Genomic DNA, 57,671 nt, shown 5'->3' with positions numbered 1-57,671 from the left:
TTGATCCCTCGCGTGGTCATCGCGGCCCCGGCGTCCGGCTGCGGCAAGACGACCGTGGCGACCGGGTTGATGGCGGCCTTGCGGCGGCGCGGGGACAAGGTCGCGCCGTTCAAGGTCGGCCCCGACTACATCGACCCCGGCTACCACACGCTCGCCGCCGGACGACCGGGCCGCAACCTCGATCCCGTCCTCGTCGGCGAGTCCACGGTCGCGCCCCTGTTCCTACGCGGCTCGGCCGGTGCGGACATCGCGGTGATCGAGGGCGTGATGGGCATGTTCGACGGCCGCGACCCCACCTCGGACTTCGGCTCGACCGCGCACATCGCCAAGCTCCTGCGGGCCCCGGTGATCCTCGTGGTCGACGCGTGGGGCCAGGCACGCAGCATGGCCGCGCTGGTGCACGGCTTCCGCGCTTTCGACACGTCCATCCGGCTCGCCGGGGTGATCGCCAACCGCGTCGGGTCGGCGTACCACGCGTCCATCCTCGCCACGGCCTGCGAGGAAGTCGGGTTGCCGCTGCTCGGGGCGTTGCGGCGGGACGGGAGTTTGCAGGTGCCGTCGCGTCACCTCGGGCTGGTTACCGCCGCCGAGCACGGGCCCGAGGCCGTCCGGGTGATCGACTCGATGGCACACCTCGTGGCGGGCGGGGTCGACCTGGACGAGGTCACGACCCTCGCCCGCTCGGCGGGGCCACTGCCCGGTACACCCTGGGAACCTGGCATAGCGGAAGTGGGGCGGCCGGTGATCGCCATCGCCGGGGGACCGGCGTTCACGTTCGGCTACGCCGAGCACGCCGAACTGCTGGCGGCGGCCGGTGCGCAGGTCGAGGTGTTCGACCCGGTGCACGACTCCGCCCTCCCCGAAGGCGCCCGTGGCCTCGTCCTGCCGGGTGGTTTCCCCGAGCAGCACGCCGAGGCGTTGTCGGCCAACGAGCCGCTGCGCCGTGCCGTCGCGGAGTTCCGCGGACCCGTCCACGCCGAGTGCGGCGGGCTGTTGTTCCTGGTCAAGAGCCTGGACGGGCATCCGATGTGCGGTGTGCTCGACGCCACCGCCGAGATGACGCCGTCGTTGTCGCTGGGCTATCGCGACGCGGTCGCGGCCAGTGACTCGCCGTTGTGCCCCGAAGGCACACGGTGGACCGGGCACGAGTTCCACCGCACTGTCGTGCATCCCGTGCATGGGTCCGAACCCGCGTGGATCTGGCGTGACCGGGCGGGCTCGGTCGTCCGGGAGGGCTTCGTATCAGGCCAGGTACACGCCTCCTACCTGCACACTCACCCCGTCGCCAACCCCGGCGCCATTGCCCGGTTCGTCGCCAGTGCGACCGGCGCGTCCGGTGTGGGAGGGTAACCCGGTGACGGTGACGGTGATCGGGGTCGACGGCAAGACACTGCCCGCAGGCGCATCCGCCGCGTTGGACGAGGCTGACCTGGTGGTCGGCCTGCGGCGGCAGTTGGACGCGCACGCGCCCGAACGAGCCCGCACGGTCGAGCTGGAGTCGATCGAGACAATCGTGACGGACCTGACCGTCGCCGCGCACGCGGTGGTGCTCGCTGACGGTGACCCGGGGTTCTTCGGCCTGGTCCGCACCCTCCGGGAGAACAACGTCCGGCTGACCGTGCTGCCTGCGGTGTCCGGCGTGCAACGGCTGCTGGCCGCGATCGGCCGTCCTTCCGACGACGTCACCGTCGTGAACGCCCAGGGCGTGGACGCCGGGCGCGCGGTGAACGTGTGCCGGGCGCGGTCCGCGGTGGCTGTTCTCGGGATGGGACCGGCCGAGCTGGCACGCGAGTTGCGCGGGTGGCGGCGGACCCTCGTGGTGGCCGAGGACCTGGGCGGGCCGGACGAGAAGGTGTCCACTGTGGATGCCGGGGAGGCCGAGTCCCGGACCTGGCGCGACCCGAGCGTGGTGCTGTGCCTCGCCGAGGTCGAGCGGGTGCCGCCACGCGGGTGGATTGCCGGTGGGCAGCCGCTGAGTGGCGGTTGGGCGTTGCCGGAGGACGACTTCGCCCACCGCGACGGCATCATCAGCTCCGCCGAGTTGCGGGCGATCGCGTTGGCGCACATCGCACCGGCGCCGGGAACTCTCGTGTGGGACGTCGGCTCGGGTTCGGGCGCGATGGCCGTGGAATGCGCCCGGCTCGGGTCCGCTGTGCTGGCCGTGGAGCGGGATCCGATGCAGTGTGTGCGGATTTTCGCCAACACCAGCAAGTACGGCGTGGACGTGCGGGTTGTCGAAGCGGAGTTGCTCGCGGCGATCAAGAGCCTGCCGAAGCCGGATGCCGTGTTCATCGGCGGCGGTGGTGAGGCGGTTGTCCGCGCTTGTACGACCGTTGAGGCGTCGCGCGTTGTCGTCGCGTTGGCTTCGGTCGACCGGGTGGCCCCGACTCGTCAGGCGTTGCAGGCGGCGGACTATCGTGTGGACGGCTGCCAGTTGAGCGCCGCGCGGTTGACCGAACACTCCGACGGCGCGACACGTCTGGCGGCGGTCGATCCGGTGACTGTGGTTTGGGGCGTGCGTTGATCGGTCTGTTCGCGGCGACGGCTGAAGGCAGGAAAGCAGCCGGTTCGCTGGCGCTGGGCCCCGATTCGGTTCTGGTGGACGGGCCGGTGAAGCCGGGTCTGCGGCGGCTGTGGCCGTCGCTGGGGTCGGCGGTGTTGTTCATGGGCGTGGGCGCTGCGGTGCGACTCGTGACCCCCCTGCTGAAAAGCCAGCGCGAGGACCCAGGGATCGTGTGCGTCCACGACGGTTTCGTCGTCGCGTTGACCAGTTCGAGCAACGTCCTCGCCGCCGAGATCGCCGACGCGCTGGGCGCCACAGCGGTCCCCACGTCGGACTACGTCGGCTCCTCGCCGCTCGACGAAATCGTCGAAGCACTGGACACGGCGATCGACGGTGACATTGTCGCGTGTGGCGTGGCCGTGGTCGCCGGTGAGGAGATCCGGCTGCTCAACCCGCTCGGCTTCGCCCTGCCGGACCTGCCACCGAACCTCCAGCCGGACAACTACGGTACTGAGTGGACAGTGCTGATCGACGATCGGCTGCCCAAGTTCCTGCGCAAGGGCAAGGTGCTGCGCCTGATCCCGAAGACGCTGGTGGTCGGCGTCGGATCGAGCCGTGGCGTGACACAGGAAGCCGTGACAGCGGCGCTGGCCCTGCTGGAATCCGAACACGAACTCGACCCGCGTGCCGTGCGGTCGTTCGCGACGGTCGACGTCAAGGCCGACGAAGCCGGAATCCAGGACGCGGTGGCGGACTGGGGTTTCTGGCACGGCGAAGACGGCGGCTTCAGCCCGCCGATGACGATCCACAGCGCCGCCGAACTGGCCGCGGTGGACGTTCCCAACCCCAGCGCCACCGCCAAGGCCGAAGTCGGCACAGCCAGCGTCGCCGAGGCCGCGGCTTTGCTGGCCGCCCGGGAGATGGCCGCGCGGGATCAGAGCAGTCGCGTGGAGTTGGCGGCGCCGAAGACGAGCAGCGCCAACGTCACCGTCGCCGCCGCTCGCATCCTGCCGGACCTGGACTAAGCGGACAGCGTTCCGTTGTCGGCGATGGACTTGCCGGTGGGCCGCCATGTCTTCTTGTCGAGGATGTTGAACTTCTTGCCCGAAGCGTCCCACTGGGCGAACAGCGGGAACGTGGTCGACTTGTGCGCGCGGTAGACCCAGCGCCCCCCGAGCAGTTCCAGGCCCCTGGCCAGCAGGCGTTGCTCGGTGGCCAGTTGCGCGTCGGACCGCGCCTTCAGCTTCCGAGCCTGCTCCTCGATCCACGCCGTGCTCGACCGCTTGGCGATCTCGTCGCCCGTGCCACGATGTCGAGCAGGCGCGCCTTCTCGCCCTCCAGAACACCGCGTTGCCACGACGGGCCGTTGATCTCCATGCATCGCCTCCACTGACGGCAGTCCGTGCCGGAAGGTCGGTGCGGCGGGAGCGTGCGTTACGCACCGGTCCCGGAAAGACTCCAGTCGCAGGACACGCTCATCGGCCGGTCCACCGCGGCTTGCGGCCTTCGGTCCACGCCGAGTAGAACTCCGCGTGATCGCTGGACTTCATCAGCAACGCCTGGGTGATCGCTTCCAGTTCGATCGCCGAGCCGAGGTCCATGTCCAGCTCACGGGTCAGCAGGACCTTCGTCGTGGAGTACGCCAGCGCCGGGCCGGAGGCCAGTCGCGTTGCCAGCGCCGAGGTTTCCACGGCCAACTCGGCGTCGTCCACGACCTTGCTCGCCAGGCCGATCGATGACGCCGTTGCCGCGTCGACCTTGTCGCCCAGCATCAGCAGTTCCGTCGCGCGGCCGAGCCCGACCAAACGCGGCAACAGGTACGCCGAACCCATGTCCGCTCCGGCGAGACCGACCTTCGTGAACAGGAACGCGAACGACGCGGACCGCGCGAGCAAGCGGAAGTCGCTGGCGAGGGCGATCACCGAGCCCGCGCCCGCCGCGATGCCGTTCACCGCGGCGATCACCGGCACCGGGCACTCCCGCAACGCCTTCACCACCGCCCCGGTCATCCGGGTGAACTCCAGCAGTTCGGCGGGCTCCATCTTCTGGAGCTCGCCGATGATCTCCTCGACGTCGCCGCCGGAGCAGAAACCCCTGCCCTGCCCGGCGATCACGAGCACCCGGGCGTCACCGCGGTGGGGCAGCTCGGCGATCAGGTCGCGCAGGTCCGCGTAGACGTCGAAGGTCAGCGCGTTCAACTTCTCCGGCCGGGAGAACGTCACCGTCGCCACCCCGTCCGCCACCGCGAAGTCGAAGTGCTCCCAGTTCTCCGTGATCCGCGCGGATGCCCGGAAAGCCATCAGTCGTCTCCTTTCAGGGCACGGCGATCCAGCTTGCCCGACGCTGTTTTCGGCAACGTGGACACGAATCGCACGTCCCTCGGATACTTGTGCGGCGCCAGCCGGGAGCGGACGAAGTCCTGCAACTCCTGGGCGGTGACCTCGGCAGCGGTGACGACGTACGCACGCGGTCGGGTCAAGCCGTTCTCCTGGTAGCCGACCACCGCGCACTCCACCACGGCGTCATGGGCCAGCAGGCAGTTCTCGATCTCCGCCGGCGCCACCCAGACACCGCCGACTTTCAGCAGGTCGTCGATGCGGCCCTGGTAGTGGAAGAACCCGTCGGCGTCCTTCGTGACGAGATCACCGGACAGCACGGTGTGCGGGCGGGGAAACGTCTCGGCCGACTTCTCCGGCGCCTGCCAGTACTCCAGCGCCACCGTCTCGCCGGTGATCTCCAGCCTGCCCGGTTCGCCGTCCGGCACCGGGTTGCCGTCCAGGTCCACCACACGCGCCTGGTAGCCCGGCACGACCTGGCCGAGGCTGCCTTGCCGGGACTCGCCCTTCCGGTTGGACAGGTAGATGTGGTACGCCTCCGACGAGCCGATCCCGTCGAGCACCTCGACGCCGAACGTGTCCATCCACCGCCGGTACAACTCGCCCGGCAGCGCCTCGCCCGCCGACGTGCACAGCCGCAACGAGCTGAAGTCCTGTTCGGACGCCGACGGGTGCGACACCATCGCGCTCATCATGGTCGGCACGTTCACCAGGATCGTCGGCCGGTGCTGCGCGATCAACTCGAAAAGGGTGTCCACCGTGCTGCGTTCCGGGAACACGATTCCCGCCGCGCCGACGCCGAAGGGGAACAAGGCGGTGAGATCCCGTGCGTAGCCGAAGAACAGCTTGGGCACCGGCAGGACCACATCGGACGGTTGGATGTCCAGCACACCCTGCGCGTACCAGGAGAAGCTCAACAGCGGACTGCGTGCGGTCAACACGCACGCCTTCGGTGCCCCCGTGCTGCCGGTGGTGAACTTCCAGATCGCCACGTCGTCCTTCGTGGTCGGCGCAGCGTCCAGAGTGGACGGCTGGCCTGCCGTGAAGCCCGGGGTGAGGACGACGAGGTTGGTGGCGCCCGCCTCGCGCATCTTCTCGGCCGTGGTGTCGTCCGCCAGCACGGCCACAGGCCGGACGTAGTCCAGGAAGTACTTGTAGTCCTTGACCTGGAGATAGGTGTACACCTCCGCGGTGACGGCGCCGATCTTCTGCGCGCCGTACCAGGCAGCCACGAAATCGACGCCGTCACTCAACGCCAACAGGACCCGATCGCCCTGCCGGACACCGAGTTCGAGCAACGCGTTGCCCATCTTGTTCGTCAACTCGGCGAGCTCGCCGTACGTGACCGGGCCCGACGACGTGAGCAACGCGGTGCGCTCAGGCGGATTGCGGTCGACGAAATGGGACGCGATGTTGAACGACGCGGGAACGTCGTCGTACCGCATCAGACCTCCCCGATGAGTTCGAGCACCATGTCCACCAGCACGGCGTACGTCCGCTCGCCCTCCTCGGCGGTGGCCGCCGCGGGCGAGCCGCAGTACGCCTTGTCCATCCCCATCGCGACGAAGTCCGTCCGGCCGCTTGCCATCGCCGACGGCATGTCCACGTGCAGCGGGTCCAGCGCGGCCATCTGCTCCCGGTCGACCAGGTCCGGCCGGGACGCCAGGACCAGGGAGGTCTCGTACTGCCCGGCGTGGCACGAGCCGGACTGGAACTCGGGCGTCAACCGCGCCGCGTTGGCCCGGCGCACCAGATCCAGGTACTTCACGCCCGCGCTCTTCGTCGCCCGGCGCAGGGTGGCGACGTGCTCGGGCTCGAAGTGGTTGTTCACCACGATGATCTCGGCGAACCCCTGGTTGGTCAGCGACGCGCAGACATCGGTGACGATCGCGTACAGCGTCTCCTCGCTGACGTGCACCGCGCCGGGGAACGCCGACGCGTAGCGGGTCACGCCGTAGGGGAGCGGCGGCAGGACCAGCGCGCGGATCGACGGGTGGTCGGCGAGGCGCCTGGCGACGCGTTCGCACACGTCGATGGAGATCATCGGGTCGGTGCTGAGGGGCGCGTGCGGACCGTGCGGCTCGATCGCGCCGACCGGCAGCAGCAGGACGGGGCGTCGTGGTGCCGTCAGCAGCCCCGCGACCTGCGGCGAGGTCAGCTCGGCGAAGTAGAGCACCCGCGAAACTTTACGGTTGACCGCGCTGATGAGTCAACTATGCTCGGCGACATGCCCGAAGCGCCGCAGGACCTCGTGATGACGCTGCTCGGCGCGCATCTGCGGCCGCGTGACCGCCAGGCGTGGTCCGGCGGTCTGGTCGAGCTGCTCGGCGAGTTCGGGTTCTCCGCGGGCGCGGCGCGGGTGGCGCTGACCAGGCTCGTGCGCAGGCAGCTGCTGGCCAAGGTCAAGGACGGGCGATTGGTGCACTACACCGTCACGCCCCGCAGCGCGGCCGTGTTCGAGGAAGGCGACACCCGGATCTTCGCCCTCGGCGCCGCGCAGCCCCACAAGACACCCCGCAAGACACAGTGGACAGTGCTGTGGCACGCGATTCCCGAGGACGAGAAGGTAGCGCGGACCAGACTCGTCCGCCGGTTGCGCTTCCTCGGTTTCGGGCCGGTGCAGGACGGCACGTGGATCGCGCCGCACGACCGGGAGCGCGAGGTCGCGGACCTGCTGCGTGACCTCGGCGTCGAGCGGTACGCCGGGCTGCTGCTCGGCGGCCCGGCCGCGTCGCTTGACTTCGGCTCGTTCGTGCACCGGGTGTGGGACCTCGACGACCTCGCGGAACGGTATCGCGCATTCGTCGAACAATTCGGCGCCCACGATCCGGATCGCCTGTCCGACCGGGCGGCATTGCTGCTCAGAACACGCGTGACCCACCAGTTCCGGCAGTTTCCATTCGCCGATCCGGAATTGCCACCCGACTTGGTGGCACCGCCCGCTCACCGCGCGGACGCCGTGCGGTTGTTCCACGATCTCTACACCGCGCTCGCCCCCGCGGCGATGCGCCATTTCGACGAGGTGATGAAGCCTTGACCGACAACCACGCCGCACTGACGTACTCTTCCTATTTGGCGCTCGACGAGATACTCGGCGCTCAGCGGCCGCGGTCGGACGAGCACGACGAGATGCTGTTCATCGTCATCCACCAGGTGTACGAACTGTGGTTCAAACAATTGCTGCACGAATTCGCCCGTGCGCAACAGGTCCTGACCAACGGCGAGACCGCGCACGCGCTGCACACCCTGCGCCGGTCGCTGACCATCCTCAAGGTCGTGGTGGCCCAGATCGACGTGCTGGAAACCATGACACCGCGCCAGTTCACCAGCTTCCGGGAGCGGCTCGACGCGTCGAGCGGCTTCCAGTCCGCGCAGTTCCGCGAGGTCGAGGCGGTACTCGGCCGACGGGACGCCCGGGTGTTCCGGCACTACCCGGCGGGGGCGCCGCGCAGCCGGATCGAGGCCGCGATGAACCGACCGTCCCTTTTCGACTCGTTCCTGACCTATCTGGCGCTGCACGACTACGAGGTTCCGGCCAAATCCCTGCATCGTGACGTTTCCGCGCCGCTGGAGCCGTCGCCTGAGCTGCAGCAGGTGCTGTTGCGGGTCTACCAGGACGACGCGGGCGAGGCGCAGATCTGCGAGCGGCTGGTCGATCTGGACGAAGGCGTGCAGGAATGGCGGTATCGACACGTCAAGATGGTGGAGCGCGTGATCGGCCACAAGGTGGGTACCGGTGGCTCGGCCGGAGCGGAGTACTTGAAGACAACACTGTTCACGCCGACGTTTCCCGACCTCTGGGCAGTCCGGAGTGAACTGTGAGTGACAACGGACCGCGCCTTGCGTCGCACTATTCACACTTTCGAGTGACGGAACGGCTGTTGCTGACCGGACACTCTCACCAAGCGTGGCCGGACGTCGCGCTGGACGGGCAGATCGAGGCTTTCCACGACGCGGCACGGGAAGCCGACGAGAAGTGGGGCCGCGCGTTCGCCAAGGCGGACCGGCTGCGCGACGGTTTCCGCCTGTTCCTCGGCGAACCGGGCGCCGCGCTCGCGCTGGGGCAGAACACGCACGAACTGGTACTGCGTTTTCTGTCCAGTCTGGACCTGCGGACCAGGCCGCGACTGATCACATCGGACGGTGAATTCCACACACTCCGCAGGCAGCTCGGCAGGTTGGCCGAAGAGGCGATCGACGTGGTGCCCCTGCCGTCGGCGCCGGCGGACACGCTCGCCGAACGGATGGCCGACGCGCTCGACGAGAAGACCAGCGCCGTGCTCGTCTCGGCCGTCCTGTTCGAGACATCCAGAATCGTGCCAGGACTGGACTTCCTCGCCGACGCCTGCCAGGCAAGGGGCGTCGAGTTGCTTGTGGACGCTTACCACGCGCTGGGGCCTGTCCCGTTCTCGACAGCGAACATACCCCACGCGTGGGTGGTCGGCGGGGGATACAAGTATCTCCAGTTGGGCGAAGGCAACTGCTTCCTGCGGCTGCCGCCGCACGCCGACACGCTGCGACCGGTCATCACGGGCTGGTACGCGGAGTTCGCCGAGCTGGCTGCCCAGCACGGCGGCGGCGTCGGCTACCCGCTCGGCGAGGCCAGGTTCGCCGGATCGACCTACGACCCGACCAGCCACTACCGCGGTGCCAGGGTGTTCGACTTCTTCGCCGAACAGGGCCTGACACCGGACGTACTCCGTCAGGTCGCGCAGCACCAGGTCGGTCTGCTGGCGTCGCTGTTCGACCGGATCGGCGCGCCCGACGACGTCATCACCCGCGACCGCGCGCCACTGGAGAACTTCGGCGGGTTCCTGGCTATGCACACGCCGCATGCGTCACGGCTGCAGGCCGAACTCGCCGCGAAAGGCGTGCTGACCGACAGCCGTGGCGACCACCTCAGGTTCGGCCCGGCGCCCTACCTGTCCGACCAGCAGCTCGAAGCCGCCATGGCGACCCTCGCCGACCTGCTCCGCTAATCCCGCCCCGCCCCGCCCCGCCCCGTGCAACCAATGTGGCCTTCGTTGCACGAGGTGGAACCAATGTGGCCTTGGTTGCGAAATCCGCTACCAATGTGGCCTTCGTTGCACGGGTGGCAGGTGCTCAGTCGGAGCCGAGCAGGCGCATGGCGCGCAGGGAGATCTCCATCCGGAAGCGGTCGTCGGGATCGGTGAGCCGGTCGCCGAACAACGCCTCCAGCTGGTGCAGGCGGTAACGCACCGTCTGCGGGTGCACGTTCAGCCTGCCCGCGATCTCCGGCGCGCTGCCGCTGGTCTCCAACCAGGCCAGCAGCGTCTCGCTCAGCCGCGTCCGCTGCTTCACGGTCAGCCCGGCCAGGGGGCGCAGCGTCCGCTCGGCCAGTTCTCTTGCCAGGAACTCGTCGCTGAGCAGCCACAGCGTGGACAGGTGGTCCTTGCTCCAGAGCACCGGGTCGTCGGGCAGCAGGTCACGGTTGACGAACGTGAGCGCACGCCTGGCCAGTCGCAACGACGTCGGCGCCTCGGACAACGCGACCCGCGGCCCGACGACGGCACGCCAACCGGGAAGGTGCTCACGCAGGGACTGCAGTTGGTCGTTGTCGTCGGCCATCAGCAGGCACGGGTCGGGTGCTTCCAGGTCGTCGAGGACGGATTCGTCGAACGACGGGAGATCGAAGTCGTCGTCGAGCCGCTCCAGTGCGACGGCCACGACGTGGTCCGGCACGGTCCACGCCGCCGACGCGGCGAGCTCGGTGACGGTCTGGGACGATACGGGCGGTTCGGACAGCAGCAGTTCGAGCAGGCGTCTGCGTCTGCGTTCCAGCGCGCCCGCCGCGCGTGCCTGCGCCGAGGCGAAACCTTCCAGCGACAGCACGGAGATCTCGTCGACGTAGTCGAAGACGGCCTCGGCGAGCTGGCAGATCGTCACCGTCGGAAGGTTCACCGACTGGCCGAATTCGGCGATCCGGCGCCACGCCACCCGCGCGCCGATCCGGTAGGCGCTCTGCAGCGTGTCCACACTGCGTCCTTGTGCGACTTCGAGCTTGCCGAGGTGGCGGAACAGCTTCGCGCGGTCCTCGCGCGGCGCGGACGGGTCGGCCAGCCGGTCGATGAACTGGGCGATCGCCTCCTCGACGCCGCCGGTCACGATCGTGCCGAACGGGCCTTCGAGCAGCCGCGCGTACTCCGGGATGGACCGGCGGATCTCCTGCACGATCGAGATGGCCACGTCGTTGGCGCGCGGGCGGAACATGGTCGCCAGCTCGCGGGGCAAAGTGGACCAGACGCGTGTGGGAGCTGCCGCGGTCCGCGGCGGCAGTAAGGAGTCCAGGCGCTGCGGAGGCACGGTCGTTGTCCTTCGGGCACCCGTCTCAGTCACGGCGTCGTCCTTTGAGCGGCAACAGAAACCTGTCGTATCGTCGGTGATATCGCCCAATCTTTATAACTCGCGCACTATATTTTGACGGAACCTTTGCTGTCAACGGCTCACCTGACCCCGTGGCACGTCGTGAAGCCCATTCGACCAGGCCCCCGCTCACTTGTCACCCGCGTGACAAGTTTCGTTCCGGGTGCTGTCCTCCGGTGGACAACCCTGGGCTGAACGGCAGCCGGTGGTCTACTCCACTTCGGCAGGTGCGCAGCGGGGTGACAAGTGGGTCTTGTGATTTCCGCTACGTGGTGACAAGTTTCATGGAGTGGATCAGGTTGTCTGACAACCTCTTGTTACTCGCGAGTCAACCGAAGTAACCTACTCGGCGGTAGGTCTGCCGCGTGAATCAAAGCCACCTGTTCTCGCCGCCCTGTCGGCGGGAGCCCGAGGAGGTAGGTAAATGAGACGCAGTGCCGCCGTTGTTGCCGTCGCTGCTTTGGCTGCTGGTGGGTTCGTAGCCAGCGCACAGGCAGCCACCGCGTTAGGAGAGGTGACCAAGAACCTCACTTACAGATGTGCCTTCCCGCTGGTCGGCCAGCAGGACGTCGCCGCGACAGTGAAGATCACCATTCCGGACTCCGGGACGACCGGCGCCCGAATCGTCAATAGCGACCTCAAGATCACCGCGACCTTGAGTGCGCCTATTGTGAATGCCCTGCGGTCGTTCCAAACCGCCACAACCGAGGGGACCGCAACCGCGGATGTGGACGCCGCTTATGACGGCAAAAACATGACCATCGGAATTCCCGGCCTGAAAATCGCGAAGCAGACCGTGCCGCCTTCCGGCACCATGCCGGTCGACATTCAGGGTCCGACTCCGAGTTTGATCGTTTACAAAGCCGGCACCGTCAGCCTGGCCGCGGGTGCGGTATTCACCGCCAAAGTCGACACTCGCAAGGCGGACGGAACGCCGACCGCTCTCGGCATTCTGAATGTTCCCTGCTCGGTGAAGGCGACCACACCGCCGCAGGACCGTTCACTCGCCTCGGTCCCGGTCACCGGCAGCAATGTCACCCCGCCGTCGACGGGCACCGCCCCGGCGCAGCCGTTCGACAAGACGCTGACCTACAGCTGCACCTTCCCCGAGGTCGGTGCGGTGAACGTCTCCGGCCGGGTCCAGGGCACGATCCCGGCAACAGGAACGGTGAACACCCGCGTGCAGCCGACAGCGAGCATCGCTGCCACGCTGCCCGCGAACGTCGTGGACGCCCTGCGCAACCACGGCGCGGCAACGGTTGGGGGCAAGGCCGTCGCTGACGTCACCAACTCCTACAACGGCACGTCGATCGCCATCGGCATTCCCGGCACGGTTCCGTCCACGAACGTGCCCGCCTCCGGTGAGCTGACTGCCCCCATCTCGCTCAACACCCCCAGTGTCACCGTCGGTGCCGCTGGAACACTCGCCCTCGGTGCCGGTCCGCAGTTGAACGGCACGTTCACCCCGCTCAAGGCCGACGGCACGCCGACCGACCTTGGCACGTTCGACGCACCCTGCACGCTGAACCCCGGCCAGGACGCGGGGCTCGGCGCCATCGTGTTCAGCTGACCAACCCAGCGGCGGCGTGGCCACCGGAGACGAAGTACTCCAGGCCACGCCGCTCAGCCGTAGAAGTTCCGCCGCGCAGCACAGGAGTCACCTTGTCGCACCGAAAACGTGCCGGTCTGGCCGTGATGTTGGCGGCGGTGACGATCGCCGCGCCACCGACAATGGTCACAGCGGCCGGGGGTGACCAGGTCGCTGCGGACACCCGTGTGGTCAAACCGATCCGCGCGACGTGTGACATCGACCCGGTCGGCAACCAGGCGATCACGGCCGAGCTGGCACTGACGCTGCCCGCGTCCGTGCCGACCGGAACGCCGGTGCAGCCGAAGGACGTCAAGCTCAAGGTCACGTTCCCGGCCGAGACGGTCAAGGCGCTCAAGGAGAAACTGGTCTCCTCCCTTGAGGGGATCATGGGCGTTCAGGTCAAGTCCGGTGACAAGGTGCTGGCCGCGACCGGACAGCTACCGGTGACCACGCTGCCCGCCGAGGACGGTGCCGTCGTCGTCGAACAGGTGCTGAAGCCCGGCACCGAGTTCAAGACGGACAAGCCAGGCAAAGTGATCCTCACCCTCGGCGCGCTCGAGATGCTGTTGGTGCGACCCAAGACGCGGGAAGAGGACCCAGGCAAGCCGGTCGCGCCCGCTGGGTGCGCGCTCGACCAGGGACAGGACACCGCACTCGGGACGGTCGTGGTGCTCAACCCGCCCCCGACGACGGTCACCACGTCGAAACCGTCCACTTCGGCCAGCGGGCAGCCCACCGCTCCTGGCGCGTCACCACAAAGCCCGCAGGGCACGCAGAAGCCGACTGTGCGCGGCAAGAAGCCACAGCGCAACGCGGCGGAGGAACCGGAGTTCTGCAAGGACGTTCCGCCCGACGCGTACAACTTCTGGGTCTACTACCCGCTGTCGGGCCGTGCCGACGTGCGCAAGCTCAAGGGCCACATCGACTTCGGGCCGGGCTACCTCAGCTCGCAGCTGTACTTCTGGTGGGAGATGAACGGCGAGGAGATGGTCGACTGCGGCGCCGTGTTCGGCGACCTGGTCTGGCCGCCCGCCCCCGGTTCGTTCGTCACGTTCGGCTTCGTGCCGGTGACCGCAGTCGCCACGGTCATCCCGGTCGGCCGCGCCGAGGGGCGGGTCAAGAACGGCGTCTTCACCGGCGTGGCCAAGACCGACCTCAAGCTCAGCGACACGAAGGTGAACGGCACCCCGCTGCCGGTCGGCGACAGGTGCAAGACCGTCGAGCCCACCGTGATCAACTTGAAGTCCAAGCCGGAGGAGTGGACGATCTTCGACGGCGGCACGATGGAAACCGACATCACCATCCCGCCGTACGACGGCTGCGGAGTGACCGAGGACCTCGACCCGTTGCTCACCGGGATGATCTCCGGTCCGGGCAACCACCTCAAGCTCACGTTCGGCGCGCTGGTCAACTGCGACCCGCCGGACCAGAAATGCGTACCGCCGTCGCAGCAGAGGAGGCGGTAGGTCGTGGCCACACCGCAGTTCGCCACGAAGGGCCTCAACGGTTTGCGTGAGGTCGGCAGGCTCTGCTCGCTCGGCCTGGAAGTGTTCCGGATGACCTTCCGGCGGCCCTTCCAGTTCCGCGAGTTCATCCAGCAGTGCTGGTTCATCATCTCGGTGACGATCCTGCCCGCCGCGCTGGTGGCGATCCCGTTCGGTGGCGTGATCGCGCTGCAGCTGGGCTCGCTGACCAAGCAGATCGGTGCGCAGTCGTTCACCGGATCGGCGAGCGTGCTCGCGGTGATCCAGCAGGCCAGCCCGATCATCACCGCGCTGCTGATCGCGGGTGCGGGCGGCTCGGCGATGTGCGCCGACCTCGGCTCGCGCAAGATCCGCGAGGAGATCGACGCGATGGAGGTGTTGGCCGTCTCGCCGATCCAGCGCCTCGTCGTGCCGCGCGTGTACGCCTCGATCGTGATCTGCGTGCTGCTCAACGGAATGGTCAGCGTGGTCGGTGTGCTCGGCGGCTACTTCTTCAACGTGATCCTGCAGGGCGGGACCCCGGGCGCCTACCTGGCCACGTTCTCCGCGCTGGCGCAGCTGCCGGACCTGTGGATCAGCGAGATCAAGGCGGTGCTGTTCGGGTTCGTCGCCGGTGTCGTCGCCGCCTACCGCGGCCTCAACCCCAAGGGCGGCCCGAAGGGCGTCGGGGACGCGGTCAACCAGGCCGTGGTGATCACGTTCCTGCTGCTGTTCTTCCTCAACTTCGTCCTGACCACCATTTACCTGCAGGTCGTTCCGCGGAAGGGGCTGTAGCGATGGTGATGGAACGCCAGCTCGACCAGTTCGGCAGACTGGGCGACCAGCTCTCCTTCTACACCAAGGCGTTGCTGTGGATCCCGCGCGCCTCCCGGCGCTACCTGCGCGAGATCGTGCGGCTGCTGTCGGAGGTCAGCTTCGGCAGCGGCGCGCTCGCGGTGATCGGCGGCACCATCGGCGTGATGGTCGGCATGTCGGTGTTCACCGGCACGGTCGTCGGCCTCCAGGGTTTCTCCGCGCTCAACCAGGTCGGCACGTCGGCGTTCGCCGGGTTCCTCTCGGCGTACTTCAACACGCGCGAGATCGCGCCACTGGTCGCCGGGCTCGCCCTGTCGGCCACGGTCGGTGCCGGGTTCACCGCGCAGCTGGGCGCGATGCGGATCTCCGAGGAGATCGACGCGCTGGAGACGATGGGCGTGCCGAGCCTGCCGTACCTGGTCACCTGCCGCGTGATCGCCGGGTTCATCGCCATCATCCCGCTGTACGTGATCGGCCTGCTGACCTCGTACCTGGCCGCCCGCACGATCACCGTCGAGTTCTACGAACAGTCGGCTGGTACCTACGACCACTACTTCACGCTGTTCCTGCCGCCGGAAGACGTGCTCTGGTCGTTCCTGAAAGTGATCGTCTTCAGCGTCGCGGTGATCCTGGCGCACTGCTACTACGGCTACCGCGCCACCGGTGGCCCCGCGGGCGTCGGCCTGGCGGTGGGCCGTGCGGTGCGCTGGTCGATCGTGACGATCAGCATCCTGGACTTCTTCCTCAGCCTGGCCATCTGGGGCACCGAGACGACGGTGAGGATCGCGGGATGAGCAAGGAACGCCACCAGCTGACCAGCATGCGCCTGCTGGGGCTGGTCTACGTCGTCATCGTGGCGAGCTTCCTCGCGTTCACGGTGGCGATCTACGCCGACGCGTTCTCCGACGACCCGACCGTCACCCTGCGCACCAGCCAGGTGGGCAACCAGATGTCGGCCGACGCGGACGTGAAACTCCGCGGTATCAACGTCGGCCGGGTCCGCTCGGTGGAAAGCCACGGCGACGGCGCGATCCTGACGCTGACGATGGACCCCGGCACGCTCGACCGCATCCCGGCCAACGTGACCGCGCGGCTGCTGCCGAAGACGCTGTTCGGTGAGCGCTACGTCAGCCTGACCCTGCCGGAACACCCGAGCGGCAAGCTGGCAGGCGGCGATTGGATCAACCACGACAAGTCCGCGGCGGGCGTGGAGATGGAACAGGTTCTCAACAACCTGTTGCCGCTGCTGCAGTCCGTCCGGCCGGAGAAGCTCTCCGAGATGCTCACCGCCCTGTCGCAGGCGTTGGACGGCCGGGGTGACAAGCTCGGCGACACACTCGTCCAAGTAGGACAGTACGTCGGCGAGCTGAACCCGCAGCTGCCGCAGATCAAACAGGACATCAGCAGGTTCGCGTCGGTCGCGGACACCTACGACGCCGCCGCGAGCGACTTCCTGCAGGCGCTGTCGGACTTCACCGTCACCAGCAAGACCATCGTGGACCAACGAACCTCGCTGATCACGCTGTACAAGACGCTGGGCAGCGCGAGCAACGACATGACGAAGTTCCTGACGACCAACAAGAACACCATCATCGAACTGGCCGACGAGAGCAGGGCGACCCTCGAACTGCTGGCCAAGTACGCGCCGCAGTACGCGTGCATGCTGACCGCGGTCGCGGACTTCAAACCGAGAGTGGACAAGGCGTTCGAAGGCGGCGGCCTGCACGTGGACCTGAAGGTCGCGCCCAGCCGCGGCAAGTACGTCTCACCCCGCGACGACCCGAAGTACGGCGACAAGCCCGGTCCGCGCTGCCTCGGGCCCGGCGCGCCCGCGTTCCACCCCGCCGCGCTGGACCCGTTGCCGAACTCGCCCGCCGAACGGGACGCGCTCGGCGTGATGCTCGGCGACGACATGCCCGCGTGGGGCAGCCTGCTGGTCGGCCCGCTGTACCGGGGCGCGGAGGTGACCGTCCGATGAGGAGTCTCGCCGCGCCCTTGGTGAAGGTGATCCTGTTCGCGATCGTCACGGTCGCGTCGACCGGTCTGCTCGGCCTGACCATCGCCAACGTCGACCTGCGGCCGTCCGAGGACTACACGGCCAGGTTCACCGACGTGACCTCGCTGTCGGTCGGTGACGACGTGCGCATCGCCGGTGTCCGCGTCGGCCAGGTGGAGACCATCGACCTGATCGACAGGCGCGTCGCGAAGGTGGCGTTCACCGTCGACGCGCGGCGCAGGCTGCCGGTGTCGGTGACGGCGACCATCAAGTACCGCAACATGATCGGGCAGCGCTACATCTCGCTGGACCGCGGCGTCGGCCCGGTCGGCGGGATCCTCGACCCCGGGTCGGAGATCCCGCTGCAGCGCACCAAACCCGCGCTCGACCTGACGGTGCTGTTCAACGGGTTCAAGCCGCTGTTCCAGGCCCTGTCGCCGGACGACGTCAACAAGCTCTCCCACGAGATCATCCAGGTGCTGCAGGGTGAGGGCGGCACCGTGGAGAACCTGCTGCGGCACACGGCGTCGCTCACGTCGACGCTGGCGGAGAAGGACCAAGTGATCGGTGAGGTGATCGGCAACCTCAACCAGGTGCTGGACACCGTGAACGAGCACAGCGACGAACTCGGCGGCCTGATCACCACCCTGCAGCAGTTCGTCACCGGGTTCGCCAAGGACCGCCAGCCGATCGGCGAGGCGATCAGTTCGCTCGACGAACTGGCGGGTGCGACCGCGGGCCTGCTCGAAGAGGGCCGGGCACCGCTCAAGGACAGCATGACCGCGCTCGGGCAGGTGGCCAAGAACCTGGCGGACAACGAGAAAACCGTGGACCAGGCGCTGCGGAACCTGCCGGTGAAGATGGAGACGATCGGCCGGGCGTTCAGCTACGGCTCGTGGCTGAACACGTTCCTGTGTTCGGCGCAGACCGGGACACCGCTGCCGATGCCGATGGCCGCGGGCATTCCTGTGACCCAGCCGAGGTGCAAGTGATGAGGTCATTCCAGGAGCGAAACCAGGCGGTCGTCGGCGCGGTCAGCATCGTGGTGCTCAGCCTGATCGGGCTGACCGCGTTCTACTCCGACGACCTGCCGATCATCGGCGGCGGCCGGACGTACACCGCGCAGTTCACCGAGGCGGCCGGGCTGATCTCCGGTACCGAGGTGCGCGCGGCGGGCGTGAAGATCGGCACGGTCAAGGAAGTGGACCTGGAAGGCGACCACATCAAGGTGCGGTTCCGCGTCAAGGACGCGTGGATCGGCGACAAGAGCACGGTGGCGATCCGGATCAAGACCCTGCTCGGCTCGAAGTACCTCGCGGTCGACCCGCTCGGCGACGCCGAGCAGGACCCGGACAAGCCGATCCCGATCGGCCGAACGGCATCGCCGTACGACATCAACCAGGTCTTCGACCAGCTCGCCAACACCGTCACCGAGATCGACACGAACAAGCTCGCCGAATCGCTCGGGGTGCTCGCGGACACGTTCCAGGACTCGCCGCAGGAGATCCGGTCGGCGTTGCAGGGCCTGTCGGCGCTGTCGAAGACGATCTCCACGCGTGACCAGGAACTGGCCAAGCTGTTCGCCAACACCCACGAGATCAGCAAGGTCTTCGCCGACCGGGACCAGCAGGTGGAGAAGCTGCTCGAGGACGGCGAACTGCTGCTCGGCGAGATCAGGAAACGGCGTGACTCGATCAGCTCGCTGCTGGCCGGGACGCGGGAACTGGCCGCGCAGCTGTCCGGCCTGGTCGCCGACAACACCGCGACCCTGCGTCCCGCGCTGGAACAGCTGGACCGCGTCAACACGATCCTGCAACGCAACCAGGACAACCTGAACCGGAGCCTGCAGATGGCCGGCCCGTACTACCGGCTGCTCGGCAACGCGGGCGGCAACGGCAGGTGGCTGGACATGTACGTGTGCGGCCTGGTCGCGCCGGTCGGCTCGCCGCCGGACACCGATCCGACCAACGGGAACTGCATTCCGCCGAAGGGGTCGAAATGACACGGGGACTGCGGGCTCTGACCATCATCTCGGTGGTCGCGCTGGTGCTGACGGCGGTGACCTACCTCGTCTTCCGGCCCTCCGGCGGGACGAAGATCACCGCGTACTTCAACACGGCCGTCGGGCTCTACGAAGGCTCGACCGTGCGGGTACTCGGGATCCCGGTCGGCACGGTCGACGAGGTCACCCCGGCGGGCAAGCAGGTGCGGGTGGAGATGTCGGTCGACTCCGACCGGGCGGTCCCCGCGAACGCGTCCGCCGTCGTGGTGGCGCCCAGCCTGGTCAGCGACCGGTTCGTGCAGCTCGCGCCCGCGTACGCAGGTGGTGCGCGGATGCAGTCCGGCACGGTGATTCCGGTCGAACGGACCATTACCCCGGTCGAGTTGGACGAGCTCTACAAGAGCCTCAGCAAGTTGTCGACCGCTCTCGGCCCGGACGGCGCCAACGCCAAGGGCGACCTGTCCAGGCTGCTCGACGTGATGGCCGCGAACACCAAGGGCAACGGCGCGCTGATCGGTGACACGATCAAACAGTTCGCCGAGGCGTCACGGACCCTGGCCGGTGCCAAGGACCAGCTCTTCGGCACGGTCGACGGCCTGCAGAAGTTCACGACCATGCTGGCGCGCAACGACTCCACGGTGGTCAAGTTCACCAACCAGCTGCGGGACGTCTCGGCGTCGCTGGCCGCCGACCGGGCCGACCTCGGTGGCGCGTTGTCGGAGCTCGCTGCGGCGCTCGAGCAGGTGCGCGGGTTCATCAAGGACAACCGGGCCGCGCTGAAGTCCAACGTGGACAAACTGACCGGGATCACGAAGGTGCTCGTCGACCAGCGCAAGTCGCTGGCCGAGGCGATCGACGTGGCCCCGAACGCGGTGATGAACCTGTCCAACGCGGTCAACCCGCAGACCGGTGCGCTGGAAACACGCACACTCCTGCTGGAGTACTACGACCCCGGTTCGATGGTCGCGTGCAACGTCGCACCTGTGACTGGTGCGAACTCGCAGAAGTGCCTTGAGCTCAAACCCGGTGCACAGAGCGACGGGCCGGCGCTCCCGCTGCCCGCGATGGGCCAGCAGTACAGTGCTGGAGGCAAGTGATGCGCGCTTTCGTTCTGGCGGCGGTGCTCCTGCTGGTGGCCGGGTGTGGCGCGGGCGGGTTCAACGGCGTCTACAACCTGCCGCTGCCCGGTGGCGCCGACCTCGGCGACCACCCGTACCGCGTGCGAGTGCAGTTCGCCGACGTGCTGGACCTGGTGCCGCAGTCCGGCGTGAAGGTCAACGACGTCCCGGTCGGCCGGGTCGACGCGATCGACGTCGGCGGGGACGGCTGGACCGCCGAGGTCGTCCTGCTGGTCAACGGTGACGTGGCGCTGCCCGCCAACGCGTTGGCCGCGGTCCGCCAGTCGAGCTTGCTCGGTGAGAAGTTCGTGGAACTGCGCGCGCCGGCCACACCGACCGGCAGGCTCGCCGACGACGCCCTCATCCCGGTGGACCGCACCAACCGCAACGCCGAGATCGAAGAGGTCTTCGGTGCGTTGTCGATGCTGCTCAACGGCGGCGGTGTCGGCCAGTTCCAGCAGATCGCCCGTGAGGTCAACAACGCGCTGGACGGCAACGAGCAGGGCCTGCGCGGCCTGCTGTCCGACATGGACACGTTCGTCGGCGAGCTCGACAACCACCGCACCGAGATCACCAGGGCGCTGACCAGCCTCAACCGGCTCGCCTCGACGGTGGCGGCGCAACGCGGCCGGATCACCGGGGTGCTGACCGACCTCGGCCCGGGTATCTCGGTGCTCAGCCAGCAACGGGAACAGCTCGTCGGCCTGCTGAAGTCGCTGGACACCCTGTCGAAGGTGGCTGTGGACACGGTGAACAAGTCCAAGGACGACATCGTCGCGGACTTCAAGGCGCTCGCCCCCACGCTGCGGGCGCTGGCGTCGGCGGGGGAGAAGCTGCCGCAGTCGTTCGAACTGCTGCTGACCTACCCGTTCACCGACAAGGCCGCGCAGGCCGTCAAAGGCGACTACCTGAACGTGTTCATCGAACTGTCCCCGGTCGTCAACGATCCCGAGGCACCGGCCGTGCCGCTGCGGCCCATGGATCCGCCCGTCGGCACGCCAGGAGGCCGCTGATGCTCAGTCGTCGGATCAAGATCCAGGTGGCGATCTTCATCGTGATCGCACTGGTCGGCGTGAGCTACGTCGGCGCCAGCTACGCCGGGCTGGACCAGGTGTTCGGCGGGCGCGGGATGGCCGTCACCGCGAGGATGCCGGAGTCCGGCGGGCTGTTCACCAACTCCGAGGTCACCTACCGGGGTGTGCGGGTCGGGCGGGTCGGGCCGATGCGGCTGACCGACGACGGCATCGAGGCGGAGCTGCGGATGGATCCCGGTGCCCCCGACATCCCCGCCGACCTGGTCGCGGTCGTGGCCAACCGGTCGGCTGTCGGTGAGCAGTACATGGACCTCAGACCCCGTCGCGACGACGGTCCCTACCTGCGCGAGGGTTCCGTGATCACCGGGGTGCACCTGCCGATGCCCGTGCAGACCGTGCTGTCCGATCTGGACGGTCTGATCAAGTCGGTGCCGATCGAGTCGTTGCAGACCGTGGTCGACGAGCTCAGCGACGCGTTCCGCGGCCGTGGCAGCGACCTGCAGGCGTTGCTGGACAACCAGAGCGAGTTCGTCAAGACGGCGGTGCAGTACATGCCGCAGACCAAGGACCTGATCACCGACAGCGGTACCGTCCTGCTCACCCAGGAGCAGCTGTCGTCGTCGATCACGGGGTTCAGCGAGGACGCCAGGCTGCTGGCCGGTCAGCTCAAGAAGTCCGACGGCGACCTGCGCAGCCTGATCAAGGCGACGCCGGGGGTGTCGGCGGAGGTCACCGGGCTGCTCAGGGAGTCGGGCACCGAACTCGGCGTGGTGCTGGCCAACCTGCTCACGCCCGCGCAGATCTTCGCCAGCCGCGGCCCCGCCTTCGAGCAGTTGCTGGCCAGCTACCCGAAGGCGGTGGCCGACGGCTACCGCATCATCGGCCCGAACGGTGAGGGAAACACGACACTGGTGCTGAACTTCTACGACCCGCCGCCGTGCCGCAAGGGCTACGAGAGCACGACCTACCGTCCAGGCAAGGACACCAGTTACGCGCCGTTCAACACGAACGCCCATTGCGCGCTGCCGTACGGCAATCCGAGCTCAGTCCGTGGGTCGCAGAACGCGCCCAAGGGCGGACCGGTGCCCGACCCGGCGCCGATGGTCGCGCTCAGCCCCGCTCCGCAGGGCCCGTCAACACTCACCCAGGTCCTCGGAGGTGGCCGGTGAAGGTCTTCACAATCGTCCTCGTCGCTGTCGCGGCCGTGTTCGCGGGCTGGTCCGGCTGGATGTGGCTGCGCTCGGCCAACGCCGCCGACGCATACGCCGACACCCGCCAGGAGGTGTTGCGGGTCGGCGAGCAGGGCATCGCCAACCTGACCACTTTGGACTACCAGAAGATCGACGAGGGCCTCGACCGCTGGCTGGAGTCGTCGACCGGCACGTTGCGCGACAGCCTGTTGCAGAGCCGCGACGACAGCCGCAAACGGCTCGAGGACGGCAAGTCCACCACCGTCGGCAAGGTCGTCGACGCGGCGGTCACCGACGTCGACACCGACAACGCCCAGGTCATCGCCGCCGTGGAGATCACCGTCACGCCGCAGGGCGGTGAGGCCGCGGTCCGGCGCAACCGGTTCGAGGCCGGACTGAGCCGGACCGGGTCCGGCTGGAAACTCAGCTCGCTGCGGGCAGTGGAAGTGGGTACGCAATGAGCGTGAAGCAGCAGAAGCCGACCCGCCGGGTCAAGGTCGCCGGGCACAACCGCAGGTCACCGGCCAAGCCCGCGGACGCCGCCGTCGAGGTCGAGCCGACCGCGCCCGAGGCGCAGACCGACGACACCGACCTGCTCGACGGCGATGTCGACGAGGTCGACGAGCCCGCACCGCCGCGCCCGAAGTACCCGCTGGTGCTGGTCGTCGTCGCGGCCGTGCTCGCCGGTGTCGGGGTGTTCTTCGTGGTGAAGTCCTCGTCGACCGAGCCCGGCGTGGACACCCAGGCGATGACCGAGGTGAACGGCCAGGTCAAGGCGGGGCTGGAGAAGATCTTCTCGTTCAGCTACGACAAGGTCGACCCGAACGTCGCCAAGGACGTGCTGGCGGGATCGGCGGTCGGCGAGTACGACAAGCTGATCGAGCAGGTCCGCAAGGACGCCCCGGCCCAGAAGCTGGTGCTGGCCACGCGGGTCACGACCACCGGCGTGAAGTCGCTCGACGGTGACCGCGCCGAGTTGCTGGTGTTCCTCGACCAGGTCGCCACCCGTGTCGACACCGGAAAGACCAACGGCTCGGCCGCGGCGCTGAGCGTTACTGCGGAAAAGCAGAACGGCGCCTGGCGCATCATTTCCCTCACCCCCCGCTGAACTGGCTTCGGTAGTAAATGCCTCGCCGACGTCGTCGGGGGAACGTCGGCGAGGCATTTTCCGCACCCATTTACCACTTGATGGCAAGGGTGAGCTGCAGTGTGTTGTCCGGGCCGGGGATGAGGCCGTTCAGCATGAGTGTCGAAAGACCGCAGTCGGTGAATTCCGGAATCGTGTAGGGCTTGGCGATCAGGTCGCCGCCTTCCAGCGGGTTGAACTCGGGTGCCGAGTCCAGCGTGATGGACGCCGGTTTCGACGTGTGGCAGTTGTCGCCGACGAACATCGGCAGGCCGACCGCCTTGACGTCGCTGAGCTTGATCGTGACGTTGGTGTGCGCTTTGACCACACCGTCGACGAGCGTGCCGGTCACCTTGCCGACCTGCTGGAACGTCACGGTCGCCGTGGTCGGGAAGATCCCGAGGATCTTGAACTCGCCCTTGGCAGGCGGCAGTTGCATGTCCGCGGTGAAGTTGCCGGTCGCGCCCTCCAGATCCACGACCAGGCCGCCGGGGCCTAACGGCAGCGACGAGTTCAGTTTCTTGATGGTCGAACTGCCCTTGGTGATGTCGTACGTGAAGACGGGGTCGGCCGCGGCTGTACCAGCACCGAGCAGCGTGGCGGTCAGTGCGATCGCACCGATGAGGACGGGTCTGAGCATAGGTCGATCTCCCTTGCCGAAAATCGCACTCCTCGGGGTTCGTCAAATCAACCTACTCGTGAGTACATTATCGCCACAAGGTGGACGGGACCACGTATTCGAAATTGTCACGACGGTGAGCGTTCTACTGCTTTGGCCTGGCGCGCACATGCATTTTCTCACCTTGCTTGCCGAACACGCTGAGTATCTCGACCGGATGGCCGTCCGCGCTGCCGAACCAGTGCGGCAGCCGCGTGTCGAACTCGACCACCTCGCCGGGCTTGAGCACGATGTCCTTGTCCGCGAGCAGCATCCGGACGTTCCCGGACAGCACGTACATCCACTCGTAGCCCTCGTGTGTGACCTGCTTGGGCTCGCGGTTGCGGTCGAGGATCATCTTGAACGCCTGCAACCCGCCCGGTTGCCTGGTCAACGGCAGGACAGTGGCGTAGTTGCCGTCGTGCTGCCTGATTCGGCGCGGCTTGAGCCGCACCCTCGGGTCGCCGACCTCCGGCGCGCCGACGAGTTCGTCCAGCGGCACCTGGTGCGCCTGTGCGATCGGCAGCAGCAGTTCGAGGGTGGGCTTGCGCTGGCCGGACTCCAGCCGGGACAAGGTGCTCTTGGAGATCCCGGTGGTCTCGGCGAGATCGCCGAGGGTGATCCCGCGCTCGGTGCGGATGTGTTTGAGGCGCGGTCCGACGTCGGCGAGCGTCCTGGCGAGGTCCATGCGTCCAGTGTGGGCGACCTGTTGCCAAAATGGCAACGAAAGTTGTCAGTTCGACGCGCGGCTCGGCAACCTCGAGTCATGACCACCACTACTCATGACGTTGTCGTTGTCGGGGCCGGCGTGGCCGGTCTCTCCGCCGCACTCGTGCTGACCAGGGCCCGCCGCTCGGTCGTCGTCGTCGACTCCGGCCAGCCGCGCAACGCCCCCGCTGCGCACTCGCACGGTTACCTGACCAGAGACGGTGTCCCACCGGGCGAACTCCTCGTCGAAGGCCGGAAGGAGGTGGAGGGCTACGGAGGCGAGTTCATCTCCGGTGAGGTCACAGCGGTCCACCGTGGGTTCACTGTGGACCTCGCCGACGGCACGAGCCTCAAGGCGCGCAGCGTGATCGTGGCCACCGGGCTGCGCGACGAACTGCCGGACATCCCCGGTCTGGCGCAGCGGTGGGGCAAGGACGTCATCGCGTGCCCCTACTGCCACGGCTACGAGTTCGCCGACCGGCCGATCGGCGTGCTGCACGACCCGCACCACGCCTTGCTGCTGCGCCAGTGGTCGTCGGACATCGTGTTCTTCGCGGGCACCTCGGACGTCCCGGAACGCGCCAAGCTGGCGGCCCGCGGCATCCGGATCGTCGAGGAGGCCGTGCGCGGCCTGGTGATCGAGGACGACCGGCTGCGTGGCGTCGAGTTGGCGGACGGTCGTTGTGTGGAAAGGGAAGCGGTGTTCCTGCGGCCGAAGTTCGTGCCGAGGGACGAGTTCCTGAAGCCACTGGGCTACGACCCCGCGCTGACCGATGCCGTCGGCCGGACCAACGTCCCCGGCCTGTGGGTGGCTGGCAACGTCGGCAACCCGATGGCCAACCTGATCAGCTCGGCCGGTGAGGGCTCGACGGCGGCGGCGATGGCCAACTTCGACCTCGTCCAAGCGGACGTGGACCAGGCCATGCCGTTCTCACATGAGATGGAACGCCAGGCGCACGACATGCGCCACCCCCACCTATAACACCTGTCTTGGCAACCAATGTGGCCTTCGTTGCCAAAAACGCAACGAAGGCCACATTGGTTGCACCCCACCCAGCGGGTATGACAGAGGGTCGTCCGCGCGAAGGATGTGACGCCACCGACGGAGGCAATAGGTTCCCTCGTGAGGCGGGGCCCACACCGGGGTCCCGCCACGAGGGGAGAACGATGCGAAGATCATTTCTGGTGGTCGCCGCAGCGGCGATGCTGGCCGGACTGGTCGCGCCACAGGCGACCGCCGCGCCCGAGCCGACCAGTGACCTCGTGTGGGGCAAGTGCCCGCCGCCCCTGTCAGGTCTGCCGGACGACCCGAGGATGAGCTGTGCGACGCTGAAGGTGCCGGTGGACTACCGCGACCCGAAGGGCCGCACGATCGACGTGATGGTCTCGAAACTGCCGACGGCCAAGCCAGGCCTGCGGCGTGGGGTGCTGATGCACAACGCGGGCGGGCCGGGCGGACCGAGCCTGCACCTGCCCGCGGCCTACGTGCACCTGTACCCGCAGGACGTGCTCGACCGCTACGACCTGGTCAGCATCGACCCGCGCGGTGTGGGTTACAGCGCGCCGGTCACCTGCGGCCGCACCATGGCGGGGTACCCGGCCGACCGGTACTTCCCGGTTCCCGCGGCGGACGGGTCGATCGACCGGAACGTGGAGTTCGCCAAGGGCCTCGCCCGCGACTGCCTGGCCAACGGCGGGTCGAACCTGCGGCACATGACCACCGCGAACACCGCGCGTGACATGGACCGGTTCCGGATCGCGTTGGGGGAGAAGAAGATCTCCTACAACAGCGGGTCGTACGGCAGCTACCTCGGTGCTGTCTACGCCACGCTGTTCGCCGAGCGGACCGACCGGGTCATCATCGACTCCAATGTGGACCCGAACCGCGTCTGGCACGACCAGTGGGCGTTGTGGGACCTCGCCTTCGAGGTGCGGTTCCCCGACGTGGCCAAGTGGCTGGCCGAGCGCGACGACACGCTCCACCTGGGCGCGACACCGGCCGACATCCGCAAGAAGTTCTTCGAGCTGGTGGCCAAGCTGAACGAGAAACCGGTGATCCACCCGCAGGTCGGGCCGATCAGCGGTGACGTCTTCCGCGTCGCCGTGTTCGGGTGGTCCTACCACACCCTGCAGTTCCCGCTGCAGGCCGAACTGTGGCTCCTCGCGGACCGCGGTGTGGTGCCGACCAGCGGTGCCGTGCCGCAGTCGGTGGTAGCGGCGCCGTCGTCCACACCGGCTGTCCCGGAAGACAACCTGCGGGCGTCGCAACTGGCAGTGCTCTGCAACGACGCCAGCTGGCCACGGGACCCGAAGCACTACCAACGGGAAGTCGCGGTCAACCGCAAGCTGTTCCCGCTGTGGAACGGGACGGGCACGAACATCTGGCCGTGCGCGTTCTGGCCCGACCCGGTCGAACCGCCGGTGAAGGTCACCGGCAAGGGACCGGCCAATGTCCTGATCGTGCAGACCCTGCGTGACCCGGCCACGCCGTACATCGGCGCGCTCGGCATGCGCAGCGCGTTCGGGAAGCGGGCCAAGATGGTCACGGTCAGCACGGGCAACCACGGCGCGTACGACACGACAACACCGTCATGCGCGGTCCGCGCGGTGAACGACTACCTGGCGACAGGTGCCTTGCCCGCGCGGGACACGTTCTGCGACCCGGACCCGGTGCCCCCGAACACGGCCACCGGCAAGGTCAGCCCACTGATCCCGATCCGGTAGCGGCGAAGGCGTGATCGGTCGCCGACCATGCGGCGCCGATCACGCCTGCCTGGTCGCCCAGTTCGGACAGCACGATCGGCAAGTTCCCCGTGGCCAGCGGCAAGGACCGGCGGTAGACCGCGCTGCGGACCTCGGCCAGCAGCTGGTGCCCCAGCCGGGAGACACCGCCGCCGATCACCACCATGCCCGGGTTGAGGAAGCTGACCAGCGACGCGACCACGTGACCGAGGCGCCTGCCGCCCTCCCTGACCAGGTTGGCCGCGGCGAAGTCCCCGGCGCTGGCGGCACCGGCCACGTCCAACGCGGTCAGCTCGCCCTGCCGGGACAGCAGTTCGGCGAGGTACGTCGAGCGGCCACTGCGGGCGAGCGTCAACGCGTCACGCGCCAGCGCCGCACCACCGAAGTACGCCTCAAGACAGCCGACCTCGCCACACGCGCACGCCGGGCCGTAGTCGTCCAATTTGATGTGTCCGATGTCGCCTGCCGTCCCGGCCACACCCCGGTACACCCGCCCGCCGAGCACGATGCCGCAACCGATCCCCGTACCGACCTTCACGAAGATCAGCTCGTTCAACGACCGCGCGACGCCCGCGTGCCGCTCGCCGAGAGCCATCACGTTCACGTCGTTGTCGACCGTGACCGGGCACCCCCACGCCCCGGCCAACCTGTCCCGTACCGGGAACCGGTCCCAGCCCGGCATGATCGGCGGCGCGACGGGCATGCCGTCGCGGAAGCTCACCGGACCGGGCAGGCCGACGCCCGCGCCGATGACCCGCCCGGTGACCTCCGCGAGGACCTTGCCGGACAACTGGGTCAGCCGTTCGAGCACCGACACCGGGCCCTTGCGGATGTCGTAGTCCTCCACGACGTGCGCCAGTACCTCGCAGCGCGCGTCCGTGACAGCGACACCGATCGACGTCGCCCCGATGTCCGCGGACAGAAAACGCAGGTCGTCGGCGAGTTTCACGAGCGTGGACCGCCTGCCGCCCCGGCTGGCCGCCGGACCGCCCGACTCCACCAGGTTCCACTCGAACAGCTTCGCGATCTCGGTCGCCAGCCGCGCACGGGGAAGCTCCAGCCGCTCGCCCAGTTCGACTTTGGCCAGCGGACCCTCGTCCCGCAGCAGCGCGAGCAACTGGGACTGCTGCCTGGTCTCGACCCGGGGGATGGCGGCTGCGGCTTGCACGGTCACCCTTACATTGAACCGCACCCGCAGGCGAGGAACTATCGTGCGGGGATCGCGGCCGTTGTCGGGGGAGAATGTGCACACGAAGTACGCCCGGTTGGTGACCGAATTGCTGGCGCCCTGGATCTGGGTGTTCGGGTTGCCGTTCGTCGTGGCCGCGCAAGCCACGCGGGAAGTGGGCCCGACATTGCTGTGGGGCGCGGTGGTCGGCGTGACCGGGTCGCTGATCCCGATGGCGGTCGTGCTGCGCGGGGTGAAGCAGGGGAAATACGACAGCCACCACGTGACCATCCGGGAACACCGGCTCATCCCGTTCGTCGCCACGATCGTCTCGGTCGGCGGCGGCTGGCTGGTCCTCGGTCTGGGCGGGGCGCCGCCGCAGATGCTCGCGTTGTCGGTGAGCCTGTTCGTCAGCCTGCTGGTGATGCTGGGCATCACGTTCGGGTTGTCGTGGAAAGTGTCGATGCACTCGGGCGTGGCGGCCGGTGCGATGGTCGTCCTGGCGGTGACGTTCGGGCCGTGGCTGGCGCTGGTGGGTGTCCTGGTCGCGCTGGTGGCGTGGTCACGGGTGGCGCTCGGCGATCACACCACGGGTCAGGTGATCGGCGGTGTGCTCGTCGGCGCGGGTGTCGGTGGCGCGCTGTTCTGGGTGCTGACCAGCGTCACCTGAGCCCCCTGCCAGGCCGGAACCGGTCGGGCAGCAGACGCCACGCGCGGGCGAAACCGGCGGGGTAGGCGGTCACGGGCCTGCTGATGTCCAGATCGCCGACCGTGGGCCGGGCACCGGTACGACACGTCTCGGCGAGCACGGCGGCCTGGCGGTGGACGTGGATCAGCGCGAACCGGGTGACGCCTGCCACCCGTTGCCATTCCGGTGCCCAGCCCCACTGGTCCTGTGCTCGCTCACCGGTTGCCAGCCGTTGCAGCCAACGCAGCCACCCGGCGGCCTCGTCGCGGTTCTGCTCCAGCAGGAACCGGTACCAGGCCACGGGAAACCACCGCGTTCCCCGGTCGGGGTGGAGTTGCGGGGCGTTCCAGAACGGCGCGGCGATCGCGCCGATCAAGATGTCGGGCCCGTCGGCCGGGGCGTCCGGTCCGCCGAGCGCGTCTCGCAGACCGCGCCAGACCAGTTCGGGATCGTCGACGTAGCCACGCTGCAACGTCTCCGGCAGCGACACGAGCAGTGACCGTTGATCCGCTTCGGAGATCTGCTCGACCCAGCACACGGTCCTGCCGTCGGAGCCGAGGCGCAGGTCGACGTCGACGTACTTGCCCGCCGGGGGTTCGGCGGGTTTCGGGACGGGAATGGGGACTCGGGCTTCGCGGCCGGGCAGCGACATCTGGTACATCAGGTGCTCGTCGGTGAAGTCCTCGATGTGGCACAACGTCGTCTGCCAGGAAGTGGGCCGGGCGCGGTCCAGCACGACCACGGAATCGCCGACCGGGGTCCGGTCGATCACCACGCCGTAAGAGCTCATGGCCAACCGGCACAACGTCTTGCGGCCAGCCTTGCTGTACACGACGACCATAGTGTCGTCGAAGAAGTCCATGTAAGGCACACCGGACAGGTGGTCGTCGTGACGATCGTTGAGCGGCACGGTGATCCGGCGGCCGGGCTCGTCGAAACGCACCCAACCCTGCACCGCGGGAACATCCGCGACGCCGTCGCCCGCGACCCGCAACCACACGTTGACCCACTGCTCGCCGCCCGGGCCGGACGGGAACACGTGCCGTTCCACCCACGCCACACGCTTGCGGCCGACCACGCCGTTGAGGACCTGGACCCCATGGTCCCCCGATGGATCGGCGGTCGGCCGTTCCGGGAACGGGCCGTCGAGACCCAGCGCCTCTCCTATCGCCGCCAGCAGCGGCTCCTGGTTCGATTCCACACGGCGCACTATGGCAGTCCCGATGATATTGCGTCGCGCGGTTCGGGAAAGAGCGGCAGGATGCGGGACGTGGTCATCAAGGGGATCGAACTGTCGCGCCGGTTCTACCGTGAAGCGGTGGAACCGGTGCTGCGCGGGAATTTCGGTGACGTCCCGCATGCCGCCGCCCGGATCGGCACCGGATCCGAGGTGCTCGGGTTCGACACCGAACGGTCGAGTGACCACGAATGGGGGCCGCGACTCCAGTTGTTCCTGTCCGCGGGTGACTCCCGGGCAGCGGACGTGTCCCAGGCGCTGAGCGAGCAGCTGCCCAAGACTTTCCTCGGCTATCCGACGAATTTCGTCGCCACGGACACCGAACGCATACGCAGCATGAGCTACACCGACGGCCCGGTGTACCACCGCGTGGACGTCACCGACGCCAGGACGTGGTTCGCCGAGAACCTCGGGTTCGATCCGTTGGCGGAGATCACCGCCTGGCTGACGACGTCGACCCAGACTCTGGCCGAGGTGACCGGCGGGGCCGTCTTCCACGACGACATCGGCGAAGTGACACGGGCACGGGAACGGTTGAGCTGGTACCCGGAGGACGTCTGGCGCGAGATCATGGCCCGGCACTGGCAGGCGATCGCCAAGAAGGAAGCGTTCGTCGGCCGTTGCGGCGAAGTGGGGGACGAGGTCGGCTCAGCGGTGGTCGCGGCACGACAGGTCCGGATCCTGATGAGGTTGTGCCTGCTGATGTCCCGCCGCTACCCGCCGTACGCCAAGTGGTTGGGCAGCGCGTTCGCCCAGCTGTCGCTGGACATCGACTTCATGCGCGTGCTGACCGCGTCCACCTGGCACGAACGGGAGGCCCACCTGGCCGTTGCGTACACGCGGGTAGCCGAGTTGCACAACGGGCTGAACCTGACCGAACCGCTTGACCCGGCGACCAGGCTGTACTACGAGCGGCCGTTCCAGGTGATCCTCGGCGACCGGTTCGCGAACGCCTTACGCGCCGTGGTGTAGGTACGCCGCCCACATCGACGGCAGATGGGGGATGTCCGTGCGGATGCCGCGAATGGCCTGGTGCAGGGCCCGAGCGGAGTCGCTGGTGGTGGCCATCCCGGCGTAGAAGTCTCCGGCGATGAACGACGCCACCGAGTCCGTGACCTCCCACATCGTGCCGACCACATGCGGGTACCCGGCGAGTTGGAACGCCGCGGGGAGGTGGACGGGGGCGTCCTCGCCGGGCGACGCGGTGCACGCCGACAGGAACGCCAGCCGTGCCGTGGTCAGCTGGAGCGGGACGAGGCTGGCGATCCGCAGCGGGTCGTCGGCCAGTACCAGCGAGGTTCCCGCGCCGCTGCAGGCGAAGTGGACGATCGGGCACTCATCCACATGGGACAGGACATTGCCCCTGGTCGGCCAGTGCGCCGCCGGTGTACCCGGTGTGTTGACCAGCAGCGTGGCGCCCGGGACGCGCTGGCACACGGCCTCGGCCTCGGCGATCGCGTGCGGCAGGGTGGCCACCACGAGCGCGTCCGACACCACGACCGGTGCGGCGTAGTCCCGTGCGTGACCCAGTGCCTGGATTGTCGGGGTGTGCGAGGAGATCACACGGTCCAGCACGGACTCGCCACGGGAATAGTGGTATCCGGCGGCGTGCACCGGCAACGAGCTCAACGGACCGTGGGTGACCCACCACATCCGCGGCCACTCGCCGCGGGGCACGCCCTTGAACCCCAACGCGGACAGCACCGGCAGGGCGGCGACCTCCCACAACCACTCGAGCACCGCGTGCATCTGGTCCTGATTGGACGACTCGACCGCGGCGCGGAACTCCTCGGCACGCGCCTGCACCGCGCGTGCGGTCAGGCGGGGCAACGCCACCGACGTGATCCCCGAGGTGGTGACCAGGATGGCGTCGCCGCGGTACCGGCTGACGTTCAGCACCGCGATCGGCCCGTCCGCCGCGGCCGACAGGTCCACCTCGACCGGCAGCAGGAACGCCGAGAACCCCGGCAACGCCCGGATCGCGTCCAGCGTCTCGTCGAAGGACGCGGCGAGGTCGACCCGGTCGGCCCGCGACGGGCACAGCGGGTCGGCGGGCAGCGCGAGCTGATCCCGCAGGTCGACGAACCGCCTGGCGAACTCCGGGTACTCGGCCCGCAGCTCCACCACGTCACCCCGGGTGCCGAGCGCCTGGCTCAGCCGCCCGCCCCTGCCCAGCTCCAGCAGGCTCAACGCGCGGCTCGGCGACCCGGCGGCCAGCGCGAGCGACGCGGCTTCGGTCGTCAGGTCGTCCTGCTGCACCGGCGACAGCGCCGCCACCCGGACGGCGGTCTCCAGCAGGTTCGCCGCTCGCCCCGGGCTGGTGTCCGCGATCAGCGACGCCGCCGCCCAGCAGGACTCGACCACAGTGGACGTACTCGCCATCGGGACCGACGCGGCCTCGACGAACCGGGTGAACGCCTCGTCCCGCTCACCGGCGTCGAGCAGCAGGTTGCCGAGAACGGACAGCCGGGTGGCCAGTTCGGGGTCGTCGGCAGCGCTGGACTGGACCGCCGCGCGGCTGAACGAGATCACCTCGTCCAGGTCGGAGACCTCCCGCAGGACCATCGCCAGGTCGGCGAGCGACCGGGCGTCGTGCGGGTCCGCGGCGTTCTCGGTCAGCTCCAGTGCTTCGTTCAGGTCGGCCCGGATACCGCGCAGCCGGTAGCGTTCCAGCAGCGCCGGGCCGAGCGCGGGCGCGCCCGCGCCGCGGAACGCGCTGATCGCGCCGTCCAGGTCGGTCGCCGAGCCGGACCGGCGGTACCGGGTGAGCAGCACCTGACCGACCACATTGGACACCGCGGTGCGTTCGGTCAGCGGCACGACGGCGTGCGCCTCACGGGCGAGGGTGAGGGCCTGGTCGAGGTCCGCGTGGCCGCCGGTCCGCCCGTGGCGGCGCAGCAACGCCTGCGCGAGGCTGCTCAGGTGCGCGTGGTTCGCCGAGGTCGTCGCGACGGCCTCCCAGCCCGTCGCGATCGCTTCGTCGAGGTCGGCCAGCGCGCCGGTCCGTTCGAACCTGGTCCGCAGCGCGTCCATGAGCTGGGCGAGCATGCCGGGGCGGTCGCTGCGCGCGGCACCGGCGGCGGATCGGACGAGGCTGATCGCGTCGTCGAGGTCCGCCGGGTCGCCCAGTTCGGAGTACCGGCTCATCAGCACGGATCCCAGCGTGTACAGGTGCACGGCGCGTGCCGGGTCGTCGTGCGGCGACGCCTCGACGGCGGCGCGCGCGGTGTGCAACGCGGCGTCCAGGTCCGTGGCCGAGCCGGTGGTGGCGTGCTGGACCTTGAGCGAGACGGCGAGTTCACCGAGCGTGGCCGCGCTGGGATCGGCGTCCACCGCGGCTTTGCCGTGGGAAATGGAACGGTCCAAGTCGGACCGGTTGCGGGCGTGCTCGAAGCGAACACGGAAAGACGTGCACAAACCGGACACCGCGCGGACCCACTCGGGGTGGCCGGCCGGGAAGGCGTCGGCCGCGGTCAGCCCGGCGGCGATCGCCTCGTCGAGATCGGCGGGGTCACCGCCGGACGCGAACCGGGCGAGCAGCGCGGTGGCGAGCGTGGCCAGCAGCGCGGGCTGGTGGACGGCGGACCGGATCAGCGCGATCGACTCGTCCAGATCCGGTTTGCTGCCCGACAAGGAGTACCTGCTGTGCAACGCCACACCGAGCACGGTGCGGCAGAGCGTCCGGCCGGGGTCGCCGCCCGCCATGCCACGGCGAGCCACGCCGATCGCCTCGGCGAGGTCCTCACGGCGGTTGCTGCGCTGGTAGCGCAACCACAACGACATCCCCAGGTTGTGCCGGTACGAGCTGATGTTGGGATCGCCACCAGGCGCCGTGCGCAACGCCTGACGACTGGTGGTGATGGCGTGCTCGAGGTCCTCCGGCGCGCCCGCGCGCTCGAACCGCAACCGCAGGGCGAGGCTGAGGTTGTGCAGGTGAACAGGGCGGTCGAGGTCGTCGTGCGGTACGGAGTCGGCCACCTGACGGCACAGGTCGACCGCGGCGTCGACCACATCGAGGTCGGTGCAGCCCTGCGCTTGGTCCAGATAGCTCAGGGCCTGCTCGACATGACTCACCACCACGGTAGGAAAAGGTACCTACTCACGGTCGGAAGTTGCGTCAGGGGAGCAGCTCCGGCGTGGTGGCGATCCGGGTCATGGCTTCCCTGCTCAGCAGGAGCTCGGAGGTCGGGCCGGTTGCACGGCTGTACCGGTACGACCAGACCCGGACCTGGTATCCCCGGCTTTCGATGGTCACAGAGGTGTCGCGAAAGTACGAGGGGAGCTCGACCTTGCCACGGCTCGGCCCCTCTGCTCCGAGTTTGTCCACGTCCACGCCCAGGCTGCCGACGATCTCCTGCTCGTTCATCACCTGCCAGATGCTGCCGCCGATGCCGCTGCTGCCTCTGTCGGACGGGGGGATCATGCTCGTGTGCGATCCGAGTTTGAGCGACCCCAGCTCTCGCGGTGCCTTTTCCCGTACCACACAGGCAATTCGCTCCGACGCGTGCTGCTCTGCCCGGCAGTGGCCCGCCGAGGCGGCGCCGACGCCGACGCCGGGTGGCGAGTTCGGGGCCATCAAGAACGTCGGCACCGCGATCCCCACCGCCGCCACCACCGCGACACCGCTGGCGATCACCGTCGAACGGCGTCGCTGGTGCTTGCGCTTCGCGGCTGTCCTCACCTCGTCGAACGCCAGTCGCATCGGCGGTTCGCCCGCCGAGGCGTATGCCTCCAGCTCAGAACGCAACTCCTGCATCCTCAATCACTCCTTCTGTCTTTCCCAGCGCGGCCCGCAAGGTTTCGACGGCCCGCGACGTCTGGCTCTTCACCGTTCCATCAGCGACGCCCATCAGCTTCGCGACCTCGCTGATGGGCAGGTCCTCCATGAACCGCAGCACGACCATCGCCCGGCGTTTGGGCGTCAGTCCGGCCAGTGCCGCCGCCATGTCCAGGCGGTCGTCGCTGCTACGGGACTCTGGTGCGTGCGTGTCGGGGACCGACTCCGTCGCCTGTTCGCGGTTACGTTTCGGGGCGCCCGTGAGGAACACGTTGGTCAGGACCTTGCGGGCGTAGGCGTTCGCCGTTTCCGGTCTGACTTTGTGCCATCGCTGGTAGAGCCGGATGAACGTGGCGGACACGATGTCCTCGGCCAGGTGCCAGTCGCCGCACATCGCGTACGCGAGCCTGCGCAACCGCTGGGACTGGGCGGTGAAGAAGGCTTCGAACGCCTGGTCCCGCCGGGTATCTCGCACCGATGCTCCCTCCGTTGACTATCTCTCATACCTCGCGAGGTGTCCTACGGGTTCAAGCGAGTTGGGAACGAGTCGCGACCGCACGGGCGGCCGTCGCGGCGGCCTGGCCCGCGGCCTCGGTGGCTTCCTCGGCCTGCCCGATCGCGTCGAGGGCCGCTTGGAGGGCGGTTTGTACGAGCGCTGCGGCGTCCGTGGCGTTGTCAGCCGCTCGCTGTGCTTCTTGTGCCTGGATCGTGGCTCCGACGGCCAATGCGTTCCTGGCTTGTGCTCTGGCGTGTTCGGCGGAGTTGCGGGCCTGCTCGCTGAGATCGTGCGCGTGGACGAGGTGCTGTTCGGCCCTGTCCAGGGCTCGCATGTCGGCGAGGACGGCGGTGGACTGTTCGCTCAGGGCGGCCACGTGCGACTCGGCCAGTAGGACTTCGATGTCGGTGCCGATGACGAGGTAGGCACCGCCGTCCTTGTTGAGGCTCAACGAGATCGGCTCCCTGGGACCGACCTGCAGGCCGAGGCAGACGTCGACGCCGAGGTCGGAAATCGAGTGTATGGGCATGACCCTTTCGTGGTGGTGAGTCTCCGCTGGTGGGGGAGCATTTGTGGGAAATTCCCCTGAGGCCCGTCGGGCCTGTGCTCGCAAACTTAGGGCCTAAAATTTAGGCCCAAAAGCTGAGTGCACCTATCGAGTGAACAAGTGGAAAAGGGGGCCAAGCCGTGGCGCTCTCGACGACGCCGTCAGTGATCCGGCGGTACATCGCGTTCGAATTGAAGCGGCTGCGCGAGACGGCAGGCATGCACCAGTCCGTCGTGGCGAAGCGGCTGGACACCAGTAGTGGACGCGTTGGGCATTTCGAGACCGGCCGGTCCTTGCCCAAGCTGCTCGAGATCGACGTGTTGCTGCCGCTCTACGGTGTGCCGGAGATGGTCGACGGCTTCCGCGAGTTGGTCATGCAGGCGAGGACCGGTCCGGCGGTGTTCGTGCCGGAGGAGTCGATGAATTTGTCGCCGGGCTTCGACCTGTACCTGGGCCTGGAACAGGGTGCGAGCCGGATCTTCACCTACGACGCCATGACGGTCATGGGCATCCTGCAATGCAGGGCCTATGCCGAGGCGCTCGTTCGTGGGGACAGCAAGTCCATGCATAAAGCCGAGGTGCGCAAGTGGCTCGACCTCCGCATGCAGCGCCAGGAGGCCCTCTGCCGGGACGAGTCTCCGCTTGAGGTCTTCAGCGTCATTGATGAAGCTGTGCTGCACAGGCAGATCGGTGGGCCTCCGGTACTTCGCCAGCAACTCGACCACTTGCTCGAACTGGCGAAGCGGCCGAACGTGACCCTCAGGGTGCTGCCATATGACGCTGGTGTGCATCCTGCACTGCACGGTCCCTTCATCAAGTTGGACTTCCCGATCGAGCGCGACCCCGGTGTGGTGTACCTCGAAGACTGGATCGGTGGGCGGTACCGGGACGATGTCGACGAGATCGATCAGTACGCCGAACTGCGGAACCGGCTGGTCGAACTCGCGCTCTCCGAGGCAGACTCGATTTCGAGAATCCGGAAGGTGCGCAATGAGTGGAGGTGAACCACTTGTGGGACTGGCGCAAGTCATCCCGTTCGGCAACCCACGGTGCGTGTGTCGAAGTGGGCACATGGCGCAAGTCGTCGCGGTCGGCCACGCATGGCGAGTGTGTCGAGGTCGGTGCGTGGCGTAAGTCCTCCTGTTCGGCCACGCACGGTCAGTGTGTTGAGGTTGGTTCCACCCCCGACCCCACTGTCATGGCGGTTCGGGACAGCAAGCTCGGCGACGACAGCCCGATCCTGATGTTCTCTCGCGGTGGGTTCGCCGCGTTCATCGACGACGTCAAGCGCGGCCCGCTGGCCTGAGCGCGTTCGTCCGAAGCACCTATCTCCCTACTTCCCGGTCGGAGATGGGTGTCCATCCTCCCTTGTAAGCGCTCGGTGGCGCTTGAAGCCGTGTTTGGGTCACGGGTTGAACAAAGGGTTCAACTCCGGGTGACTTCGCGCTAGACTCAGCCAACTTTTGTCGGAGCTGAGCAAAAGGTCGCCGGATGTATTAGTACTTTTGGCGGATTGCGATACAAGTACCCCAGAACTCAGGGTTACGTGTGAGCTAGAGCACCTTAGTTCGGCTAGTTACCCAACGAAGTGGAGCTGGTGTGCCGGTCATGCCGGAGCAGCCGACCGACCGCGCCGCATTGCGCAGGGCGAACCTCGCCTGGGTCATCCGCGTGCTCAGGGAGCAGGGCGGCTTGTCCCGTGCGCAACTGGCGGTGTTGTCCGGCCTGAGCAAGGCGACTGTGTCCACACTGGTGGCCGAACTGATCGCGCGCGGACTGGTCCGGGCAGGCGGTGTCGCCGCCGGCGGTCAGGGCAGACCCGGTCAGATCGTCGAACTCGACAGCGACGGCGCCCGCGGCATCGGGCTGGAGATCGGTGTCGACCACCTGGCCGCGACCTCCGTCGACACCACCGGCGCCGTGGTCGCCGACCGGCAGGTCCCCTTCGACGTCCTGTCCGCCGGAGTCGACCGCACCATCGACAAGCTCGCCGAAGTCGCCGACGAGGAACTGGCGCACGTCGTCGGTGCGTACCCGGCGGGGATCACCGTGTCGGTCCCCGGCCTGGTCGACACCGGTCGCGGTGTCGTGCGCCTGTCGCCCCGGTTGCGCTGGCGCGAGGCCCCGCTCGCGGACGGCCTCGCCGGGCGGCTCGGGTTCCCCCTGAGCCGCATCTCGGTCGACAACGACGCGAACCTGTCCGCGACGGCCGAGTTCGAGGCGGGCGGCATGCGCGGCACCGCCGACCTCGTCTACGTCACGGGCGACTTCGGCATCGGCGCCGGGGTGATCGCCGGTGGCCGTCTCGTGCGCGGATCCATCGGGTACGCGGGCGAGGTCGGCCACATGTCGATGGACCCGATGGGCCCCCAGTGCTCGTGCGGACGGCGCGGCTGCTGGGAGACCCAGGTCGGGCTGGCCGCGTTGTTCCACGCGCTGGCCGCGCCGGGCGACCCGGTGTCGGACCCCAGCCGTCCCATCGAGGAGCGGATGGCGATCATCCGTTCCCGGGCCGAGCACGGCGATCAGCGCACGCTCGGCGCCCTGCACCAGATCGGCGCCGCACTCGGCGTCGGAGTGTCCATTGTGGTCAACGTGCTGAGCCCGGCCGTCGTCGTGCTCGGCGGCTACTTCGCGGCCCTGCCGGACTGGCTGATCGAACCGGCCCGGATCGAGGTGGCGGCCAGGGCAGTGGTCGCCGAGGCCGCGGCCGTCCGGGTGGTCGGCTCGGAACTGGGGTTCACCGCCGCGCGGACCGGCGGTGCGTTGGCCGCGTTGAGCCGGGTCTTCGACGACCCGACTCAGGTACCGGAACGAAGTGAATCAACGGAGGCACCCGCTTGACCGCCGAAGCGACCACAGCGCTGCTGCAGATGACCGGGATCGTCAAGACGTTCCCGGGAGTTCGTGCGCTCGACGGCGTGGACCTGACGGTCCGCGCGGGGGAGGTGCACTGCCTGCTCGGCCAGAACGGCGCGGGCAAGTCCACCCTGATCAAGGTACTGGCCGGGGCGCACCAACCGGACGAGGGCGACATCCTCTGGCAGGGCGAGAAAACCACGCTGTCCACGCCGGTCGCCGCGCTGCGGATGGGCGTGGCCACCATGTACCAGGAACTCGACCTGATCCCCGGCCTGTCGGTCGCGGACAACATCTTCCTCGGCCACGAGCGCGCCAGCTGGGGGTTCACCAAGGACCGCCAGGCCCGCAAGGAGGCGACCGCGCTGCTCAAGCGCCTCGGCCACCCGGAGATCCCGCCCGAGCGCGAGGTCGGTGACCTGTCCGCGGCGGGCCAGCAGCTGGTGTCGATGGCACGGGCGCTGGCGCACGACGCCAAGCTGATCGTGATGGACGAGCCGACGGCCGCACTGGCCGCCGACGAGGTCACCAACCTGTTCCGCGTGGTCGCGGACCTGACCGCCCAGGGCGTCGCGGTCGTCTACATCTCGCACCGCCTCGAGGAGATCCGCGAGATCGGCCACCGGGTCACGGTCATCAAGGACGGCCGCACGATGGCACGCGACCTCGCCGCGGACACGCCGACCTCCGAGCTGGTGGCGCTGATGTCGGGCAAGCGCGTGGAAACGGTGTACCCGAACCGCGAGGAGTCCACCGTGGACACCTCGACCGAGGTGCTGAAGGTCGAGCGGCTCGGCCGGGAGGACGAGTTCGCCGACGTGAGCTTCACCGTGCACGCGGGCGAGATCCTCGGCATCGCCGGACTGGTCGGCGCGGGCCGCAGCGAGATCCTCGAGACGATCTTCGGCGCCCGCAAGGCCAGCGAGGGCACGGTCACGGTCAACGGCAAGAAGCTGCGCAACGGCGACGTGCGGTCCGCGGTGGACGCGGGCGTCGGCCTGGCGCCGGAGGAGCGCAAGAGCCAGGCGTTGCTGATGGACATGTCGGTGGCGCAGAACGTGACCCTGGCGAGCATGCGTTCCTACAGCAGCTTCGGGTTCACCGACCGGGCGAAGGAACTCAAGGACTCCCGCGCCAAGCTGGAGGACCTCGACCTGCGCCCGGCCGACCCGCGCCGCAACGTCAGCACGCTCTCCGGTGGCAACCAGCAGAAAGCCGTCGTCGCGCGGTGGCTCGTGCACGGCTGCCGGGTGCTGCTGCTCGACGAACCGACCCGGGGCGTGGACGTGGGCGCGCGGGCGGAGCTGTACCGGTTGATCCGGGAACTGGCCGCGGACGGCGTGGCGCTGGTGCTGGTCTCCAGCGAGATGCCCGAGGTGCTCGGTCTGGCCGACCGGGTGCTGGTGCTGCGCGATGGACGGGTGATCCATGAGGCGCCCGCCGACGAGCTGACCGAGGCGGACGTGTTGGACATGGTGATGGAGGGAAGTGCGGCGTGACGCAGTTAGACCCCGTAGCCAAGGGGGACACCGGAGTGCCGGTGAGCCCGGCACCGCGAGCCAGGCAGGGGCTGGGCCTGGATCTGCGCCTTGCCAGCCTGTTCGGTGTGCTGGTGCTGTTGATCCTGATCGGGTGGATCACCAGCCCGGACAACTTCCTCACCGGCAGCAACCTGGACACGATCCTGCGGCTGGCGGCGCCGTCCGGCGTGGTCGCGGTCGGCATGACGTTCGTGATCATCTCCGGCGGCATCGACCTGTCGGTCGGTTCGGTGGTCGGCTTGGCCAGCGTCTGGATGACCACGCTGGCGACGCAGTCCTACGGGCCGTTCGTCATGGTCGTCACGGGTTTGCTGGTCGGTCTCGGCGCCGGTCTGGTCAACGGTTTGTTGATCGCCTACGGCCGGATGGTGCCGTTCATCGCCACGCTCGCGATGTACATCTCCGCCCGTGGCCTGGCCGAGTACCTGAGCAACAAGCGGACCCAGGTCGTGTCCGACCAGGGCTTCCTGACGTTCTTCCGAGGTGAGTTCCTCGGTGTGCCGACCCTGGTGTGGATCCTGGTCGTCGTGGTGGCCGCCGGGTGGGTCCTGCTCAACCGCACGACATTCGGCCGCCGCACGTTCGCCGTCGGCGGCAACCCCGAGGCCACGCGCCTGGCAGGCATCAACGTCAAGCGCCACATCGCCATGGTGTACGGCTTCGCCGGTCTGCTCGCCGGTGTCACCGCGATCATGCTGGCGGCGCGCACCACCGCCGGTTCGTCGACCAACGGCATGTTCTACGAACTGGACGCGATCGCGGCGGTGGTCATCGGCGGCACCGCGCTGACCGGTGGCCGCGGCACGATGGTCGGCACCCTGATCGGCGTGCTGATCTTCACGCTGATCACCAACATCTTCGTGCAGAACAACCTGCCGACCGAAGTCCAGAACATCGCCAAGGGCGCGATCATCGTGATCGCCGTGCTCCTGCAGTTCCGCACCAACAAAGCCCGCGCCACCACGTAAACCCTCGTGAGTGTTTGCCGGGGTTGGAACCCCGGCAAACACTCACGAGCTCACACCAGGAGATCAATGATGACCGACCTGCCTACCTCCCTTGCCCGCCGCGGGTTCCTGATCGGCGGAGCTGCCGTGGGCGCGGGTGCCTTACTCGCCGGGTGCACGTCCAACGAACCGCCTGCCGCGCAGGCCAACGGCGGCGCCAACGTCGCCGCGGGCCAGGGCGACAACGCCAAAGCGGGCAAGATGGTGACCATCGGGTTCTCCGCGCCCGCGGCCGACCACGGCTGGATCGCCGCGATCACCAAGAACGCCAAGGCGCAGGCCGAGAAGTTCAAGGCCGACGTCACGCTGAAGGCCACCGAGGGCACCAACGACGCCAGCCAGCAGATCGCCCAGGTCGAGACGCTGATCAACCAGAAGGTCGACGTGCTGGTGATCCTGCCGATGGACGGCAAGCAGCTCACCTCGGTCGGCCAGGCCGCGATGGACAAGGGCATCCCGGTGATCAACCTCGACCGGATCTTCGACACGCCGCTGGCGTACCGGACGTGGATCGGCGGCGACAACTACCGGATGGGTGTCAACGCGGGCAACTACATCGCCGCGGAGATGAAGAAGAAGGGCATCAGCAACCCGATCATCGGCGAGATCGCCGGGATCGACTCGCTGCCGCTGACCCAGGACCGCAGCAAGGGCTTCAAGGACGCGTTGGCCAAGGCCGGGTTCGCGGTCGGCCCGCGCCAGGCCGCCGAGTTCACCGTGGAGACGGGGGAGAAGGCCACGGCGAACCTGCTGCAGGCGGCGCCGAAGCTGGACGCGTTGTGGAACCACGACGACGACCAGGGCATCGGCGTGATGGCCGCGATCAGCGCGGCCAACCGCAAGGAGTTCATCATGGTCGGCGGCGCGGGCTCGAAGAACATGATCGACAAGATCAAGGCGGACAGCGACGTCATCAAGGCGACGGTGCTCTACAGCCCGTCGATGTCGTCGTCGGCGATCGCGCTGGCGCGCCTGCTTGGCCAGGCCAAGGGGATGGGCGACCTCGCCGAGCACGAGATCCCGGCACTGATCACCACCTACTCCGCGGTGGTCACCAAGGAGAACGCCGCCCAGTACGCCGACGTGGCGTTCGACTCATAACAGGCGGCTGACCGGGGTGTGTAGGCCGTTTTTGACAAGGAAGGGTGATCGATGAGCAACGCAGGCGACGGGACTATCGGCGTCGGCATGGTGGGCCACGCCTTCATGGGGAGGGTCCATTCGCACGCCTGGCGCACCGTGCACCACTTCTTCGACGTGCCGCAGGCGCCGCGGCTGGCCGTGCTCGGTGGTCGTGACCTCGAGCGCACGAAGGCCGCCGCGGCCAAGCTCGGCTGGGAGGACGTCGAGACGGACTGGCGGGCGCTGATCGCCCGCGACGACGTGCAGATCGTCGACATCTGCACACCCGGCGACTCGCACAAGGACATCGCGATCGCCGCGCTGGAGGCGGGCAAGCACGTGCTGTGCGAGAAGCCGCTGGCCAACTCGGTGCAGGAGGCGCGGGAGATGGCCGAGGCCGCTGCCGCCGCCTCGGCACGGGGACAGCGCTCGATGGTGGCGTTCAACTACCGCAGGGTGCCCGCACTCGCCGTGGCGCGCCGGATGATCGCCGAGGGCAAGCTCGGCAAGATCCGGCACGTGCGCGCGCAGTACCTGCAGGACTGGCTGTCGGATTCGAACGCGCCGATGGCGTGGCGGCTGCGCAAGGAAGAGGCGGGATCGGGTGCGCTCGGCGACATCGGCGCGCACATCATCGACGCGTCGCAGTTCGTCCTCGGCGAGCAGCTCACCGGCGTGTCCGCGCTGACCGAGACGTTCGTCCACAAGCGACCGATCGCGGGTGACCCGGACGGCAGGCTCGACGACGTCACGGTGGACGACGCCGCGTTGTTCATCGGGAAGTTCCCGTCCGGCGTGATGGCGTCCTACGAGGCGACCCGGTTCGCGCTCGGCCGCAAGAACTCGATGCGCCTCGAGGTCAACGGTGAGAAGGGCAGCCTGGCGTTCGACTTCGAGTCGATGAACGAGCTGTCGTACTACGACGGTGAGATCGCCGACGAGACCGCCGGGTTCCGGCGGGTCCTGATCACCGAGGCGACGCACCCGTACGTCGGTGCCTGGTGGCCACCCGGCCACATCATCGGTTATGAACACACCTTCACCCACGAGGTGTTCGATTTTCTCACCCATATAGGTGACGGCACCGATCCGGCGCCGAGCTTCGCCGACGGCCTGCAGGTTCAGCAGGTCCTCGGTGCGGTGGAGGCCAGTGCGGGCAACGAGTCCCAGTGGACTCCCGTGTCCTGAGCGACGGTGTCCTGAAAAAGCACGAGTGGGACGCTGCCCGCGTCGGGGTGCAGCCCGGCCGGGCAGCGTCGTCGCCCACAGACCGACCAGTTCGAAAGGAGTTGGAACTTCCCCTCTCACGGTCACGCAACCGCTGCGAGCAAGGAGAACTTACCAGTGGGACGGTTAACCCTGCGCGTGTGCGCAGCCGCTGTGGCACTGACCACAGGACTGGGGGTGGCGAGCGCCCTGCCTGCGGCCGCGCACCCCGACCAGCCGCACATCCTGGTCTTTTCCAAGACGACCGGCTTCCGGCACGACTCGATCCCCGACGGGATCGCCGCGATCCAGCAACTGGGGCAGCAGAACAACTTCGAGGTGTTCACGACCGAGGACGCGGGGGCGTTCACCGACGCGAACCTGGACCAGTACGCCGCCGTGGTGTGGCTCTCGACCACGGGTGACGTGCTCAACGCCGACCAGCAGGCGGCTTTCGAGCGTTACATCAACGACGGCGGCGGTTACGTGGGGGTGCACGCCGCGTCGGACACCGAGTACGACTGGCCGTGGTACGGCGAGCTCGTCGGCGCCTACTTCAAGTCACACCCGCACATCCAGCAGGCGACGGTCGACGTGGCGGACCACTCGCACCCGTCGACGGCCGGTGTGCCGAACAAGTGGGTGCGCACCGACGAGTGGTACAACTACCGCACCAACCCGCGGGCGAACGTCAAAGTACTGGCTACTTTGGACGAGAAGAGCTACCAGCCCGGCGACGGCGCGATGGGCGACCACCCGATCGCCTGGTGCCACAACGCCAATCGCGGCCGTTCGTGGTACACCGGCGGCGGGCACACCAAGGAGTCCTACAGCGAGGACGCGTTCCGCAAGCACCTGGTCGGCGGGATCAAGTACGCCGCCGGTGTGTTGCCGGGCAACTGCTCGCCGGGCCCGGACGAGCAGCCGGTCGACTCCGACTTCGACCAGATCACGCTCGCCAAGGGCGAGGAGAAGACCGGGGAGCCGATCGCCCTCGCGGTCCTGCCCGACCGGCGTGTGCTGCACACGTCCCGTGACGGCGCGGTCTACCTGACCACTCCGGACGCGACCACCAAGCAGATCGGCAAGATCCCCGTCTACAACCACGACGAGGACGGCCTGCAGGGCGTCGCGATCGACCCGGACTTCGCGACCAACAAGTGGATCTACATCTACTACGCGCCGCCGTTGAACACCCCGGCCGGTGACGCGCCGAACGACGGCACCGCAGCGGACTTCGAGCCGTTCAACGGGCACAACCAGTTGTCGCGCTTCAAACTCGGCGACGACGGGATGCTGGACCTGGCCTCGGAGCAGAAGATCCTGGCCACCCCGGCGACCCGCGGCCTGTGCTGCCACGTCGGCGGCGAGATCGACTTCGACGCGCAGGGCAACCTGCTGATGAGCACGGGCGACGACTCGAACCCGTTCGCCAGCGACGGGTTCACGCCGATCGACGAGCGGCCGACCCGCAACCCCGGCTACGACGCGCAGCGCACCTCGGCCAACACCAACGACCTGCGCGGCAAGATCCTGCGGATCAAGGTCAACGCCGACGGCTCGTACTCGATCCCGGCGGGCAACCTGTTCGCGCCGGGCACCGAGAAGACCAAGCCGGAGATCTACGCGATGGGTTTCCGCAACCCGTTCCGGTTCGCGGTGGACAAGCGGACCGGCTGGATCCACCTCGGTGACTACGGTCCGGACGCGGGCGCGGCCAACCCGGCCCGTGGCCCTGGCGGCACGGTCGAGTTCAACCTGATCAAGGCGCCGGGCAACTACGGGTGGCCGTACTGCGTCGGGGACAACCAGCCGTTCGTCGACTACGACTTCGCGACCGGCCAGTCCGGGGCGGCCTTCAACTGCGCCGCACCGAAGAACGAAAGCCCGCACAACACGGGCCTGGTCGACCTGCCACCGGCACAGGCCGCGTGGATTCCCTATGACGGTGGTTCGGTGCCGGAGTTCGGTTCGGGCGGCGAGTCGCCGATGGGCGGCCCGACGTACCACTTCGACGCCGACAACCCGTCGAAGACGAAGTTCCCGGCGTACTTCGACAAGAAGAACTTCGCCTACGAGTGGGACCGTGGCTGGATCAAGGAGATCACGGTAGGGGCGAACGGCGAACGCGGTGACATCAAGCCGTTCTTCAACTCGATGGACCTCGTCCGGCCGATGAACATCGAGTTCGGCCCGGACGGCGCGTTGTACGTGCTGGACTACGGCACCGGCTACTTCGGCGGTTCACCGGAGTCGGCGGTGTACCGGATCGACTACACCAAGGGCACCCGCACGCCGGTGGTGAAACTGGCCGCCGACAAGACATCCGGGCACGCCCCGCTGACGGTGAACTTCAACCCGGCCGGGACGAACGACCCCGACGGCCAGCCGGTCACCTACGCGTGGGACTTCGAGAACGACGGCACGGTCGATTCGACCTCCGCTGGTCCGGTGACCCACACCTACACCCAGGAAGGCCAGTTCACCGCGAAGCTCTCGGTGACGGACTCGGTCGGGCTCGTCGGCGTGGCCAACGTGACCATCACGGTCGGCAACACCGCGCCGACGGTCGTGGTCGAGGCCCCGGTCAACGGCGGGTTCTTCAAGTTCGGCGACAAGGTCCCGTTCAAGGTCAAGGTCACCGACCCGGAAGACGGCGAGATCGACTGCTCGAAGGTGCACGTCCGCTACATCCTCGGCCACGACAACCACGGCCACCCGCTGAGCGAGGCGTTCGGCTGTGAAGGCGTGATCGAGACGCCGGGCGAGGGCGGGCACGGCGAGGACGTCAACATCTTCGGCGTGATCAACGCGCGTTACACCGACAAGGGCAAGGGCACTGTCCCGCCGCTGCTCGGTGAGGGCGAGAACATCATGCAGACCAAGCTCAAGCAGGCGGAGTACTTCTCCAGCATGAGCGGCGTCCAGGTCGTCCCGCAGGCGGGCGCCAGCGGCGGCAAGCGGGTCGGCTACATCGAACCGGGCGACTGGCTGGCGTTCACACCGACCAACCTGTCCGGGATCACCGGGCTCGGGCTGCGGGTGTCCTCGGGCGGCGCGGGCGGCAAGGTCGAGGTGCGCTCCGGCGCGGTCGACGGCCCACTGCTGCAGACGTTCGACGTGGCCAACACCGGTGGCTGGGACAACTACGTCGACCTGCCGGTCAAGCCGTTGGCCGATCCGGGGGGCACCAAACCGCTGTACCTGGTCTTCCAGGGAACCGGCGCGGGCGGACTGTTCGATGTGGACGCCCTGCGGTTCGACGGCGCCGGTGTGGCGCAGCCGCCCGCGTGCCAGCCGACGCAGCCGGAAACCGGGTACCGCAGCCTCTACGATGGCACGCAGGCCAGTCTCGGCAACTGGAAGCAGTCCGGCCCCGGCCGGTTCGCCCAGCAGGCGGACTGCACGATCCTGTCCGAAGGCGGGATGGGTCTGTTGTCGCACAAGGAGGAGTTCAACGCCTACAGCCTCAAGCTGGACTGGAAGGTCGCGGGCGACGACAACTCCGGTGTGTTCGTCGGCTACCCGGAGCCCGGCAATGACCCGTGGGTCGCGGTCAACCAGGGCTACGAGATCCAGATCGACGCGACCGACGCACCGGACCGCACGACCGGGTCGGTCTACTCGTTCCAGTCGGCCGACATCGCCAAGCGGGACGCGGCGCTCAAGCCGCCGGGCCAGTGGAACGCCTACGAGATCATCGTCCGCGGCCAGACCATCCAGGTGTGGCTCAACGGCGTGCTGATCAACGACTTCGTGTCCACGGACCCGAACCGCGACCTCACGCAGGGCTTCATCGGCCTGCAGAACCACGGCAACGGCGACGACGTGTGGTTCCGCGACGTCCGGATCAAGGAGTTGGAGACGACACCGCCGGTGACCGTCGCCAACTTCGCCAACCCGGGCGGCTGGCACCCCGGTCAGGTCCCGGTCGAACTGGCCGCGACCGACGAGGGCTCCGGTGTGGCGCGCACCGAGTACAAGCTCGACAACGGCGCCTGGACGCCGTACACCCAGCCGGTCGTGGTCACCGGGGACGGGCAGCACACGCTGCTGTACCGCTCGCACGACAAGGACGGCAACGTGGAGCCGGACAAGGCCGCGACGATCCTGATCGACGCGGCCAAGCCGACGTTGCTGGTGTCGGGCCTGGCCGACGGCCGCGTCTACGGAGACGCTACGGACGTGGTTGTCAAGTGGCACGCCGAAGACGCGACGTCCGGCATCGCCTCGGTCACGGGGTTGCTGAACACCACCCCCATCCAGTCCGGTCAGGTCACGTCGTTGTACCAGCTGCCACTGGGTGTGCAGAACCTCTCGGTGACAGCTCTTGACAAGGCGGGCAACCGGACCGAGCAGAAGCTGACGTTCGCCACGACGACGTCGATGCGCGACATCGATCAGCTGATCACGCGGTTCCGCGCGACCAACCGGCTGTCCTTGTCCGCTTTTGTCAGCTTGTCCGGTCAGCTGTCCAAGGCACGCAAGGCCGAGGCGGCCGGGGATGACGCAAAGGCGGTCAAGCAGTTGCGAAAGTTCGGGGAACTCGCGAATGATCCGGCTAAGGTCGCCGACTCCGACGTCCGGTCCACCCTGGTCAGGGATGCCGGTGCGGTGATCGGCTCGCTCGAAGGCGGTCCGGCACTGCCGAGGGCGAGTTCCGGAAGCTGAACCACGGCCGAGGTGTTCTACACGACGCGGGAGCACCTCGGCCGTTCGCGGGAATGAGGTTGAGGCCAATGCGGCAACGATGCGGACTATGGCTGATGGGGGCACGCGGCTCCGTCGCGACCACCGCGATCACCGGTCTGCTCGCTTTGCGGGCCGGGCTGGTCAGGCCGGTCGGGTGTGTCACCGAGCGGCTCGACATGGATCACACGGTGTTACCGACCTGGGACGAGATCATCGTCGGCGGTCACGACATCGTTTCGATACCGCTGGACAAACGGGCCGAACAGCTCGCCGAGTCCGGCCTCATCCCCCATTCGGTGTTCACCGCCGTGGCCGACGGGCTGCGTGCGGTGGACACCGAACTGCGGAGCGGGTACCACCCGGTGTCGCACACCGGCTCGCAGGCGGAGGCGGCCGCCCGGCTGGTCGCGGACATCGCGGACTTCCGTGCCCGGCACTCGCTGGACCGGGTGGTCGTGGTCAACGTGACCTCGACCGAGCCGCCCGTGCCCGCGTTGCCGGAGCACGACGACCTGGACCTGCTCGTCCAGGCACTGAACGATCCACAACGGACGGTTCTGCCGCCGAGCTCGCTCGGCGCGTACGCGGCGCTGACGTCCAGCAGCCCGTACGTCGACTTTACCCCGTCCCCGGGAATCAAGATGCCCGCGTTGGTGGAACTGGCCCGCCGCCAGGGCCTGCCGTACGCGGGCGCGGACGGCAAGACGGGGGAGACCCTGTTGCGCACAGTGCTCGCGCCGATGTTCGTCGCGCGTGCGCTGGACGTCCGGTCATGGGCGGGCACGAACCTGCTCGGCGGCGGTGACGGCGCCAACCTGGCCGATCCCGAGCAGGCCAGGGGCAAACTGGAGTCCAAGGCGCGCGGCCTGGCCCGGCTGATCGGCGACGTCACCGCGCCGCTGCACATCGACAACGTGCCGGACCTGGCCGAACGCAAGATCGCGTGGGACTACGTGTCCTTCGAAGGCTTCCTCGGCGCCAAGATGAGCCTCCAGTTCACCTGGGACGGCTACGACTCGGCGCTGGCGGCCCCGCTCGTGCTCGACCTGGCCCGGCTCGTGGCCGCCGCCCACGCGGACGGTCAGAGCGGCGCACTGGCCGCGCTCGCGTTCTTCTTCAAGGACCCCCTGGGCACCGACGAGCACCGGTTCGCCGAACAGACCCGGATGCTCAACGAATGGGCGGCTGACCTGTGACGAACGCGTACGTGGAGCTGGTGCGGGCACCGGCGGCGTTATCGGTGCTGGGGGACACGCTCGCGGGGGCGGCCGCGGCGGGGAACCCGTTGCGCGGCAGGCGTCTGGCGTTGCCGTTGGCGTCGGTCGCGTTCTACTGGTCCGGAATGGCGCTCAACGATTGGTCCGATCGGTCGCTTGACGCGGTCGAGCGGCCCGAGCGGCCGATCCCGTCCGGCCGGATCACACCCAACCAAGCGCTGGCTGTGGCCGGTGGGTTGACCGCCGCCGGTCTCGCGCTGGCGGCGTACGGCCGCTCGCTGAAGGCCGCAGTGCCCCTCGCCGCGGCCGTGTGGGCGTACGACCTGGTTCTGAAGTCCACTGTGGCTGGTCCGGCCGGGATGGCGTTGTGCCGGGGGCTGGACGTGATGCTCGGTGCCGGTGGTTCCCGCTCGGCGCTGCCCGCGGCCACGGTCGTGGCGGGGCATACGCTGGGGCTCACCGCGTTGTCGCGCGGGGAAGTCCACGGCGCTTCTGACATCGTTGCCAAGGCGGCGTTGACCGGAACAGCCGTGGCCACGACCGCCGCTGTGGTGGGCAAGTCCACGTCGTGGCGGCACCGGCTGGGGGCACTGGCCTTCGGCGGGATGTACGCGGCCAACGTCGGGTCCGCCCAGCTCGCGGCGACCAGGGACCCGTCCGGGCCGACCGTGCGGAAAGCCACCATGGCCGGTATCCACGGCATGGTCCCGTTGCAGGCGGCGCTGGCCGCCCGGCGCGGGTCGCTGCTCGGAGCCGGTGTGCTGTCGGCCGCGTTGCCGTTGGCGCGCAAGCTGGCCGGGAAGGTGAGCCCGACATGAGCTTCCACCTCGGCTACGGCACCAACGGGTTCGCCAACCACCGCCTGGACGACGCGCTGCGGATGATCGCGGAGCTCGGGTACACCTCGGTGGCGCTGACGCTGGACCACCACCACCTTGACCCGTTCGCCGCGGACGTGGCCAAGGAGACCGACCGGGTGGCCGCGCTGCTGTCGGTGCTCGGCCTGCGGTGCGTGGTCGAGACCGGTGCCCGCTACCTGCTCGACCCGGCCCGCAAACACCACCCGACGCTGGTGTCCGACCACATCGACGTGCGGATCGACTTCCTGCACCGGGCGATCCGGATCGCCGACGGCCTCGGCGCGGACTGCGTGTCGTTCTGGTCTGGCATCAAGCCGTCCGATGTGGATGACGCGACGGCGCACCAGCGGATGCTCGGCGGCGTCGCGAGAGTGCTCGAGGAAGCCGACCGCAGGGGGGTGCGGATCGGGCTGGAACCCGAACCGGGGATGTACGTCCAGCACCTGACGCAGGCGTTGGCGCTGCGGGACGAGCTGGGCAACCCGGAGCTGTTGGGCATCACCCTCGATGTCGGGCACTGCGTCGCGGTCGAACCGGAGAACGCGGCCGACTGCGTGCGGCGAGCCGCCGGGCTGCTGGTGAACGTGCAGCTCGACGACATGCGGCCGGGTGTGCACGAACACCTCGAGTTCGGCGAGGGCGAGCTCGATCTGCCCGGCACCCTGGCCGCGCTCGCCGAAGTCGGCTACACCGGCGTGGCGGCCGTGGAACTGCCGCGGCACAGCCACGCCGCGCCCGACGTCGCGCGCCGGGCGATCGCCGCGCTGGAGGCCGCCATGCCGGTCACGGACTCGGAGTGGGTGGATGAAGTGGATCATCCCTGGTTGGTCGACGCCGAACGGCGGGTCCGGTCCGAACCGGCCGCCATCCGGTCGCTTTTCCCGGCGGTCGGCCGGAAGGTCGGTCGTTCGGCCATGCGGCCGGAAAACGACCCGCAGGGCCTGATCCACGGAACCGTGGACGATCTGGCGCGCATACGTTTGCTCGCCGCACTCGCGGACGTGCTGCCGCCGGACGAGCTCGTCGGGGAAGTCACCGAGCTCTACCGCTACGGCGACGACGCGGAACGCCGTGGCGTCCTGCGTGGACTGACATCGCTGCCCGCGCCTGCGGTCAAGGCCGGGCTGGAGCTCGTCCAGGACGCGTTGCGAACCAACGACATCCGGCTGGTCGCGGCCGCGCTCGGGCCGTTCGCCGGTGAGCACCTCGACCAGCACTCATGGCGGCACGGCGTGCTCAAGTGCCTGTTCGTCGGCGTCCCGCTGGCCGCGGTCGCGGCCGTGGAACGCCGGACCGACGCGGAACTGCTCCGCATGATCGCCGACTACGCCGACGAGCGCAGAGCGGCCGGCCGTGAAGTCCCTGCCGACGCCGTACGTCTCTTGGAGAACAGCTGATGCGCATCTTCGACCCGCACATCCACATGACCTCACGCACCACCGACGACTACGAGGCGATGTTCGCCGCCGGTGTCCGCGCCATCGTCGAACCGGCTTTCTGGCTGGGCCAGCCCCGCACCGGCGTGGAGTCCTTCAAGGACTACTTCGACGCGCTGATCGGCTGGGAACGGTTCCGCGCGGCCCAGTTCGGCATCCGCCACCACTGCACCATCGCGCTGAACCCGAAGGAAGCCAACGACCCGCGCTGCACACCGGTCCTGGACATCCTGCCGCGTTACCTCGCCAAGGACGGCGTGGTCGCGGTCGGCGAGGTCGGCTACGATTCGATGACGCCGGAAGAGGACGACGCCTTCGCCCGGCAGCTCGCGATGGCCGTTGAGCACGAACTGCCCGCGCTCGTGCACACGCCGCACCGCGACAAGCTCGCCGGCACACACCGGACGCTGGACGTGGTCAGGGAGTCCGGGATCGCACCGGAGTTCGTCGCGGTCGACCACCTCAACGAGGTCACGGTCAGGACCGTCAAGGAATCCGGCTGCTGGATGGGGTTCTCCATCTACCCGGACACCAAGATGGACGAGGACCGGATGGTCGTGATCCTCAAGGAGTACGGCACCGACAAGGTCCTGGTGAACTCGGCCGCCGACTGGGGCCGCTCGGATCCGTTGAAGACGTACAAGACCGCGCGCCAGATGCTCGAAGCGGGGTTCACCGAGGCGGACGTGGACAAGGTGCTGTGGCAGAACCCGGTCGACTTCTACGGCCAGAGCGGACGGCTGGTGCTCGACGAACTGCCCGGCTTCGCCCCGTCGACGGAAACGTTCGCGGGCAACTCGGTGCTGCGAGGCGGACGCCAGTGACCAGGTTGTGCTACTGCACGAACGTGCACCCGGCCGAGGACCTGCCGGGGATTCTCGGCCAACTGGACGCGTACGCCGTCCCGGTCAGGCAGAAGCTGGGCGCGGACCGGCTCGGGCTGGGTCTGTGGCTGGCTGCCGACGTGGCGGCAGGACTGGCCTCGTCCCCGGCCGATCTGCGGAGGTTCCGTGCGGAACTGGACGCGCGTGGTCTCGACGTGATCACCATGAACGCGTTCCCCTACGGCGGGTTCCACGCCGATGTCGTGAAACTGGCTGTGTACGAGCCGCGGTGGACCGACCGGCGGCGACTCCAGTACACAGTGGACTGCGTCACGGTGTTGAACGGCCTGCTGCCCGGCGACGCCGCGTACGGCGGGATCTCCACGCTCCCGCTCGGCTGGCGCGAACCGTGGACCGAGGCCGACGACACGGCGGCGCTGGACGCGCTCGCCGAGCTGACCCGGACCCTGCGGTCGACCGAGCGCTTGATCAAGCTCGCCGTCGAACCCGAGCCGGGGTGCGTCCTGGACACAGTGGCGGACACGGTCGAATGGCTGGCGCCGCGCGTGGACCCGGAGTACATCGGACTGTGCCTGGACACCTGTCACTTGGCGGTGTCCTTCGCCGACCCGGTCGAGACCGTCCGCTCGATCGAGGCCGCGGGGCTGGAGATCGTCAAGGTGCAGGCATCGGCGGCGTTGCACGTCGAGGACCCGAAAGCCGCCTACGAGCAGCTGGCGGAGTTCGCGGAACCGCGCTACCTGCACCAGGTCCGGGAGCTGGCGCCGTGCGGGACCATCCTGACCGCCGACGACCTGCCCGAGGCGCTGGAGACGCTGCCCGCGGTCGGGCCGTGGCGGGTGCACTTCCACGTGCCGCTGCACGCCGAGCCCGACGAGCCACTGGGATCCACGACGGACGTGCTGACCGAGGTGCTCAACACCGTGTCCGGTGACCGGATCGTGGAAGTGGAGACCTACACGTGGAACGTTCTGCCTGACCGGCACCGGCAGGACCTGGTAGACGGGATAGCAGCGGAGCTGGCCTGGGCAGAAGGCCACCTGACACTGGAGGTCTCATGAAGCCCCTTGTCGTCATCGACATCGTCGGGATGACACCGCGACTGCTCAAGCACATGCCGAACGTCTCCCGGATCGCCGACAACGGCTGGCAGGCGGAACTGGGCACGGTGCTGCCCGCGGTCACGTGCAGCGCGCAGTCGACGTTCCTCACCGGCAAGATGCCCGCCGAGCACGGCATCGTCGGCAACGGCTGGTACTTCAGGGAACTCGGCGAGGTGTTCCTCTGGCGCCAGCACAACAAACTGGTCGGCGGGGACAAGCTGTGGGAGGTCGCCCGAGCGGCGAACCCCGGCTACACCTCGGCGAACGTGTGCTGGTGGTACGCCATGGGCGCCACGACGGACCTGACCGTCACACCCCGGCCGATCTACTACGCGGACGGCAAGAAGGAGCCGGACTGCTACACGCGGCCGGTCCGGCTGCACGAGGAACTCACCGAGGCGCTCGGCGACTTCCCGCTGTTCCAGTACTGGGGCCCGACCGCGTCGATCGCGTCGAGCAAGTGGATCGTCGACGCGTCCCGCCGGATCCTGTCCGGGCACAAGCCGGACCTGCTGCTGGTGTACGTCCCGCACCTGGACTACGACCTGCAGCGGTTCGGACCGGACGCGCCGCAGGCGGTCGAGGCGGCCCGCGACGTCGACGCCGCGCTGGCGCCGCTGGTGCAGGACGCGAAAGCCGCCGGGGCGACCGTGGTGGCGTTGAGCGAGTACGGGATCACCAACGCCAGCAGGCCGATCGACGTCAACCGCACCCTGCGCGCCGAAGGCCTGCTCGAGGTGTACACACAGGACGGTATGGAATACCTGGACCCGTGGGTGTCCAGGGCCTTCGCCGTGGCCGACCACCAGGTCGCGCACGTGTACGTGCAGGACACCGACGATCTGGCGCGGGTCAAGGACGTGCTGGAGCGGCAGCCCGGCGTGGACATGGTCCTCGACCGCGTCGAACAGGCCCGGTACCGACTCGACCACCCGCGCGCCGGTGATCTTGTGGTGGTGGCCGAGCCGGACGCGTGGTTCACTTACTACTACTGGCTCGACGACGACCGCGCGCCGGACTTCGCCAGGGGAGTGGAGATCCACCGCAAGCCCGGCTACGACCCGGCCGAGCTGTTCTTCAACCCGGCCGACCCGCTGGTGAAGGCCAAGGCCGGGCTGAACCTGCTGAAGAAGAAAGCGGGCCTGCGGTACGCGATGAACGTCGTGCCGCTGGACGGGAAACTCGTGCGCGGATCGCACGGTAGGCTGCCCGACTCGCCGCAGGACGGGCCGGTGCTGCTGTGCTCGGACAGCCGTGATCCCGGCAGGGACAAGCTGTCCGCCGTCGACGTGCACTCGTTGTTGCTCGGCCTGCAAGACATCAAGCCGATGGCCGAAGTTCTGAAAGGATAGTGATGAGCCGACCGATCACGCTGTTCACCGGGCAGTGGGCGGACCTGCCGTTCGATGAGGTGTGCCGGCTCGCGTCGAGCTGGGGATACGACGGCCTCGAAATCGCCTGCTCCGGCGACCACTTCGAAGTGGACCGCGCACTGTCCGAACCGGACTACGTGGCCGGTCGGCACAAGATCCTGTCCCAGTACGGGCTCAAGGTCTGGGCGATCTCCCACCACCTGGTCGGCCAGGCGATCTGCGACGACCCGATCGACTTCCGGCACCAGAACATCGTGCCAGCCCGGATCTGGGGCGACGGCGACGCCGAAGGCGTGCGCCAGCGCGCCGCCAAGGAGTTGGCCGACACCGCCCGCGCGGCCCGCAAACTCGGTGTGGACACGGTGGTCGGGTTCACCGGGTCGAAGATCTGGAAGTACGTGGCGATGTTCCCGCCGGTCGGCCAGGACGTCATCGACGACGGCTACCAGGACTTCGCCGACCGCTGGAACCCGATCCTGGACGTGTTCGACGAAGAAGGCGTGCGGTTCGCGCACGAGGTGCACCCGTCGGAGATCGCCTACGACTACTGGACGACGCGCAGAACCCTGGACGCGGTGGACAACCGGCCCGCGTTCGGGCTGAACTGGGACCCGTCGCACTTCGTCTGGCAGGACCTCGACCCGGTCGGCTTCATCCTCGACTTCGCCGACCGGATCTACCACGTGGACTGCAAGGACACCAAGAAGCGCTTCGACGGCCGCAACGGCCGGATGGGCTCGCACCTGGCGTGGGCAGATCCCCGGCGCGGCTGGGACTTCGTGTCGACCGGGCACGGCGACGTGCCGTGGGAGGAGTGCTTCCGCGCGCTGAACGCGATCTCCTACTCCGGTCCGATCTCCGTGGAGTGGGAGGACGCGGGCATGGACCGGCTGCGTGGCGCGGAGGAAGCGGTGAAGTTCGTCCGGAACCTGGTTTTCGACCCGCCCGCGGCGGCCTTCGACGCGGCGTTCAGCTCGAAGAAGTCCTGAAGGGATCACCATGGAACTGTCCCGTAGGTCCATGCTGCGCGGCGCCGCCGCAGCAGGTGTCGCGGCGGGTGTCGCAGCCGTGGCGTTGCCGGGGACGGCGGCAGCGGCGTCGTCACGTCCCAAACTGCGGATTCCCCGCGACAAGATCAGCATCCAGCTCTACACCCTGCGCTCGAACATGCAGAAGGACCTGGAGGGCACGCTCTCCGCGCTGGCCGACATCGGCTACCAGCGCGTGGAACTGGCGGGAACGTACGGCCGCAGCGCGGCGGAGTTCCGCAAGCTGTTGGACAAATACCACATCCAGGCGCCGTCGTCGCACATCAACATCGGTGACGACCTCAACAAGCTGATCGCCGACGCGAAGACGTTGGGCAACCAGAAACTGGTGCACCCGTACGAGAACCACGGGACCGCGGCCGAGTGGAAATCCTTCGCCACGCGCCTGGAAGCGGCGGGCAAGACCATCCGGGAAGCCGGGTTCACCCTCGGCTACCACAACCACGACCACGAGTTCCGCAAGGTGGAGGGCCAGCGCCCCTGGGACCTGATCACCAAGGGCACGACCCACCGCAACGTGCACCTGCAGATCGACCTGTTCTGGGCCGTGCACGCCGGTGCCGACCCGGTCTGGCTCGTCTACGAGAACTACGGCCGGGTCCTGCACTACCACGTGAAGGACCGCACCAAGGACGGCAAGATGGTCGACCCCGGCAAGGGCGTGATCGACTTCGGGACCATCTTCCGCCGCACCTGGCACGAGGGCATCGACCAGTTCATCGTCGAGCACGACGAGCCGACCGACGCGCTCGTGACGGCCAAGACCGGCTTCGACTACCTG

52 protein-coding genes (2 of these 52 only partly in view) are annotated in these 57,671 nt (G+C 68.3%); 39 read left to right on the top strand and 13 right to left on the bottom strand.

The window, feature by feature from the left end; genetic code table 11:
• Positions 1 to 4: the end of a DUF397 domain-containing protein gene (locus ALI144C_RS57335; protein ID WP_076986593.1), read on the top strand. 179 nt of this gene lie to the left of the window's left edge; only the last 4 of its 183 coding nucleotides appear in the window; its start codon lies beyond the left edge, outside the window; it ends in the stop codon at positions 2 to 4.
• The gene (locus ALI144C_RS09220) at positions 1 to 1,350 is read left to right on the top strand and encodes a cobyrinate a,c-diamide synthase (protein ID WP_083752865.1); all 1,350 of its coding nucleotides are present in this window, start codon (positions 1 to 3) and stop codon (positions 1,348 to 1,350) included. The genes ALI144C_RS57335 and ALI144C_RS09220 overlap by 4 nt, the downstream gene beginning before the upstream one ends.
• Positions 1,351 to 1,354: 4 nt before the next feature.
• The gene (gene cbiE / locus ALI144C_RS09215; protein WP_076986672.1) at positions 1,355 to 2,524 is read left to right on the top strand and encodes a precorrin-6y C5,15-methyltransferase (decarboxylating) subunit CbiE; all 1,170 of its coding nucleotides are present in this window, start codon (positions 1,355 to 1,357) and stop codon (positions 2,522 to 2,524) included.
• Positions 2,521 to 3,528, top strand: a complete 1,008-nt coding sequence (locus ALI144C_RS09210) for a cobalamin biosynthesis protein (protein ID WP_168211210.1) — start codon at positions 2,521 to 2,523, stop codon at positions 3,526 to 3,528. Before cbiE ends, ALI144C_RS09210 begins: the two co-directional genes overlap by 4 nt.
• Here ALI144C_RS09210 and ALI144C_RS09205 read toward each other — a convergent pair.
• The 4 genes from ALI144C_RS09205 to ALI144C_RS09190 form a co-directional block, all read right to left on the bottom strand.
• Complete coding sequence (locus tag ALI144C_RS09205) at positions 3,525 to 3,860, bottom strand: hypothetical protein (protein WP_076986591.1); 336 nt, start codon at positions 3,858 to 3,860, stop codon at positions 3,525 to 3,527. The genes ALI144C_RS09210 and ALI144C_RS09205 overlap by 4 nt on opposite strands.
• A 118-nt stretch (positions 3,861 to 3,978) precedes the next feature.
• Positions 3,979 to 4,806, bottom strand: a complete 828-nt coding sequence (locus tag ALI144C_RS09200; protein ID WP_143230535.1) for an enoyl-CoA hydratase family protein — start codon at positions 4,804 to 4,806, stop codon at positions 3,979 to 3,981.
• Positions 4,803 to 6,284, bottom strand: coding sequence for a benzoate-CoA ligase family protein (locus tag ALI144C_RS09195; protein WP_076986589.1), 1,482 nt, complete (start codon positions 6,282 to 6,284; stop codon positions 4,803 to 4,805). Before ALI144C_RS09195 ends, ALI144C_RS09200 begins: the two co-directional genes overlap by 4 nt.
• Positions 6,284 to 7,015 carry a creatininase family protein gene (locus ALI144C_RS09190; protein WP_076986588.1) on the bottom strand — a complete coding sequence of 244 codons (732 nt, stop codon included), beginning with the start codon at positions 7,013 to 7,015 and terminating at the stop codon, positions 6,284 to 6,286. Before ALI144C_RS09190 ends, ALI144C_RS09195 begins: the two co-directional genes overlap by 1 nt.
• A 51-nt stretch (positions 7,016 to 7,066) precedes the next feature.
• Between ALI144C_RS09190 and ALI144C_RS09185 the strand changes: the two genes are divergently transcribed.
• Genes ALI144C_RS09185 through ALI144C_RS09175 form a run of 3 tightly spaced genes read left to right on the top strand, consistent with a single transcriptional unit; the run spans position 7,067 to position 9,818 of the window.
• Positions 7,067 to 7,876 (top strand): PaaX family transcriptional regulator, encoded by an 810-nt coding sequence (locus ALI144C_RS09185; protein WP_237774061.1) that lies wholly within the window; start codon positions 7,067 to 7,069, stop codon positions 7,874 to 7,876.
• The gene (locus ALI144C_RS09180) at positions 7,873 to 8,661 is read left to right on the top strand and encodes a tryptophan 2,3-dioxygenase (protein WP_076986586.1); all 789 of its coding nucleotides are present in this window, start codon (positions 7,873 to 7,875) and stop codon (positions 8,659 to 8,661) included. Before ALI144C_RS09185 ends, ALI144C_RS09180 begins: the two co-directional genes overlap by 4 nt.
• Positions 8,662 to 8,705: 44 nt before the next feature.
• The gene (locus ALI144C_RS09175; protein WP_237774060.1) at positions 8,706 to 9,818 is read left to right on the top strand and encodes a kynureninase; all 1,113 of its coding nucleotides are present in this window, start codon (positions 8,706 to 8,708) and stop codon (positions 9,816 to 9,818) included.
• A 124-nt stretch (positions 9,819 to 9,942) separates the two neighbouring features.
• Here the strand turns inward: ALI144C_RS09175 and ALI144C_RS09170 are convergent, their stop codons facing one another.
• A complete protein-coding gene (locus ALI144C_RS09170) occupies positions 9,943 to 11,196 on the bottom strand; it encodes a helix-turn-helix domain-containing protein (protein ID WP_237774059.1) in 1,254 nt (417 codons plus the stop codon).
• A gap of 541 nt (positions 11,197 to 11,737) precedes the next feature.
• Between ALI144C_RS09170 and ALI144C_RS09165 the strand changes: the two genes are divergently transcribed.
• The 12 genes from ALI144C_RS09165 (at position 11,738) to ALI144C_RS09110 (ending at position 23,541) form a co-directional block, all read left to right on the top strand.
• Complete coding sequence (locus tag ALI144C_RS09165; protein ID WP_076986583.1) at positions 11,738 to 12,793, top strand: DUF6801 domain-containing protein; 1,056 nt, start codon at positions 11,738 to 11,740, stop codon at positions 12,791 to 12,793.
• Between the two features lie 92 nt (positions 12,794 to 12,885).
• Positions 12,886 to 14,280 carry a DUF6801 domain-containing protein gene (locus ALI144C_RS09160; RefSeq protein WP_076986582.1) on the top strand — a complete coding sequence of 465 codons (1,395 nt, stop codon included), beginning with the start codon at positions 12,886 to 12,888 and terminating at the stop codon, positions 14,278 to 14,280.
• Positions 14,281 to 14,283: 3 nt separating this feature from the next.
• Entirely contained in the window at positions 14,284 to 15,072 is a 789-nt protein-coding gene (locus ALI144C_RS09155) for an MlaE family ABC transporter permease (RefSeq protein WP_076986581.1), read from the top strand.
• 2 nt (positions 15,073 to 15,074) lie between these two features.
• Complete coding sequence (locus ALI144C_RS09150) at positions 15,075 to 15,887, top strand: MlaE family ABC transporter permease (RefSeq protein WP_076986580.1); 813 nt, start codon at positions 15,075 to 15,077, stop codon at positions 15,885 to 15,887.
• The gene (locus ALI144C_RS09145; RefSeq protein ID WP_076986579.1) at positions 15,884 to 17,071 is read left to right on the top strand and encodes an MCE family protein; all 1,188 of its coding nucleotides are present in this window, start codon (positions 15,884 to 15,886) and stop codon (positions 17,069 to 17,071) included. The genes ALI144C_RS09150 and ALI144C_RS09145 overlap by 4 nt, the downstream gene beginning before the upstream one ends.
• Positions 17,068 to 18,081: an MCE family protein gene (locus tag ALI144C_RS09140; RefSeq protein WP_076986578.1), complete on the top strand. Its 1,014-nt coding sequence runs from the start codon at positions 17,068 to 17,070 to the stop codon at positions 18,079 to 18,081. The genes ALI144C_RS09145 and ALI144C_RS09140 overlap by 4 nt, the downstream gene beginning before the upstream one ends.
• Entirely contained in the window at positions 18,081 to 19,091 is a 1,011-nt protein-coding gene (locus ALI144C_RS09135) for an MCE family protein (RefSeq protein ID WP_076986577.1), read from the top strand. Before ALI144C_RS09140 ends, ALI144C_RS09135 begins: the two co-directional genes overlap by 1 nt.
• Positions 19,088 to 20,188 (top strand): MCE family protein, encoded by a 1,101-nt coding sequence (locus tag ALI144C_RS09130; RefSeq protein ID WP_076986576.1) that lies wholly within the window; start codon positions 19,088 to 19,090, stop codon positions 20,186 to 20,188. Before ALI144C_RS09135 ends, ALI144C_RS09130 begins: the two co-directional genes overlap by 4 nt.
• Entirely contained in the window at positions 20,188 to 21,222 is a 1,035-nt protein-coding gene (locus tag ALI144C_RS09125) for an MCE family protein (RefSeq protein WP_076986575.1), read from the top strand. Before ALI144C_RS09130 ends, ALI144C_RS09125 begins: the two co-directional genes overlap by 1 nt.
• A complete protein-coding gene (locus ALI144C_RS09120) occupies positions 21,222 to 22,412 on the top strand; it encodes an MlaD family protein (protein ID WP_076986574.1) in 1,191 nt (396 codons plus the stop codon). The genes ALI144C_RS09125 and ALI144C_RS09120 overlap by 1 nt, the downstream gene beginning before the upstream one ends.
• Complete coding sequence (locus tag ALI144C_RS09115; RefSeq protein ID WP_076986573.1) at positions 22,409 to 22,894, top strand: hypothetical protein; 486 nt, start codon at positions 22,409 to 22,411, stop codon at positions 22,892 to 22,894. The genes ALI144C_RS09120 and ALI144C_RS09115 overlap by 4 nt, the downstream gene beginning before the upstream one ends.
• 2 nt (positions 22,895 to 22,896) lie before the next feature.
• Complete coding sequence (locus ALI144C_RS09110) at positions 22,897 to 23,541, top strand: hypothetical protein (RefSeq protein ID WP_143230522.1); 645 nt, start codon at positions 22,897 to 22,899, stop codon at positions 23,539 to 23,541.
• Positions 23,542 to 23,611: 70 nt separating this feature from the next.
• Here ALI144C_RS09110 and ALI144C_RS09105 read toward each other — a convergent pair whose 3' ends face one another.
• Both ALI144C_RS09105 and ALI144C_RS09100 read right to left on the bottom strand, forming a co-directional pair.
• On the bottom strand, positions 23,612 to 24,199 hold the full coding sequence (locus ALI144C_RS09105) for a hypothetical protein (protein ID WP_076986572.1): 588 nt from the start codon (positions 24,197 to 24,199) through the stop codon (positions 23,612 to 23,614).
• Positions 24,200 to 24,323: 124 nt separating this feature from the next.
• On the bottom strand, positions 24,324 to 24,905 hold the full coding sequence (locus ALI144C_RS09100; protein WP_076986571.1) for a helix-turn-helix domain-containing protein: 582 nt from the start codon (positions 24,903 to 24,905) through the stop codon (positions 24,324 to 24,326).
• Between the two features lie 78 nt (positions 24,906 to 24,983).
• Between ALI144C_RS09100 and ALI144C_RS09095 the strand changes: the two genes are divergently transcribed.
• Positions 24,984 to 25,907 carry an NAD(P)/FAD-dependent oxidoreductase gene (locus ALI144C_RS09095; protein ID WP_076986570.1) on the top strand — a complete coding sequence of 308 codons (924 nt, stop codon included), beginning with the start codon at positions 24,984 to 24,986 and terminating at the stop codon, positions 25,905 to 25,907.
• Positions 25,908 to 26,092: 185 nt separating this feature from the next.
• Positions 26,093 to 27,649 carry an alpha/beta hydrolase gene (locus tag ALI144C_RS09090; RefSeq protein WP_076986569.1) on the top strand — a complete coding sequence of 519 codons (1,557 nt, stop codon included), beginning with the start codon at positions 26,093 to 26,095 and terminating at the stop codon, positions 27,647 to 27,649.
• Here ALI144C_RS09090 and ALI144C_RS09085 read toward each other — a convergent pair.
• Complete coding sequence (locus ALI144C_RS09085) at positions 27,624 to 28,841, bottom strand: ROK family transcriptional regulator (RefSeq protein WP_237774058.1); 1,218 nt, start codon at positions 28,839 to 28,841, stop codon at positions 27,624 to 27,626. The genes ALI144C_RS09090 and ALI144C_RS09085 overlap by 26 nt on opposite strands.
• A 37-nt stretch (positions 28,842 to 28,878) precedes the next feature.
• Here ALI144C_RS09085 and ALI144C_RS09080 point away from each other — a divergent pair, with 37 nt between their 5' ends.
• Positions 28,879 to 29,505: a phosphatase PAP2 family protein gene (locus ALI144C_RS09080; protein ID WP_237774057.1), complete on the top strand. Its 627-nt coding sequence runs from the start codon at positions 28,879 to 28,881 to the stop codon at positions 29,503 to 29,505.
• Here the strand turns inward: ALI144C_RS09080 and ALI144C_RS09075 are convergent.
• On the bottom strand, positions 29,498 to 30,724 hold the full coding sequence (locus tag ALI144C_RS09075) for a hypothetical protein (protein WP_076986568.1): 1,227 nt from the start codon (positions 30,722 to 30,724) through the stop codon (positions 29,498 to 29,500). The two genes, ALI144C_RS09080 and ALI144C_RS09075, sit on opposite strands and share 8 nt — an antisense overlap.
• Positions 30,725 to 30,784: 60 nt before the next feature.
• Here ALI144C_RS09075 and ALI144C_RS09070 point away from each other — a divergent pair, with 60 nt between their 5' ends.
• Complete coding sequence (locus tag ALI144C_RS09070) at positions 30,785 to 31,732, top strand: DUF4037 domain-containing protein (RefSeq protein WP_076986567.1); 948 nt, start codon at positions 30,785 to 30,787, stop codon at positions 31,730 to 31,732.
• Here ALI144C_RS09070 and ALI144C_RS09065 read toward each other — a convergent pair.
• The 4 genes from ALI144C_RS09065 to ALI144C_RS09050 are packed head-to-tail and all read right to left on the bottom strand — an operon-like array spanning position 31,715 to position 36,562.
• Entirely contained in the window at positions 31,715 to 34,840 is a 3,126-nt protein-coding gene (locus ALI144C_RS09065) for a CHAT domain-containing protein (protein ID WP_143230521.1), read from the bottom strand. The two genes, ALI144C_RS09070 and ALI144C_RS09065, sit on opposite strands and share 18 nt — an antisense overlap.
• Positions 34,841 to 34,877: 37 nt before the next feature.
• Positions 34,878 to 35,516 carry a hypothetical protein gene (locus tag ALI144C_RS09060; protein ID WP_076986565.1) on the bottom strand — a complete coding sequence of 213 codons (639 nt, stop codon included), beginning with the start codon at positions 35,514 to 35,516 and terminating at the stop codon, positions 34,878 to 34,880.
• Positions 35,497 to 36,012 carry a SigE family RNA polymerase sigma factor gene (locus ALI144C_RS09055; RefSeq protein WP_076986564.1) on the bottom strand — a complete coding sequence of 172 codons (516 nt, stop codon included), beginning with the start codon at positions 36,010 to 36,012 and terminating at the stop codon, positions 35,497 to 35,499. Before ALI144C_RS09055 ends, ALI144C_RS09060 begins: the two co-directional genes overlap by 20 nt.
• A gap of 52 nt (positions 36,013 to 36,064) precedes the next feature.
• On the bottom strand, positions 36,065 to 36,562 hold the full coding sequence (locus tag ALI144C_RS09050) for a hypothetical protein (protein ID WP_076986563.1): 498 nt from the start codon (positions 36,560 to 36,562) through the stop codon (positions 36,065 to 36,067).
• 158 nt (positions 36,563 to 36,720) lie between these two features.
• Here ALI144C_RS09050 and ALI144C_RS09045 point away from each other — a divergent pair, with 158 nt between their 5' ends.
• From ALI144C_RS09045 to ALI144C_RS08970, 16 genes are all read left to right on the top strand, one after another.
• On the top strand, positions 36,721 to 37,584 hold the full coding sequence (locus ALI144C_RS09045; RefSeq protein ID WP_076986562.1) for a helix-turn-helix domain-containing protein: 864 nt from the start codon (positions 36,721 to 36,723) through the stop codon (positions 37,582 to 37,584).
• The gene (locus ALI144C_RS09040) at positions 37,575 to 37,886 is read left to right on the top strand and encodes a DUF397 domain-containing protein (protein ID WP_076986561.1); all 312 of its coding nucleotides are present in this window, start codon (positions 37,575 to 37,577) and stop codon (positions 37,884 to 37,886) included. The genes ALI144C_RS09045 and ALI144C_RS09040 overlap by 10 nt, the downstream gene beginning before the upstream one ends.
• A 302-nt stretch (positions 37,887 to 38,188) precedes the next feature.
• Positions 38,189 to 39,424, top strand: a complete 1,236-nt coding sequence (locus ALI144C_RS09035; RefSeq protein ID WP_237774067.1) for an ROK family transcriptional regulator — start codon at positions 38,189 to 38,191, stop codon at positions 39,422 to 39,424.
• Positions 39,425 to 39,453: 29 nt separating this feature from the next.
• Complete coding sequence (locus ALI144C_RS09030) at positions 39,454 to 40,938, top strand: sugar ABC transporter ATP-binding protein (RefSeq protein WP_076986668.1); 1,485 nt, start codon at positions 39,454 to 39,456, stop codon at positions 40,936 to 40,938.
• Between the two features lie 35 nt (positions 40,939 to 40,973).
• A complete protein-coding gene (locus ALI144C_RS09025; RefSeq protein ID WP_076986559.1) occupies positions 40,974 to 41,948 on the top strand; it encodes an ABC transporter permease in 975 nt (324 codons plus the stop codon).
• A gap of 69 nt (positions 41,949 to 42,017) precedes the next feature.
• Positions 42,018 to 43,088 carry a substrate-binding domain-containing protein gene (locus ALI144C_RS09020; RefSeq protein WP_076986667.1) on the top strand — a complete coding sequence of 357 codons (1,071 nt, stop codon included), beginning with the start codon at positions 42,018 to 42,020 and terminating at the stop codon, positions 43,086 to 43,088.
• Between the two features lie 51 nt (positions 43,089 to 43,139).
• Positions 43,140 to 44,297: a Gfo/Idh/MocA family protein gene (locus ALI144C_RS09015; protein WP_076986558.1), complete on the top strand. Its 1,158-nt coding sequence runs from the start codon at positions 43,140 to 43,142 to the stop codon at positions 44,295 to 44,297.
• 156 nt (positions 44,298 to 44,453) lie between these two features.
• On the top strand, positions 44,454 to 48,986 hold the full coding sequence (locus tag ALI144C_RS09010; protein WP_237774056.1) for a ThuA domain-containing protein: 4,533 nt from the start codon (positions 44,454 to 44,456) through the stop codon (positions 48,984 to 48,986).
• 95 nt (positions 48,987 to 49,081) lie between these two features.
• The gene (locus ALI144C_RS09005) at positions 49,082 to 50,203 is read left to right on the top strand and encodes an inositol-3-phosphate synthase (RefSeq protein WP_237774055.1); all 1,122 of its coding nucleotides are present in this window, start codon (positions 49,082 to 49,084) and stop codon (positions 50,201 to 50,203) included.
• A complete protein-coding gene (locus ALI144C_RS09000; protein ID WP_076986556.1) occupies positions 50,200 to 51,042 on the top strand; it encodes an SCO3242 family prenyltransferase in 843 nt (280 codons plus the stop codon). Before ALI144C_RS09005 ends, ALI144C_RS09000 begins: the two co-directional genes overlap by 4 nt.
• Positions 51,039 to 52,481: an EboA domain-containing protein gene (locus ALI144C_RS08995; RefSeq protein ID WP_076986555.1), complete on the top strand. Its 1,443-nt coding sequence runs from the start codon at positions 51,039 to 51,041 to the stop codon at positions 52,479 to 52,481. The genes ALI144C_RS09000 and ALI144C_RS08995 overlap by 4 nt, the downstream gene beginning before the upstream one ends.
• Positions 52,481 to 53,344, top strand: coding sequence for a TatD family hydrolase (locus ALI144C_RS08990; RefSeq protein WP_076986554.1), 864 nt, complete (start codon positions 52,481 to 52,483; stop codon positions 53,342 to 53,344). Before ALI144C_RS08995 ends, ALI144C_RS08990 begins: the two co-directional genes overlap by 1 nt.
• Positions 53,341 to 54,426 carry a metabolite traffic protein EboE gene (gene eboE / locus ALI144C_RS08985; RefSeq protein ID WP_083752861.1) on the top strand — a complete coding sequence of 362 codons (1,086 nt, stop codon included), beginning with the start codon at positions 53,341 to 53,343 and terminating at the stop codon, positions 54,424 to 54,426. Before ALI144C_RS08990 ends, eboE begins: the two co-directional genes overlap by 4 nt.
• The gene (locus tag ALI144C_RS08980) at positions 54,423 to 55,820 is read left to right on the top strand and encodes an alkaline phosphatase family protein (RefSeq protein ID WP_076986553.1); all 1,398 of its coding nucleotides are present in this window, start codon (positions 54,423 to 54,425) and stop codon (positions 55,818 to 55,820) included. Before eboE ends, ALI144C_RS08980 begins: the two co-directional genes overlap by 4 nt.
• 2 nt (positions 55,821 to 55,822) lie before the next feature.
• Positions 55,823 to 56,830, top strand: a complete 1,008-nt coding sequence (locus ALI144C_RS08975) for a sugar phosphate isomerase/epimerase family protein (RefSeq protein ID WP_076986552.1) — start codon at positions 55,823 to 55,825, stop codon at positions 56,828 to 56,830.
• A 10-nt stretch (positions 56,831 to 56,840) separates the two neighbouring features.
• On the top strand, positions 56,841 to 57,671 hold the 5' portion of the coding sequence (locus ALI144C_RS08970; protein ID WP_076986551.1) for a sugar phosphate isomerase/epimerase family protein. 18 nt of this gene lie beyond the right edge of the window; 831 of the gene's 849 nt are visible here — the first part of the coding sequence; the start codon lies at positions 56,841 to 56,843; its stop codon lies off the right edge, out of view.

The sequence above is a fragment of the Actinosynnema sp. ALI-1.44 genome (genome assembly GCF_001984155.1).
GTDB lineage: Bacteria > Actinomycetota > Actinomycetes > Mycobacteriales > Pseudonocardiaceae > Kibdelosporangium.
The sequence above is the reverse complement of the archived record's forward strand: the minus strand, read 5'-3'. Positions and strand labels throughout refer to the sequence as shown.

Coding starts and splice junctions, on each gene's coding strand:
- ALI144C_RS09195 (WP_076986589.1), bottom strand. CDS start 6,284: ATGCGGTACGACGACGTTCCCGCGTCGTTCAACATCGCGTCCCATTTC.
- ALI144C_RS09185 (WP_237774061.1), top strand. CDS start 7,067: ATGCCCGAAGCGCCGCAGGACCTCGTGATGACGCTGCTCGGCGCGCAT.
- ALI144C_RS09150 (WP_076986580.1), top strand. CDS start 15,075: ATGGTGATGGAACGCCAGCTCGACCAGTTCGGCAGACTGGGCGACCAG.
- ALI144C_RS09145 (WP_076986579.1), top strand. CDS start 15,884: ATGAGCAAGGAACGCCACCAGCTGACCAGCATGCGCCTGCTGGGGCTG.
- ALI144C_RS09140 (WP_076986578.1), top strand. CDS start 17,068: ATGAGGAGTCTCGCCGCGCCCTTGGTGAAGGTGATCCTGTTCGCGATC.
- ALI144C_RS09135 (WP_076986577.1), top strand. CDS start 18,081: ATGAGGTCATTCCAGGAGCGAAACCAGGCGGTCGTCGGCGCGGTCAGC.
- ALI144C_RS09130 (WP_076986576.1), top strand. CDS start 19,088: ATGACACGGGGACTGCGGGCTCTGACCATCATCTCGGTGGTCGCGCTG.
- ALI144C_RS09125 (WP_076986575.1), top strand. CDS start 20,188: ATGCGCGCTTTCGTTCTGGCGGCGGTGCTCCTGCTGGTGGCCGGGTGT.
- ALI144C_RS09120 (WP_076986574.1), top strand. CDS start 21,222: ATGCTCAGTCGTCGGATCAAGATCCAGGTGGCGATCTTCATCGTGATC.
- ALI144C_RS09105 (WP_076986572.1), bottom strand. CDS start 24,199: ATGCTCAGACCCGTCCTCATCGGTGCGATCGCACTGACCGCCACGCTG.
- ALI144C_RS09100 (WP_076986571.1), bottom strand. CDS start 24,905: ATGGACCTCGCCAGGACGCTCGCCGACGTCGGACCGCGCCTCAAACAC.
- ALI144C_RS09095 (WP_076986570.1), top strand. CDS start 24,984: ATGACCACCACTACTCATGACGTTGTCGTTGTCGGGGCCGGCGTGGCC.
- ALI144C_RS09090 (WP_076986569.1), top strand. CDS start 26,093: ATGCGAAGATCATTTCTGGTGGTCGCCGCAGCGGCGATGCTGGCCGGA.
- ALI144C_RS09070 (WP_076986567.1), top strand. CDS start 30,785: ATGCGGGACGTGGTCATCAAGGGGATCGAACTGTCGCGCCGGTTCTAC.
- ALI144C_RS09060 (WP_076986565.1), bottom strand. CDS start 35,516: ATGCAGGAGTTGCGTTCTGAGCTGGAGGCATACGCCTCGGCGGGCGAA.
- ALI144C_RS09050 (WP_076986563.1), bottom strand. CDS start 36,562: ATGCCCATACACTCGATTTCCGACCTCGGCGTCGACGTCTGCCTCGGC.
- ALI144C_RS09035 (WP_237774067.1), top strand. CDS start 38,189: ATGCCGGAGCAGCCGACCGACCGCGCCGCATTGCGCAGGGCGAACCTC.
- ALI144C_RS09030 (WP_076986668.1), top strand. CDS start 39,454: ATGACCGGGATCGTCAAGACGTTCCCGGGAGTTCGTGCGCTCGACGGC.
- ALI144C_RS09020 (WP_076986667.1), top strand. CDS start 42,018: ATGACCGACCTGCCTACCTCCCTTGCCCGCCGCGGGTTCCTGATCGGC.
- ALI144C_RS09015 (WP_076986558.1), top strand. CDS start 43,140: ATGAGCAACGCAGGCGACGGGACTATCGGCGTCGGCATGGTGGGCCAC.
- ALI144C_RS09005 (WP_237774055.1), top strand. CDS start 49,082: ATGGGGGCACGCGGCTCCGTCGCGACCACCGCGATCACCGGTCTGCTC.
- ALI144C_RS08995 (WP_076986555.1), top strand. CDS start 51,039: ATGAGCTTCCACCTCGGCTACGGCACCAACGGGTTCGCCAACCACCGC.
- ALI144C_RS08990 (WP_076986554.1), top strand. CDS start 52,481: ATGCGCATCTTCGACCCGCACATCCACATGACCTCACGCACCACCGAC.
- ALI144C_RS08980 (WP_076986553.1), top strand. CDS start 54,423: ATGAAGCCCCTTGTCGTCATCGACATCGTCGGGATGACACCGCGACTG.
- ALI144C_RS08975 (WP_076986552.1), top strand. CDS start 55,823: ATGAGCCGACCGATCACGCTGTTCACCGGGCAGTGGGCGGACCTGCCG.